At 57.7% G+C, this 57,671-nt stretch carries 52 protein-coding genes and 3 tRNA genes (1 of these 55 running past the window's edge); 17 read left to right on the forward strand and 38 right to left on the reverse strand.

The genetic code is table 11. From position 1 onward, the window contains the following. Nucleotides 1–740 precede the first annotated feature (740 nt). Nucleotides 741–1,283 (forward strand): pyridoxamine 5'-phosphate oxidase family protein, encoded by a 543-nt coding sequence (locus M7Q83_RS09345; protein ID WP_298337879.1) that lies wholly within the window; start codon nucleotides 741–743, stop codon nucleotides 1,281–1,283. Between the two features lie 132 nt (nucleotides 1,284–1,415). On the opposite strand, the gene M7Q83_RS09350 is transcribed toward M7Q83_RS09345, so the two are convergent. After that, the gene (locus M7Q83_RS09350) at nucleotides 1,416–2,639 is read right to left on the reverse strand and encodes a geranylgeranyl reductase family protein (protein ID WP_298337881.1); all 1,224 of its coding nucleotides are present in this window, start codon (nucleotides 2,637–2,639) and stop codon (nucleotides 1,416–1,418) included. After that, the gene (locus tag M7Q83_RS09355; RefSeq protein ID WP_298337883.1) at nucleotides 2,636–3,145 is read right to left on the reverse strand and encodes a hypothetical protein; all 510 of its coding nucleotides are present in this window, start codon (nucleotides 3,143–3,145) and stop codon (nucleotides 2,636–2,638) included. The genes M7Q83_RS09350 and M7Q83_RS09355 overlap by 4 nt, the downstream gene beginning before the upstream one ends. 82 nt (nucleotides 3,146–3,227) lie before the next feature. Here M7Q83_RS09355 and M7Q83_RS09360 point away from each other — a divergent pair. Further along, nucleotides 3,228–3,301, forward strand: a tRNA-Cys gene (locus M7Q83_RS09360). A 90-nt stretch (nucleotides 3,302–3,391) separates the two neighbouring features. Here M7Q83_RS09360 and M7Q83_RS09365 read toward each other — a convergent pair. Continuing rightward, on the reverse strand, nucleotides 3,392–4,588 hold the full coding sequence (locus tag M7Q83_RS09365; protein ID WP_298337885.1) for a YbfB/YjiJ family MFS transporter: 1,197 nt from the start codon (nucleotides 4,586–4,588) through the stop codon (nucleotides 3,392–3,394). 65 nt (nucleotides 4,589–4,653) lie between these two features. On the opposite strand from M7Q83_RS09365, the gene M7Q83_RS09370 reads away from it, so the two are divergent. From M7Q83_RS09370 to M7Q83_RS09380, 3 genes are all read left to right on the forward strand, one after another. Then, nucleotides 4,654–4,857, forward strand: coding sequence for a heavy metal-associated domain-containing protein (locus tag M7Q83_RS09370; protein ID WP_298337887.1), 204 nt, complete (start codon nucleotides 4,654–4,656; stop codon nucleotides 4,855–4,857). 25 nt (nucleotides 4,858–4,882) lie between these two features. Then, nucleotides 4,883–7,015 (forward strand): cation-translocating P-type ATPase, encoded by a 2,133-nt coding sequence (locus M7Q83_RS09375; protein ID WP_298337889.1) that lies wholly within the window; start codon nucleotides 4,883–4,885, stop codon nucleotides 7,013–7,015. Between the two features lie 106 nt (nucleotides 7,016–7,121). Then, nucleotides 7,122–7,550, forward strand: coding sequence for a PucC family protein (locus M7Q83_RS09380; protein ID WP_298337891.1), 429 nt, complete (start codon nucleotides 7,122–7,124; stop codon nucleotides 7,548–7,550). A 410-nt stretch (nucleotides 7,551–7,960) separates the two neighbouring features. Here the strand turns inward: M7Q83_RS09380 and M7Q83_RS09385 are convergent. From M7Q83_RS09385 to M7Q83_RS09405, 5 genes are all read right to left on the reverse strand, one after another. Then, nucleotides 7,961–8,033 (reverse strand) — tRNA-Val (locus M7Q83_RS09385). A gap of 839 nt (nucleotides 8,034–8,872) precedes the next feature. Further along, the gene (locus M7Q83_RS09390; RefSeq protein WP_298337893.1) at nucleotides 8,873–9,406 is read right to left on the reverse strand and encodes a hypothetical protein; all 534 of its coding nucleotides are present in this window, start codon (nucleotides 9,404–9,406) and stop codon (nucleotides 8,873–8,875) included. 1,684 nt (nucleotides 9,407–11,090) lie between these two features. Further along, nucleotides 11,091–11,163, reverse strand: a tRNA-Gly gene (locus M7Q83_RS09395). Nucleotides 11,164–11,411: 248 nt separating this feature from the next. Continuing rightward, nucleotides 11,412–11,846, reverse strand: coding sequence for a dUTP diphosphatase (gene dut / locus M7Q83_RS09400; RefSeq protein WP_298337896.1), 435 nt, complete (start codon nucleotides 11,844–11,846; stop codon nucleotides 11,412–11,414). Next, on the reverse strand, nucleotides 11,843–12,640 hold the full coding sequence (locus M7Q83_RS09405) for a polyprenol monophosphomannose synthase (protein ID WP_298337898.1): 798 nt from the start codon (nucleotides 12,638–12,640) through the stop codon (nucleotides 11,843–11,845). The genes dut and M7Q83_RS09405 overlap by 4 nt, the downstream gene beginning before the upstream one ends. Nucleotides 12,641–12,721: 81 nt before the next feature. Between M7Q83_RS09405 and orn the strand changes: the two genes are divergently transcribed. Next, nucleotides 12,722–13,273: an oligoribonuclease gene (gene orn, locus M7Q83_RS09410; protein ID WP_298337994.1), complete on the forward strand. Its 552-nt coding sequence runs from the start codon at nucleotides 12,722–12,724 to the stop codon at nucleotides 13,271–13,273. Here the strand turns inward: orn and M7Q83_RS09415 are convergent. The 3 genes from M7Q83_RS09415 to M7Q83_RS09425 are packed head-to-tail and all read right to left on the reverse strand — an operon-like array spanning nucleotide 13,229 to nucleotide 15,845. Next, nucleotides 13,229–13,708 carry a hypothetical protein gene (locus M7Q83_RS09415; RefSeq protein ID WP_298337900.1) on the reverse strand — a complete coding sequence of 160 codons (480 nt, stop codon included), beginning with the start codon at nucleotides 13,706–13,708 and terminating at the stop codon, nucleotides 13,229–13,231. The genes orn and M7Q83_RS09415 overlap by 45 nt on opposite strands. Then, nucleotides 13,709–14,875: a glycosyltransferase family 2 protein gene (locus M7Q83_RS09420; RefSeq protein ID WP_298337902.1), complete on the reverse strand. Its 1,167-nt coding sequence runs from the start codon at nucleotides 14,873–14,875 to the stop codon at nucleotides 13,709–13,711. Further along, complete coding sequence (locus M7Q83_RS09425; RefSeq protein ID WP_298337904.1) at nucleotides 14,817–15,845, reverse strand: LLM class F420-dependent oxidoreductase; 1,029 nt, start codon at nucleotides 15,843–15,845, stop codon at nucleotides 14,817–14,819. The genes M7Q83_RS09420 and M7Q83_RS09425 overlap by 59 nt, the downstream gene beginning before the upstream one ends. Nucleotides 15,846–16,106: 261 nt before the next feature. Here M7Q83_RS09425 and M7Q83_RS09430 point away from each other — a divergent pair, with 261 nt between their 5' ends. Continuing rightward, complete coding sequence (locus M7Q83_RS09430; protein WP_298337906.1) at nucleotides 16,107–16,964, forward strand: hypothetical protein; 858 nt, start codon at nucleotides 16,107–16,109, stop codon at nucleotides 16,962–16,964. A gap of 285 nt (nucleotides 16,965–17,249) precedes the next feature. Here M7Q83_RS09430 and M7Q83_RS09435 read toward each other — a convergent pair whose 3' ends face one another. Beyond that, a complete protein-coding gene (locus M7Q83_RS09435) occupies nucleotides 17,250–17,882 on the reverse strand; it encodes a peroxiredoxin (protein ID WP_366526396.1) in 633 nt (210 codons plus the stop codon). Nucleotides 17,883–18,204: 322 nt separating this feature from the next. Further along, a complete protein-coding gene (locus M7Q83_RS09440; RefSeq protein ID WP_298337910.1) occupies nucleotides 18,205–18,807 on the reverse strand; it encodes a MarC family protein in 603 nt (200 codons plus the stop codon). A gap of 201 nt (nucleotides 18,808–19,008) precedes the next feature. Here M7Q83_RS09440 and M7Q83_RS09445 point away from each other — a divergent pair, with 201 nt between their 5' ends. From M7Q83_RS09445 to M7Q83_RS09455, 3 genes are all read left to right on the forward strand, one after another. Then, nucleotides 19,009–20,673 carry a L,D-transpeptidase gene (locus tag M7Q83_RS09445; protein ID WP_298337912.1) on the forward strand — a complete coding sequence of 555 codons (1,665 nt, stop codon included), beginning with the start codon at nucleotides 19,009–19,011 and terminating at the stop codon, nucleotides 20,671–20,673. A gap of 362 nt (nucleotides 20,674–21,035) precedes the next feature. Next, entirely contained in the window at nucleotides 21,036–22,418 is a 1,383-nt protein-coding gene (locus M7Q83_RS09450; RefSeq protein ID WP_298337914.1) for an FAD-linked oxidase C-terminal domain-containing protein, read from the forward strand. Next, nucleotides 22,415–23,989 carry an acetolactate synthase large subunit gene (locus M7Q83_RS09455; protein ID WP_298337916.1) on the forward strand — a complete coding sequence of 525 codons (1,575 nt, stop codon included), beginning with the start codon at nucleotides 22,415–22,417 and terminating at the stop codon, nucleotides 23,987–23,989. Before M7Q83_RS09450 ends, M7Q83_RS09455 begins: the two co-directional genes overlap by 4 nt. Nucleotides 23,990–24,118: 129 nt before the next feature. Here the strand turns inward: M7Q83_RS09455 and M7Q83_RS09460 are convergent, their stop codons facing one another. The 15 genes from M7Q83_RS09460 to M7Q83_RS09530 form a co-directional block, all read right to left on the reverse strand. Next, on the reverse strand, nucleotides 24,119–25,789 hold the full coding sequence (locus M7Q83_RS09460) for a class I adenylate-forming enzyme family protein (protein WP_298337918.1): 1,671 nt from the start codon (nucleotides 25,787–25,789) through the stop codon (nucleotides 24,119–24,121). 38 nt (nucleotides 25,790–25,827) lie between these two features. Further along, nucleotides 25,828–26,484 carry an HDOD domain-containing protein gene (locus M7Q83_RS09465; protein ID WP_298337920.1) on the reverse strand — a complete coding sequence of 219 codons (657 nt, stop codon included), beginning with the start codon at nucleotides 26,482–26,484 and terminating at the stop codon, nucleotides 25,828–25,830. Next, nucleotides 26,484–27,632 (reverse strand): sensor domain-containing diguanylate cyclase, encoded by a 1,149-nt coding sequence (locus M7Q83_RS09470; RefSeq protein WP_298337921.1) that lies wholly within the window; start codon nucleotides 27,630–27,632, stop codon nucleotides 26,484–26,486. The genes M7Q83_RS09465 and M7Q83_RS09470 overlap by 1 nt, the downstream gene beginning before the upstream one ends. Nucleotides 27,633–27,744: 112 nt before the next feature. Beyond that, nucleotides 27,745–27,972, reverse strand: a complete 228-nt coding sequence (gene secG, locus M7Q83_RS09475; RefSeq protein WP_298208213.1) for a preprotein translocase subunit SecG — start codon at nucleotides 27,970–27,972, stop codon at nucleotides 27,745–27,747. Nucleotides 27,973–28,174: 202 nt separating this feature from the next. Continuing rightward, complete coding sequence (tpiA, locus tag M7Q83_RS09480) at nucleotides 28,175–28,987, reverse strand: triose-phosphate isomerase (protein ID WP_298337923.1); 813 nt, start codon at nucleotides 28,985–28,987, stop codon at nucleotides 28,175–28,177. Next, nucleotides 28,987–30,129, reverse strand: coding sequence for a phosphoglycerate kinase (locus M7Q83_RS09485; RefSeq protein ID WP_298337925.1), 1,143 nt, complete (start codon nucleotides 30,127–30,129; stop codon nucleotides 28,987–28,989). Before M7Q83_RS09485 ends, tpiA begins: the two co-directional genes overlap by 1 nt. Beyond that, the gene (gap, locus tag M7Q83_RS09490; protein WP_298337927.1) at nucleotides 30,126–31,157 is read right to left on the reverse strand and encodes a type I glyceraldehyde-3-phosphate dehydrogenase; all 1,032 of its coding nucleotides are present in this window, start codon (nucleotides 31,155–31,157) and stop codon (nucleotides 30,126–30,128) included. Before gap ends, M7Q83_RS09485 begins: the two co-directional genes overlap by 4 nt. 161 nt (nucleotides 31,158–31,318) lie before the next feature. Then, complete coding sequence (gene yvcK, locus M7Q83_RS09495) at nucleotides 31,319–32,203, reverse strand: uridine diphosphate-N-acetylglucosamine-binding protein YvcK (RefSeq protein ID WP_298337929.1); 885 nt, start codon at nucleotides 32,201–32,203, stop codon at nucleotides 31,319–31,321. After that, the gene (rapZ, locus tag M7Q83_RS09500) at nucleotides 32,203–33,057 is read right to left on the reverse strand and encodes an RNase adapter RapZ (RefSeq protein ID WP_298337931.1); all 855 of its coding nucleotides are present in this window, start codon (nucleotides 33,055–33,057) and stop codon (nucleotides 32,203–32,205) included. Before rapZ ends, yvcK begins: the two co-directional genes overlap by 1 nt. Next, nucleotides 33,054–33,809, reverse strand: a complete 756-nt coding sequence (locus M7Q83_RS09505; protein WP_298337933.1) for a class I SAM-dependent methyltransferase — start codon at nucleotides 33,807–33,809, stop codon at nucleotides 33,054–33,056. The genes rapZ and M7Q83_RS09505 overlap by 4 nt, the downstream gene beginning before the upstream one ends. A gap of 2 nt (nucleotides 33,810–33,811) precedes the next feature. Then, entirely contained in the window at nucleotides 33,812–35,692 is a 1,881-nt protein-coding gene (gene uvrC, locus M7Q83_RS09510; RefSeq protein ID WP_298337935.1) for an excinuclease ABC subunit UvrC, read from the reverse strand. Beyond that, entirely contained in the window at nucleotides 35,685–38,525 is a 2,841-nt protein-coding gene (gene uvrA / locus M7Q83_RS09515; protein WP_298337937.1) for an excinuclease ABC subunit UvrA, read from the reverse strand. Before uvrA ends, uvrC begins: the two co-directional genes overlap by 8 nt. A gap of 11 nt (nucleotides 38,526–38,536) precedes the next feature. Continuing rightward, nucleotides 38,537–39,688, reverse strand: coding sequence for a chorismate-binding protein (locus M7Q83_RS09520; protein ID WP_298337938.1), 1,152 nt, complete (start codon nucleotides 39,686–39,688; stop codon nucleotides 38,537–38,539). Beyond that, on the reverse strand, nucleotides 39,685–40,389 hold the full coding sequence (locus M7Q83_RS09525; RefSeq protein WP_298337940.1) for a ubiquinone/menaquinone biosynthesis methyltransferase: 705 nt from the start codon (nucleotides 40,387–40,389) through the stop codon (nucleotides 39,685–39,687). Before M7Q83_RS09525 ends, M7Q83_RS09520 begins: the two co-directional genes overlap by 4 nt. Before the next feature lie 341 nt (nucleotides 40,390–40,730). Beyond that, nucleotides 40,731–42,011 (reverse strand): mechanosensitive ion channel domain-containing protein, encoded by a 1,281-nt coding sequence (locus tag M7Q83_RS09530; RefSeq protein ID WP_298337942.1) that lies wholly within the window; start codon nucleotides 42,009–42,011, stop codon nucleotides 40,731–40,733. 90 nt (nucleotides 42,012–42,101) lie between these two features. Here M7Q83_RS09530 and M7Q83_RS09535 point away from each other — a divergent pair, with 90 nt between their 5' ends. Beyond that, a complete protein-coding gene (locus M7Q83_RS09535) occupies nucleotides 42,102–42,554 on the forward strand; it encodes a MaoC family dehydratase (protein ID WP_298337944.1) in 453 nt (150 codons plus the stop codon). Between the two features lie 336 nt (nucleotides 42,555–42,890). On the opposite strand, the gene M7Q83_RS09540 is transcribed toward M7Q83_RS09535, so the two are convergent. Beyond that, nucleotides 42,891–43,058: a hypothetical protein gene (locus M7Q83_RS09540; RefSeq protein ID WP_298337946.1), complete on the reverse strand. Its 168-nt coding sequence runs from the start codon at nucleotides 43,056–43,058 to the stop codon at nucleotides 42,891–42,893. A 120-nt stretch (nucleotides 43,059–43,178) separates the two neighbouring features. Here M7Q83_RS09540 and M7Q83_RS09545 point away from each other — a divergent pair, with 120 nt between their 5' ends. After that, on the forward strand, nucleotides 43,179–44,051 hold the full coding sequence (locus M7Q83_RS09545) for a PPK2 family polyphosphate kinase (protein ID WP_298337948.1): 873 nt from the start codon (nucleotides 43,179–43,181) through the stop codon (nucleotides 44,049–44,051). A gap of 368 nt (nucleotides 44,052–44,419) precedes the next feature. On the opposite strand, the gene M7Q83_RS09550 is transcribed toward M7Q83_RS09545, so the two are convergent. After that, entirely contained in the window at nucleotides 44,420–44,794 is a 375-nt protein-coding gene (locus M7Q83_RS09550; RefSeq protein WP_298337950.1) for a hypothetical protein, read from the reverse strand. Nucleotides 44,795–44,893: 99 nt separating this feature from the next. On the opposite strand from M7Q83_RS09550, the gene M7Q83_RS09555 reads away from it, so the two are divergent. Continuing rightward, nucleotides 44,894–45,598 (forward strand): VIT1/CCC1 transporter family protein, encoded by a 705-nt coding sequence (locus M7Q83_RS09555; RefSeq protein WP_298337996.1) that lies wholly within the window; start codon nucleotides 44,894–44,896, stop codon nucleotides 45,596–45,598. Nucleotides 45,599–45,714: 116 nt separating this feature from the next. Beyond that, on the forward strand, nucleotides 45,715–46,551 hold the full coding sequence (locus M7Q83_RS09560) for a formate dehydrogenase accessory sulfurtransferase FdhD (RefSeq protein ID WP_298337952.1): 837 nt from the start codon (nucleotides 45,715–45,717) through the stop codon (nucleotides 46,549–46,551). On the opposite strand, the gene M7Q83_RS09565 is transcribed toward M7Q83_RS09560, so the two are convergent. The 3 genes from M7Q83_RS09565 to M7Q83_RS09575 all read right to left on the reverse strand — a co-directional run bounded on the left by M7Q83_RS09565 (nucleotide 46,524) and on the right by M7Q83_RS09575 (nucleotide 48,608). Next, complete coding sequence (locus M7Q83_RS09565; RefSeq protein WP_298208179.1) at nucleotides 46,524–46,814, reverse strand: WhiB family transcriptional regulator; 291 nt, start codon at nucleotides 46,812–46,814, stop codon at nucleotides 46,524–46,526. The two genes, M7Q83_RS09560 and M7Q83_RS09565, sit on opposite strands and share 28 nt — an antisense overlap. 218 nt (nucleotides 46,815–47,032) lie before the next feature. Further along, a complete protein-coding gene (locus M7Q83_RS09570) occupies nucleotides 47,033–47,782 on the reverse strand; it encodes an alpha/beta hydrolase (RefSeq protein WP_298337954.1) in 750 nt (249 codons plus the stop codon). Next, on the reverse strand, nucleotides 47,754–48,608 hold the full coding sequence (locus M7Q83_RS09575) for a hypothetical protein (RefSeq protein ID WP_298337956.1): 855 nt from the start codon (nucleotides 48,606–48,608) through the stop codon (nucleotides 47,754–47,756). The genes M7Q83_RS09570 and M7Q83_RS09575 overlap by 29 nt, the downstream gene beginning before the upstream one ends. 47 nt (nucleotides 48,609–48,655) lie before the next feature. On the opposite strand from M7Q83_RS09575, the gene M7Q83_RS09580 reads away from it, so the two are divergent. Both M7Q83_RS09580 and M7Q83_RS09585 read left to right on the forward strand, forming a co-directional pair. Beyond that, a complete protein-coding gene (locus M7Q83_RS09580; protein WP_298337958.1) occupies nucleotides 48,656–50,428 on the forward strand; it encodes a glycosyltransferase in 1,773 nt (590 codons plus the stop codon). Then, nucleotides 50,425–51,138 carry a polysaccharide deacetylase family protein gene (locus M7Q83_RS09585; protein WP_298337960.1) on the forward strand — a complete coding sequence of 238 codons (714 nt, stop codon included), beginning with the start codon at nucleotides 50,425–50,427 and terminating at the stop codon, nucleotides 51,136–51,138. The genes M7Q83_RS09580 and M7Q83_RS09585 overlap by 4 nt, the downstream gene beginning before the upstream one ends. Here M7Q83_RS09585 and M7Q83_RS09590 read toward each other — a convergent pair. Continuing rightward, nucleotides 51,103–52,203, reverse strand: coding sequence for an AI-2E family transporter (locus M7Q83_RS09590; protein ID WP_298337962.1), 1,101 nt, complete (start codon nucleotides 52,201–52,203; stop codon nucleotides 51,103–51,105). The two genes, M7Q83_RS09585 and M7Q83_RS09590, sit on opposite strands and share 36 nt — an antisense overlap. A gap of 257 nt (nucleotides 52,204–52,460) precedes the next feature. Between M7Q83_RS09590 and M7Q83_RS09595 the strand changes: the two genes are divergently transcribed. Beyond that, entirely contained in the window at nucleotides 52,461–53,624 is a 1,164-nt protein-coding gene (locus M7Q83_RS09595; RefSeq protein WP_298337964.1) for a lysylphosphatidylglycerol synthase transmembrane domain-containing protein, read from the forward strand. A 177-nt stretch (nucleotides 53,625–53,801) separates the two neighbouring features. On the opposite strand, the gene lpdA is transcribed toward M7Q83_RS09595, so the two are convergent. The 4 genes in view from lpdA to pdhA are tightly spaced (at most 13 nt apart) and all read right to left on the reverse strand, a layout consistent with a single transcriptional unit that may run on beyond the window. After that, nucleotides 53,802–55,229 (reverse strand): dihydrolipoyl dehydrogenase, encoded by a 1,428-nt coding sequence (gene lpdA / locus M7Q83_RS09600; RefSeq protein WP_298337966.1) that lies wholly within the window; start codon nucleotides 55,227–55,229, stop codon nucleotides 53,802–53,804. Next, nucleotides 55,230–56,516, reverse strand: a complete 1,287-nt coding sequence (locus M7Q83_RS09605) for a dihydrolipoamide acetyltransferase family protein (protein ID WP_298337969.1) — start codon at nucleotides 56,514–56,516, stop codon at nucleotides 55,230–55,232. It lies immediately after the preceding gene. Between the two features lie 13 nt (nucleotides 56,517–56,529). Next, nucleotides 56,530–57,510 carry an alpha-ketoacid dehydrogenase subunit beta gene (locus M7Q83_RS09610; RefSeq protein WP_298337971.1) on the reverse strand — a complete coding sequence of 327 codons (981 nt, stop codon included), beginning with the start codon at nucleotides 57,508–57,510 and terminating at the stop codon, nucleotides 56,530–56,532. Between the two features lies 1 nt (nucleotide 57,511). Further along, nucleotides 57,512–57,671: the final stretch of a pyruvate dehydrogenase (acetyl-transferring) E1 component subunit alpha gene (pdhA, locus tag M7Q83_RS09615; RefSeq protein ID WP_298337973.1), read on the reverse strand. The gene runs 911 nt beyond the window's last position; 160 of the gene's 1,071 nt are visible here — the last part of the coding sequence; its start codon lies beyond the right edge, outside the window — the gene reads right to left on this strand; the stop codon is at nucleotides 57,512–57,514.

Raw genomic sequence — 57,671 nt, forward strand, 5'->3', positions numbered from 1 at the left:
GTCCCTGTACCTCTCTCAAGTTCGCCCCTGGTACGTAACTACAACTCATAGGATTCCCCACTCAAATCCGAAGTCCCAGTAATCCCCACTGTTGCCCATGCAAGCGCAACCGATCCACCAACACGACCTACCAGTGAATCCAATGGTTGAGATGTCACAACCAGTTTGTACTCGCAACCAGTTTGTACTCGCAACCAAGAATCACCACCGAATCGATGACCTTACATTTCCTGGAGCTACCCAAGGTATGGCCCGTCCGATGCCGGGACAATGTCGCTTGTCAGCCGTCACCCCTATCACGACACCGCGCTCCCCGATTGCGTTCCCCGATTGTTAGCCCTCAAGAAGATTGGCGGCACGCCAACAGAACGGTGTTGGTGGCCAGCGACCCCTAGCAATATGAGAAAATGAGTAGTTGCTGGACCAGTCCGGCATCGTGGGTAGCTTCACTCTCGCTAACATCCGAAGTCTTTGGTGAAGTGATCAAGGTTGCTGTAGTACCCGAGTGCTACGTGCTCGCTCGTGGAGCGAAGGGATCAAGACCAGCGATGCGCGCACGGCGTAGCCACGGGCGATCCCTCCGAAAACCTGGTCAGTACACTTGCGACCAGGAACGAGCCGACCCTCCGTCAGCCAGCACCGACTACGACACCAGCAACCCTACCCACAACACCGAGAATTAACGACAATTCTTGCCCTGTACGCGCAACCTAAGAGAGTCCTTAGCTAGATTCAAGGAAATGACTACACATGTTGAGCTCACCACCGAGGACATCAACTTCATCCACGGCCAGGAGCTCTTCTTCGTTGCGACCGCGCCGCTTAGCGATCATGGCCACATCAACTGTTCGCCGAAGGGTCTACGTGATACTCTCTATGTGCCTGATGCCCGACATATCGCGTATCTAGACTTGACTGGTTCCGGGGCAGAAACGATCGCGCATCTACGCGAGAACGGACGGATAACGCTGATGTTCTGCTCGTTCGCTGGAGTACCGAACATTCTACGAATCTATGGCAGTGGACAACCACTCCTGCCGGGTGGATCACGATATGATTCCTTGATCACAAAGTTTCCCGAACGAGAGGGTGCTCGTGCCATCATCTTGATCACCATTGCGAGCGTGACCAACTCCTGTGGCTATGGCGTACCGATGGCCGCCCAGATGCGCCAACGCGACCGGCTTGAAAACTGGCTTGCTGCTAAGGGCAGCGACGGTTTAAAGAACTACCGCAAGCGCCACAATGCCCGTAGTATCGATGGTCTCCCAGCCATACCGTAACCTGCGCAACAGCTAGTCCATCAGCTCGCGTTGCAAGCAACTCCTGCGCCGTCGGGCCAAGGACGGTGACCGTTGGGCCAAGGACGGTGACCGTTGGGCTGTGATGGATCCCGTCGATGGTCTCGTGGATATCTAGTCTCGCCAGGATGGCCGCGCTGGGGTCAGGCTTGTCACCCCTTGACCCAACCCGAGCGCCAGTTTGGCGGCACGAGCCCCTGGCTGACGGCCCGAATACGCGGTCAAATCATTCCAAAAGATACCCCAACCACTGGCGAGACGCTCAGAACGACGGCCGAGGCGAACCAGCGACCGCATCGCAACACGCGTAGCCTTGGGGTGCCCCAGTGCCACACGCTGGATAGTGTAACCGGTGGTCAAAAACTCGCGAAAATGCTGATCGATGGCACGACGATAGGCCGCATCGCCGTTAGCACCCCATCGATCGATCACTGCCGCACACAGCGACGCACTCGTGAGTGCCGCGGCGATCCCCTCGCCCTGGAGTGGGTTCACAAGGCCTGCTGCATCTCCCACGAGATAGACCCCCTCCGCAGCGACTCGTGTACCAACAAGCCCCATCTTCAACCAGCCGCCCATCTCCTGGTGTGTCCCAACCGTGGTGATGATATTGCGATCAACCAGATCCTGTTCATAGCGGTCTAAGAGCTCGCGTGCTCCTTTCGCACGAGCGCGTTGTGCACCAACACCGACCCCAATGCCAAGGTTCAACTGATCGCTGCCCTGATCAAATACCCACCCATACCCCGGAGTCACCATCTCTCGACCCTCTAGCAACAGATCAACGCGGTCCGTGCGTGTGGAACCCGAGACATGTCGCCGTAAGGCAAATCCAAAGAGGACACGGTCAGGATCAACCATCCCCATTGCACGCGCGACAGCAGAGTTTGCCCCATCGGCACCCACCACCACGTCGAAGCCCTCGTCAACCCCATCAAGGTGAACTCGCAAGCGGTTACCCCGCCGCTGAACAGCGCCAACTACCCCCACCCGACTCTCAGCCCCCTCCGAGATCGCCTGGCGGTAAAGAATATCATCAAAGTCCTTGCGCCGGATCGTCAAACCGTAACCACGATGACCTAACCCAGGCCGCGCTGGCATGAGCATCTCATCTCCGTCAAACCCGAGCCACATCGACCCGATCCGATGAGCGTCCCCAGGGAGGGGCACCCCTACCCGCTCCAGCACGGACAGCGCCAACGGACCAACCACATCCCCGCACGCCTTGTCCCTCGGAAAGGTCGATCGATCGACTAGTACGACCTCATGACCGCATCTGGCCAGCAGGAGCGCTGTCAGCGACCCCGCAGGGCCTGCACCAACAACCAGTACCCTCATGAGAAGCTGATCTGAATTACGCGCAGCTGAAGGTCGCCACCTGTGCCTCCACTCGGAAAGGGATCCTTGATGCCGACCTCCCAGTAGAAGCCGTCGTTTCCCGCCTTGGAGGCCAAGATAACATCCTGGCCCTTGGTGACGCTCGCGTTGTAGAGATGCCACCCGGCGTCCGGAAGCGCAGCCTTGAAGAAAGCGAGAACCTGCGCGGGACTCATAGAAGACCGGTACAGAACATACCCATCAAAATTCGTACCCTGAGGGTTAAGATTCTTATAGGTTCTTGGCACCATCCCTACCGGCACCAACAGTGTCTCGGCGATGTTCTTGGGGATCTCGCCGTCAGGACCCAGCCGCTGCAGCTGGGGCAGCGCTGTCGTCGCAGAGCCCGGTATCGGAATTTGCGTTGGCTTTTGACCACCACTTGGAATCGCAGCCAGCGTTCCAATGCTGACCACGGCGATAACCCCTACTCCGACGCTCCAACCTATCACCTTACGTCTGTTCACGTTCTATCTTGTTCCAATCTCACGGACTCAGCCAACTCGATCGGTTCAGATTGCTGTCCCGATTAGTCTCCTATAGGTTACTGGCGGTGTGGCCGAGTGGTTAGGCAGAGGCCTGCAAAGCCTTGCACAGCGGTTCGAATCCGCTCGCCGCCTCCAACATCTGGTGAGTCCGCTGACCGAGCGGCTCACCGCCCGTCCGATCACGCACCGATCCTTCAGTCACCTGATCGTTGCTGCCATCGTGTTTCACGCGGCACCTGTACGTTGGAAGAGCGAGACCAACGCCGCCAACCCGATGAAGGTAGCACCAACGCCGATCGCCCCAGCGAGACCCAAATGAGAATCGGCGATTTGACCAGTAACGAGGGGGCCGAGGCTCTGTCCGACCGCAATCGCTACCGTCGCCACACCCATCGCACCCGTCTGTAACGACGGCGGCAGCACAACACGCGTCACGACCCCAAAAGCGGTAGAACAACTCATGAGCGCAAGTCCAAACAGAATGGCGGCGATTATCTCGACCCACAGGGCCGTGGAGACCAAATAGAGCACTGAGCCGAGCGTTCCCGACAGGTAGATCGACGCTGCCACAAGGCCAGGTCGGTGACCGGCGAGTGGCCGGAACCATATGAATCCGCTGACGGCAGCGACCATACCAAAAAGCACATAGGAAAGCACCACCCTTGACGAAGGGAGTCCCTGATGACTCATAAAGGCGACCTGAAACGTTAAGAAGGCCAAGTAGCCGAATCCAAACAAACCGTAGGCGATGAGAGCCGGCAGCAACGGTCGATAATGACCAAGATGGCGTTCACCTGCAGAACGCACCGGTGGATCACCTACGTACAACGATGCGAGCGTAGCGCCAACCATGGCGAGCAAGGTGATGACCGCCAAAATCGACCAGTCGACCCTCCAGAGGGTCACAGCACGCAAATGAATGGCAGGGATGATCGCGCCGCTCAAAGCGGTACCGAGACCCGCACCTCCAAAATAAACCCCAAGGAGCACTGCTGCGCCCGACCTCGACAGACCTCGTGCAGCTTGCTGGGCGAGCGAAGACCCAATGACAAAGATAGCCGCTCCGCAGAAACCAGAGATGAGTCGCAACGTCAATAGCGGTACGAGGTGAGCACTTACTGGCGTCAATGCAAGTGCGACCACCATGCCAATTCCGCTAGCAATAAATGATCGCCGATTGCCAAATCGATCCGAGATACGCGTCACAAGGAGCGCGCCTCCAAGGTAACCAACCGCATTGACCGTATTCATGGCACCAGCCGCGAAATAACTCCAATGCAACGCGGTGCGCATTGTCGGCAAGAGCAACGAATAGGCAAAACGCGCAAAACCCAGCGAGGTCGCTGCCGCCAACGATAGCCCAAGCGCCACGAGCATGACTTTTGCATCGATACGCCCTGATCCTACGACCGCGCCATCCACCATCACTCCCTACATCGATTGACGTAGGCAAGAATAGACTGGAGACAAGAAAGATGAGGGTCACGATGTTACAATTCAGTGTTCCAACCGTCAGCTGTCATCACTGCCAAGTGGCAATCCAAGGAGAAGTGGGCAAAATCCCGGGAGTACAGTCGGTCACCGTTGATCTTGACACCAAGACGGTGACCATCGAGGGTGATGAACTGCAAGTCGATGCGTTGCTTGCCGCGATCGATGAGGCCGGCTACGATGCCGAACTCATCCAGTAAACAACTTGATCTCGAGCTTTTTGGCATGACATGCACAAGCTGTGCCTCTCGTATCGAACGAAAGCTCAATCATCTTCCCGGAGCCACCGCCACCGTCAACTACGCCTTGGAAGAGGCAACCATTACCTTCGACCCCACCGCTCTTGACACCGACCGCATCTTGGCGGCGGTTCGCCAAGCCGGCTATGAAGCGATCGCAAAAGATCAGTCGACAGTCTCGCCAAAGCTCCAACACCAACGCTGGCCGCTCGTCATCAGCGCTGTGCTAAGCGCCGTACTCCTCGGTACCGATCTCTCACTATGGTCGGTGTCTCGACCGGTTGCTCTGGTGCTAGCCCTTTTGGCGATCGTGCTCGTTGGTCGTGGTTTCCTGATAACCGCAGTGCGCGATCTTCGACACTTGACCGGGGGGATGGACTCGCTTGTCTCCCTTGGCTTTGTCACCGCCTTTACCTGGTCGGCGGTGGTGACGATCGCCCACAAGACAGGCGAGCCAGTCTTTTTCGACGCCGCAGCGATTGTGCCAACCGTCATCTACCTCGGAAGATGGATCGAGGAACGTGCCAAGGTGGTCGCGCGAAGTGACCTCAATGATCTTCAGGCGAAAATCCTCGGTGATGTCGCCGTGACGCGTCAGGGAGTTGCGCTGACGATACCGGCCAAAGAGATCCTTCGCGATGATCTGCTCACTATACGGCCGGGTCAAGTGGTGCCAACCGACATGACCGTTACCGCCGGCGAGTCCGCAGTCGATACCGCCATCATCACCGGAGAATCGGACCTCACACTCGTCGCCCCAGGATCAAACCTCCTGGCCGGATCCATCAACCGTGATCAATTGCTAGAGGGTATCGCGACCACCAGTGCTCAACGTAGCTTCCTGTCGCAACTCACCCAACAGGTAGCACAGGCCCAGGCTAAGAAGGCAAATCTTGAACGCATCAGCGACCGTGTCTCTCGCGTCTTCGTGCCAATCGTTATCCTCATTGCACTAGGCACCTTCTTCGTTTGGCTCACCCAAGGTTCCGCCGTCACGGCGCTGGTTGCGGGGATTGCCGTGCTGGTAGTCGCGTGTCCATGTTCACTGGGTCTTGCTACACCGATCGCGTTTCTGGTAGCCACCTCCCGAGCCGCGCGCAGCGGCATACTCATCCAAAGTCCAACTGTCCTCGAACAAGTACCAAAGATCGACACCATATTTCTCGACAAGACCGGCACACTCACCGATGCCACCCTCTCACTCGATGATCTCCCACCAAAGCTGACCGAAGAGGACAGGGTTTGCATCGCGACAGTCGCCCAGTCCTCAACGCATCCCGTAGCCCGTGCGCTCAGCGCACTATCAACGATCACCGTACCCGTTGAGGCCGTACGGGAGCTGCCAGGTTCAGGTTTGGTTGGTACCGTAGCCGGACACACCGTGACGATAGCGGCGCCACACTTCTTTCATTTGGAGACCACCAAAGCATCACGAATGATCGCATGCCAAATTGATGACCGGCCACCACTCCTATTTTCGCTACACGAGACCCTCCGAGAGGGGGCAAAAGGGTTAGTCGAGAGCCTTCACAACAGTGGCATCGAGATCATTATGCTCACTGGTGATCGGCTGAGCAACGCACAAGTCCTCGCTAACACCCTTGGCATCACCGCAATCCGAGCTGACGTACGACCTGCGGATAAGGCTGCTGCGATCAGAGATGAACAAACCCTCGGGAAGAGGGTGGCGATGGTTGGCGATGGTATCAACGATGCCGAAGCACTCGCGCAGGCCGATCTCGGCATCGCCTTAGCGAGCGGGACCGACATCGCCAAAGCGAGCGCAGATATCACCATTCTCGGTGATGACATCACAAAGGTGCCTGGAGCAATCGCCCTGGCTCGAGTCACACTGCGCAACATTCATCAGAATTTTGCCTGGGCTTTTGGTTACAACGCGATTGCGATCACCCTCGCTGCCCTTGGGATCCTCAACCCCATGCTGGCAGCGGCACTCATGGCAAGTTCCTCGCTAATCGTCGTCATGAATGCACTCCGCCTACGCAGGTGGCGTCTCCAACAAAGATTCGCGCAACCAGCCGGCGCTTCGCCAGAACACCCATTCTCGCCACCGTCAGCCCACGTGCCAGTACAGAACGGTTTTTTGCTTGACACATAGATTGTCGCGTTAGTCGAACGATGACTGCTGATCCTCTACTCGTGTTACAATATTTTCGTCGAGACCGACTTGTTCATTACGAACAAGACCACTAAACTCAACTTATATGAGTAAACGCCAGCTCGACCTCAAGCTCTTGTCCTTCACCTCGATCGTTGCTCTGCTCATTGAGTTCATTTTTGGCACCGCCAATGTATTGTATGTAACAATCACCCCGCATAACCCATGGGGTGCCTCGCACCCCATCGCGATCCTCTATCTTCATGTCATCATTGGCCTCGCTCTGCTCATTAATGGCGTCATGATGATCAACGCTTCCCTTGAACAACCTGCAGCCGGTGCCTTGGGCTACACGATCGTCGGCGTCCTTGGCATTGTCATTGCGATCGCCGCGGGACTTGGGTTTGTCAATGGCGGTGGCCGTTCGAACCTGCTCTCGCTCATCATGGCACTCGGGTTCACGCTCGCGCTTTTTGCCTACGCATTCTTGCTCTACCATCTCAGCCGGTCAACCTCTACGACCAGCGAACCATGACGCCAATTGGCCGCGTGCGGTTCCTGATGAGTATCAGTCACGGCGTTCAGCACGTTGAGGTCCGACCGTCGTTCCTTGATTGGCAACTGTCGGCATAGAACAAGTGGGATGCCCATTACTACCGAGCATTCCTTCGTCTCCGAAGATGCTGCGACCGACCCACGAGCTATAGGCTAACGTTCTTCCTCGCTGGCCATACCAACGAGTATTGACATCACGAGCATTGACATCACCACCATTGCCAACGATCGTTTCCGACCAACCTTTCACATGGCTCTGCTACTCCATCGCAAGCCGACAGAGAACTTGCTGGTCACCTTCGTTCAAGAGAGCAAGACTGCGAACGAAGAAAAGAGCCATCGACAGAGGAGCCTGTACTGCCAACCGTACAGGATTTCCTCTATCTGTCGTGGGCCGTAGAGGACTCGAACCTCTGACCCCTTGCGCGTCATGCAAGTGCGCTACCAACTGCGCCAACGGCCCGTGGGCTACACTCTATAGCATACGGCTCCATATTCGTGCCATCGAGTGCCGACCCCATGCGCGAGACGCCCACGATCACCATGACTGACGTCTAGCACGATCGTCCAACGGCCGACGCGAGCCACAATCCGAACCCTAGCGACCCGATAGCGCAAAACCTCCCATCCCTCACGTCTCCGATAACGAATGCCAAACAGCGACCGTCTGGGAATTGGAAGGCCCCTTTGAACTCTCAGCTACGCAAGCAAAATCGGCAGCGAGATACCAAGAGCGTTGGTCATGGCGAAGGGAGGATGCGTCTCGATCACATCCAAAGACAGTAAGTCGATACGGATTGCAATGGCCAGCGGACACCCTCTTAATGAGCGTTCAACCTATCGGGCTCCCCCTCCGCAGCCTTCTTGGTATGCAAGCACTGGCAGCTATTGACGCTACCTTGCTCATCAGCTACGCGAGATGGTGTGGAAGACGGTCAAACTCGAACCAGAGTGCGTCGATTGCCCTATCCGATTCCACGTCCACGTGTTGGCCCGCGAGCTACGTGAAGGGGCAACTCACGCCCATACCGCCCCAGTATTGGTGTCTGCTCACCGTACGCCGCGAGTGACATCGCCTGGGCGACCCCACGGTTCGATAACGCAGCTGTGACGGCGTCGATTCGACGCCGTCGGCACCTTCGGGCCCCTCAGCATCATTGGGATCGTGGATACGACTCTTGAACCTTGCGAAGGTCCCTCATCAACTGATGGAATCGGTGACACCGGCGCGAACAACGCCCCCCGGGTGCCGCATACCCGGCACGTGCCACCAACCTGATGACAACCACCAGCCCCTATGACTCAATTGGTGACTGCGACACCTGAGTCCATCGTTCCAGGTTCTACCACAATCACATCCCAGCGCACGTCCGATGGCGCTACCACAATGACCCTCTTTGGATAGGGAAACTTGTAAGGGCCGTCAACAACGGTGGCGCCACCTCCGGAGGAATAACACATGGGTTGAAGCGATTCGTTTCCGGGCTCTAACCTGATCTTGAGGTACTGCGTGTTGCCTGTGCAGCTCGCTGAAATAGTCACCTTTGAGTCCGGAAGATAACGCTCAAATCTTGGAGGTTGAGAGCTTACAGTGGGTCCAGGAACCATCTGTGAGCTCACGGGAACGATCTCTGATCCCTTTCCGTGAGCTTCAACCAATACGGTCGCCCCAACTGCGGGGTAGAAGTGTCCGAGCGAAGGATTGCCGGAGAAGTCAACGACTGCGACAGCGCCGATGGCTAACAGCAACACGACACCGACCCACCAATGCTTTCGAAAGAAATACACACTCCGCCCTTGTATTGAAGCGGGGACAGTACCAAGTCCAAGAGCCATCTTGCTTACTCCTTCCCTAGTGCACGGTGCAGGGACTCGGAGGCGCCGTATCGGTGCACGGTATCATCCCCCTGGATCCTGCACAATGAACGATGATCCCGCAACTGGCAGCACCTGCCACAGGTCGCAATCAGGACTCGACAGTACCCGATTCCCCCGTAGCAGAACACCCTTTCCGCCACAGCCTTGACGATTGCATGGCCTGGGGCATGCGTGAACGAATGCGTCCAACTACTGGCCAATCGCGGCACCCTATCAGTCGAGCTCGCAGGCACGGCCTCAGTGTGCCAGGCGGCGCTAGATCCGTCGCAACTCTCTCTCCAGAGGTTGGGGTCAGCGTGTGCGTCAGCTCTTGAATCCAATGACCGATAACCCCGCGACCTCCATTCGGGCTTGATCGAGAACATGCAACAGTCAGATGTTATGGACTCTGTTGCTCGATGCGCGGAGAGGGGCCTTCCAGCAGTGGCATCGTTGGCCCCCGCTTGGATGCACGCCATCTGCCTAACGCTGGTCAAGAGTGAAAACCATGATCGTGCTTCCCAAACCATGTTCGACACCATCGTCATTACCCCTTTATGGTAATCATCGCCACCAACATGTTTGCCAGTTGTCCCTACGAATCTAACACATCGTGCCGACGACTACCCGGCATTATTCATTCATTCCTCAAGTCAGTGACTCCCTTCCCCAATCCCGGCTTGCCGCTATCATTGCGGATACACGGACAAATCTCGGACCCACCTCGTCGATCCGGTGACCTCTACAGCCCTTCAGGTGCACGGAGCCCATCTCTTGTGCCCGAAAGGCAGCACTTGCCCTCGATGGATACGTTCTGATGATGCGCGCGACATCCGATCCCACTGTTCCGGCGCTAGGTCCGGTGATGAGCTCCGGAGGTTCGCATACTGCCGGGATCGCTCACACCGCAAAACCATGCGAACATCTCGCTGTCAATTGCACTACTGCAACCTTGGTCGCCATCAAGCCCACAGACCAAGCATGCCAGGGCCTTCTCGCCATGGAAGCCTTGCGTCGCAGAAGCTCTCCGCCAATGCTCGTCACAGCATCGACGGTTTGACCGGGTACGTCAAGGACTCCGATCATAGGGCTCTCGGTGATGTAGGCATGTGGGCGGCCCGTCAGGCCCACCAGTCGTTTGCTACCTACCACCTGGATCGTGGCTATAGCCCCGATCCAGAAAATTAAGAACTTCCTGGAAGGCCGCAGACGAAGTGCTGCACCTGTTCAATCACGTCAATCACAACGATGAGCTCGTCTTGCTGTACTGGGACAGGAAGGAATCATATCCAATACCCTATGTCAACCGCTCTGAAACCTCATCTCAACCGACAGGGCATTTTCGCTCGTGTCCCGATAACGGGGATTCCCAGCTGCAGGAGGAGAAGTTTTCCTCAAGGCAGGACACCTCAAAGGACCTTACCATACAACGCCTTAGCCAGGACCAACCGGGTCTTAGGCATGTGGTACCCACGCCCAAGATTGGGAAGTTGCACAACCATGCGAACGCGTCCCATCGTGGATAGGCAATGGCGTGTCGATCGCCGAGCTAGCACAGATGACCAAAGTGGGCTGCCAGCCTAACGACGCTTCAGCGCACCGTCGGAATCAGCTGACACATGCGAGACCCCGCCAGGACCACAGTACTGGGGTACTGCCATCGAGCGGACGACGGGATTCGAACCCGCGACCCTCACCTTGGCAAGGTGATGCTCTACCAACTGAGCCACGTCCGCGTTACGATCAACAGTATAACAGATACCCCAAGTTCACTTGCCGTTGTATCCATGGGAACGCGTCCGTATCCCATCTCGGTCAATCTCCGACCATGTAACCTACGACAGAATTGTTGTCAGCTTGCCACCACCGGCAAACGACATACGGCCAGATGTCCGAGTTCGCGCCCACTCTCCGAGATGCTGGGTCAGCGATTGGAGTCAACCGCTCCAACAACCGGCGCGGTGGCACTCCACCGGGAGACTCGTCAGTGATGGCCAGTGTGGCCGAACCCTCCAGCTCCACGTTCCGTCTCCGTTAGTTCGGTTCTCGCCACATACGCAACATCCGCGTAGGGAACCACCACCAGCTGCGCGACGCGGTCTCCTGGAAGGAGTTCTACCGTACTCTCGCCCAAATTGACCAGCAGCACGCCGACCTCCCCGCGATAGCCCTCATCGATAAGACCGGGAGCGTTCAGTACCGTCACGCCAGAGCGCAGGGCAAGGCCGCTACGCGGCACCACCAACCCCATCGTCCCAGGAGCCAGTTCCACTGCGAGTCCCGTGTGGCCGATGCCTCGAGCGCCGGGGCGTAGCGTCAGGTGCTCAATGAGCACAAGATCAGCCCCCGCATCACCGGGCAACTGGCGCACCGGCAGTTGCGCTCCAGGATGGAGCAAGCGTACTGCGATCTCTCTCACGATGAGCGCCGAATCAGCTTCTCGAGATGGTCGATCAATTGATCCTGTCGTGAACCTTGGCGCAGCCATGGAACTCTTCGACTGATCCCCCAAATCGTACAGAGCATCATCGCCTCAATCACGATATTGCTCGACATCTTCGAGCTGCCTGCACGCCGATCATGAAAGGTGATTGGGACCTCGACGATCCGGAAACCTAGCTGGGAGATGAGATAGGCCATCTCAACCTGAAATCCATAGCCGTCAGCACGCACCTGGTCAAGGTCAATCATCTTCAATGCATCAGCCTCATAAGCCCGAAACCCAGCAGTGGCATCGCGAACATCGATACCAAGCATGATCGATGCATAGCGGTTCCCAAGACGAGAGATCAAGAGGCGCAGAGCCGGCAAACCATCAGACGAACCGCCGGGAATGTAACGCGAGCCGATGGCGAGACCAGCGCCATCATCGAGGCCGTCAAGCAACTTCGGTATGACCACTGGGTCATGCGAGAAATCCGCGTCGATTTCAACCAGTGCTGTCGCTCCCGCGCTCAACGCCTCCCGAAAACCTGCCCGGTACGCCGCACCCAACCCAGCCTTGCCAGGACGACGCAGCACACGAACCAACCGATCATCCTTGCTGAGGCTCTCGACCAAATCTGCGGTGCCATCAGGCGAGCTGTCATCAACCACGAGTACCGTCGCAGCGGGGACCGCCTTGCGTATCGCCTCGACGATGTCGAGGATATTGCTGGCTTCGTTATATGTTGGAACGATCACCCAGGGATACTGCGATGCCGTACGACCCATAAGTCCCTTCTTGCTCGTCTTACCTTTATGGTACCCCACTTAGCATACACAGCGAGTAACCTGGCTGTCATGTTGGCATGGATGGATCTTGAAATGACAGGGCTTCTCCCCGAGCGCCATGTCATCCTAGAAATCGCAATGATTGTTACCGACGACGACCTCAATACCGTCGAGGAGTTCGGACCACTTGTAATTCATGCCGACGAGGACGCATTAGGGGGCATGGAGAAGGTCGTCACAAAAATGCACGAAACCAATGGGCTCCTCACCGACGTTCGCGCCTCCACTATCACCCTCGAAGAAGCCCATTCTGCAGCTCTCGCCTTTCTTAAACGGCACTGCCCGAACGCTCGCCAGGTGCCGCTTTGCGGAAACTCTATCGGCACCGATCGTCGCTTTCTCGCCAGATACATGCCTGATCTTGAAAACTGGTTGCACTATCGCTCCGTCGATGTCTCAAGCATCAAGGAACTCGCAAAGCGTTGGTATCCTGGCTTGGCAGAACACTTACCCAAAAAAGACAGCTCCCATCGTGCTCTTGACGATATTCGAGATAGCATCGCTGAACTTGAGTACTACCGCGAGCATCTATTCGTCAAAACACCACGGATCGTAGATGTCGATAATTCGTGACAGACGCACCCGATTGTAGCGTTGAACCGCCAGGAAGGGAACGTTCGCAAGCACGGCATAGAGCACAGGCACGACGACAAAACCTGGGCTGAGCCACAGCGCTGGCAACCACTGAATTACCAACAACCCCGTGTGCACCAACTCCGCTCGCACGGTCTCCAAATACAATCTTGCTAGTGTGGTGTGCTGGCGACTAGCAATGCTTCGTTTAGAGACACCACCCCCAAAACTTCCTGCCTCAGGCAACCGATGCTTCCAGGCGTCAATGAATAGCCTTTTTCGGTACCAGCGTGCCCTTGGCCCACCCAACCACCAAGAATGACGAGCGATCGAGAGCAACGCCGTTAGCGAGAGCCGTGCGCCGAGGAACCCCACCACCACGCTCGTCGCGATCCAGAATGCTATGGCAAGCGCCATGCCGACCACATTGGACACTCAGCGTCTCGTTCTCATTAGCTGACCCTTCCAAGTGGTCTTACCACGGAGCAGATCAACTCCAGACGTCACCACGATCACAAGGAACACCACTAAGTAGAGCACTTGGAGTATCACACCGGTCCACTTGAACGAACCGATACGTCGAGCTACCAGCACATTGATGACGAACATCAACCCCACAACGGTGAGGGCTCCGACCAGCTCACTTGGCGCAGCGGTAACCAGATTTGCCATTGCCGAGAGCTGCGCAACAATCATCAGGGTCGCCACCAATGCACCGATGCCGCGCACACTGAGAGCGCCGATAGCGACGTTCTTGCGAAACCCCTCAAGTAACTGCCAGAACCCATTCGGATACATCCGAAACTCGATCCAACCTCGCCCCTCATAGAGGACGGTATGCCCACTGGCGTGTCGGAACTTCTCTCCCAGGGCTTGGTCATCGAGCACCGAGTCGAGCACAGCTGCGTGCCCGCCGACACTGTGGTATCGGGCTACTTGACAACAAAGCACTGGACCAAAGGTAGCCGATGAGTAGGGATGACCTAGCGCCCCGAACGCCCCTGAGGCGATCAGAGCGACCAGGTTAGGGAAAAATGCAAATTGCTCGTACCAACGCTCCATCCGATGATAAGGCTGCACGCTGATGAGATCATTCGGTCGACTCCGGGCGGCGGAGACCAACCGAGCCAACGCATCAGCCCCTACTAGATCGACGTCAGCATCCAAAAAGACCACCGTCTCGGTCGACTCCTTGGGGGACCAAGCGCTTAGGGCGCCTGCCTTTGGATTATTGCCACGACGCTGGTCGAGGCGAACGACCTCGACTCCCAATGATCGTGCAATGGCGCCAGTCCCATCAGTTGAACGATCGTCGATCACGGTCACGGAGGAGATGACCCCCCTTTGAGCGCTCAAGCTGGCCAGCAACTTTGCCAATGAAGTCGCCTCGTTGTGTGCAGGAATCACAACCTCAACCCCAACGAGCGAAGCACTCTCAAAGAGGGATCGATCAACCCGAGGAGGAATTAACAACCTCCAGGCAAAATACACCTCCCCCACGACCACCAACAACGGCCACAGAACCGCAATGGAAAGCACCAAATCAAAGCCGATCAACCATGGAGCGCAGCTGTCTGAACGAACCGATTGGATCTTGCCCAATCGGGGTCACCATCAACGTAGTCACTCCGGCTCGGGCAAAAGCCTGAACACGCTCCTGAACGAAACCCGCGCTACCGACAAGGTTCATCCGCTCCATCAGCTCATTCGGTACAAGTTGGGCTGCTTTCTCTCGTTCCCCGCCAAGATAGAGGTCTTGAATTTGCTCTGCTAGGTCGCCATATCCATAGCGTCGAAACAGGTCGTTATAGAAGTTCTTGGTCTTTGCACCCATGCCCCCAACGTAGAGTGCCACATATGGCCGTGCGAGATCAAGCAGATCCTGGCTGTTGTTCTCAATAGCGAGCAAACCTCCCGCAACGATCTCAAAATCACCGAGATCAGCGTCTCGAAGACGCAGTCCCTTGCGCACCGATTCGCCCCACACCGATTCCGCCTGCTCGGGAAGGTAGAAGATAGGCAACCAACCCTCCGCGAGTTCGGAGGCTAACGCCACATTCGCAGGTCCGATCGCCGCGAGGTAGATCGGTACTCGTGGTCGAACTGGCTCGGTAATGAGTTTGAGCGCTTTGCCCAACCCAGTACCGCCTCGAAGCGGAATTTGGTAGATACCATCAGACTCCAGCCGCTCACGGCGCCACACCTTCCGACAGAGCCCGATGAGCTCCCGCGTCCGAGCGATCGGTCGATCATAGGCAACCCCATGCCAACCCTCGATCACCTGAGGACCAGAGGCTCCAAGACCAAGAACCGCGCGCCCACCTGAAACGTAATCAAGTCCAGCCGCGGTCTGTGCAATCAACGCAGGCGTACGAGAGTAAATAGGAAGAATGCCAGGCCCGAGCTCGACACGTGTCGTTTTAGCCGCCAAATAGCCGAGGATAGACACGGTGTCGAATCCATAGGCCTCCGCGACAAAGACGATATCGAGTCCTGCACTCTCGTAGCGAACGACCTCCTCAACCATATCAAGAATATTCCCTGCATAATTAATCTGCATCGCTAACTTCATCGTGCCTCCGTCTTCACCATTTCCCTATCTCCGCCATGACATTATCGCTACAATGTCCCTATCGCTTACAATGTCCCTATCGCCATAACGTCCCTGTCTCTGCGAACCTCAGCCCTCATCGCCAGTCTACGTTACCAAAGGCCACGACTTTGGTCATAGCGATGAACACGTCACTAGGCTGATGTTGCTGGCAAATTCCCCAACGGCGCTCCACCATCGAAGGGCCTCACATCACGACCGGGCGACAGACAGGATAGCGATATGAAGCGAGTGGTAATAGTGGCGATGGTGCTCCTCCTCATCGCGGGCTCCTCACTCTTCCTCTTTACCCCCACACAGTCCCCAACATCACCACCCGTGCATGATTTGACCATTCCCGCTGGTGATCCAAACTGGGAAACAGCCTGTCATTCGGCGCTGATTCCTGACACAGCACCGGCGTGCATGCGAGCTGCTCTCTTCGACCTCAACCTAGCGCGACGGACCGAGGGCCTCTCGCAACTGACGCTTCCACGAGCTTTCGCCACATTCAATCAGGCTCGCCAAATCGTCTATCTTGCCAATAGTGAGCGCTCGATCAGGAAACTCCCCACCGTTGAGGAGTCGTCACCCCAACTTGACCACCTGGCCCGCCAGGCCGCCACCCAAGCACGAGACCCGTCCATCCCGGCATCGATGAACGGAGGCTCTGACTGGGCAGGCAACTTTCCGAACGCCATCGTCGTGGTTTTCATGTGGATGTACGAAGACGGATATCGCTACACCAATGGAGGGGGTGGATCTAACCTCGACTGTCAAGCCCCAAAGGCGAGTGGATGTTGGGGGCATCGCGCCGTCATTCTGGAGGACTCCTCCACCAATACTCGCTATGGAGCCGCCTTCACGACGCAGCTCGCACCGTCACAAGCCCTCAAGTATGCCGACTCGTACACACTAGAGTTCGCCGGGGCCCCTGCGCTCTTTGCACTCGGCAATACTAGTCAACTCGCCTACACGATTGTCGTCATTGCGCTATTGATGATCGTGATATCGATGGTCTCATGGTTTGCTCGACGTCATCGCCGTCGAGATGACCGCCACATGGGGCCTCCCCCGCCGCCTGACCTGTCTTGGTCATGATCTTCACAAGTGTCCCGACTGCACACAGCGGGCGATCTCTGACCGAGAGATAGCCGCTCTCGCGCAGCGATACCACCGAAGTTATCTCCCCACTCGCCAACGATAGGACCCGAGGCAGCAACCCACCCGGCCCCGAACCTTGTCTCTAGCTAGTGCAAGTACCTGCCGGACGGTGCTAGAAAATATCCACGAGGTGTCCTACCGGTCGCATCGGCCCCGGTACGACACCTCGTTAACAGGCTATGGCGTGGTACGCTGCGACTCGTAATCTGCGCCTCTCGTGATCTAAGCCTTGGGATCTTTGGCAAAGCGTAGGTAAGACTTCACCTCACGGAAGCCTTCGAACTGCTTGCGTGCCGCTTCAGCACTGACAGAGTTGGCAACGATCACCTCGTCACCAGGCTTCCAATTCACCGGGGTCACCACAGGAAATGCATCGGAGAGCTGCAACGCGTCCAAGACCCGCAGAATCTCCGTAAAGTTTCTGCCCACCGAGGCTGGGTACGTCATCTCGAGGCGTAATTTCTTGGCAGGATCGATAATGAAAACGGAGCGGACCGTGAGCGTGTCCGATGCATTCGGGTGGATCATACCGTAGAGAGACGATACCTTCCGATCAGCATCCCCGATCATCGGAAACCCAACCGCATGTCCTCGCACCTCTTCGATATCTGACTCCCACTTCAGATGACTCGCAACGTCATCGACCGAGAGACCTATCACCTTGGTGGATCGACGGTCGAACTCTGGTTGTAGACGTGCTACCTCACCCAGCTCTGTTGTGCACACCGGGGTATAGTCCTTGGGGTGGGAAAATAGAATACCCCAGGAGTCCCCGAGCCAATCGTGAAACCGGATCCTCCCTAATGTCGTATCCGCCTCAAAATCTGGAACAATATCACCTAACTGGACCACGATAGCCTCACTTTCTTCTGTAAGGAGAACCCATTCAGCGCTCTCCCCTGACCATTATTTACACTCGGGTGAATACAAACATGCGAACCGCGCGATTGCAATACCGCTACCACCGACGAGCTCCGTGACAACCGACTAACCGCGATTCCGACTATCATTCGCGTCACCACTGTCATCTACCACGAACACCCTGGACTTGACCCTCTCGCATCAGGCCGAACACTCCTACCAACGAGTCTAGTTGCTCCAGCGAGGGCAGCACTTTGCGAGGGTAGCACGTACCGGTCCGGATCATCGCGACTGTGGCGTTGGTGAGTGGCGGGGCTCAGTGTCCGTGAGCGAAAGCTAAGACTCCAGAGGCAGCCAGTTGGACTGCGATGGCGGCCAGGAGGAGACCAAAGACCCGAGAGAGCAACTCAATACCCCCTTCGCGTAACAGCCGGCTGAGATGCACGGAGAATCGAAGTACAACTAGGAGCACCACCATCACCACAACGATCACGACACCGAGCCCAAGCGCATTTCCCACCGAATGCACCTCACCCGCGAACACCAAGACCGTCGCGATCGCACCTGGGCCGGCAATCAAGGGCGTTGCGAGGGGAACCAGTGCCACATTCACCTTGGACTGTGCCGTGAGTTCCGCTTGCTTCCCCGTCAAAAGCTGTAACGCTACAATCAACAACAACAGACCACCAGAGACCTGGAGGGCGGGCAGCGAGATGCCAAGATAGCTCAGGATCTCTCTGCCGAAACCGGCGAAGACGGCTAGCACGGCGGTCGCCACCAACACCGCCTCAAGCGCGAGTCGTTGACGCGCCTTGGTGCCTTTACCTTGGGTCACCACAAGGAATGTTGGCACGTTGCCAATCGGATCCGTAATCACGACGAGCGTGACAAAACTCTCCACCAGGAACTTCGTATCCACCGTTATACTGCCTTTTTGAGCGCTACCACTCGCCGAACCAAAGTCTGAAGAAACCCTCAACCCTGCTGATACAAACCGACTACCCGTCACCCGCGTACGAACTATACTCTTGACTACTCGCTAGGGAAACCGCCGCGAGACTGGCCTGGTAAAAGCTATGGCCAGGCCAGCATAGCTGCAATTCACACGAGGAGGTGTCGGTTGGCGAGTGCCAGGCATACAAGGTCGAAGGGGTCACACCGCGGCCGCAATGCTCTAGTGATCGGCGGTGGCATCGTTGGAGGACTGCTGATCGCCGCTGGCATCGTGATGGCAATCAACTGGCCAAAGGCATCCCTCTCTTCCTCCTACACCTCGCTCGGCAAATTGACCACTTCGGGAGCCCACCAACGGGTTCTTAACGTCGCTGGATCCGTTGGTCAACAGCCTATTCCGGTAGAGCTCCAGGATGGAGAGGTCCTGCCAACCAAGGACATCTCCACCGGCGTGACGACAACGATCACGGTAACCCTACAGCGTCCTTCCTGGATCGCTTGGATCGCTGGCAAGACCCAACGACTGACACTTACCAGCCATACTCCCCGTGCGCGCCTCCTCGATCCTGTGGCGATCGCATCTTCAGGTCAATCTGTTCAGTCTGAATTCTCGAATCCCGTCAGCGTTGTTGCCTACTCCTTCCACTCCACCACAAAGTATGTGAAGCTCACCAAGGCGACCAGCCACGTCGCCATACCTGGTTCTTCTCACAGCGCCGCCGGGTCGCTGCAGGTGGCGGCTGTCCCTGACCCCTGGGAGACGCTCCCAGCAGCGTCCAACATGGTCTTTTTCCGCCAAACCGGTTCGACACCTGAGGCGATCATCAGCCCAGACCTCAACAACCTTTCCCCCGAGGCGACGATCACCATCACGCTCTCCCGACCGGTGACAAAGGTCTTTGGGAACAAGCTCCCTACCATCAGTCCCACCGTCCAGGGCGCCGACCCTGTGAAGGGGACCTGGAGTGAACCGACCCCCTACACTCTCACCTTCACACCAACAACGGGTGACTTCTGGCCATCAGAGAGCTTCACCATGACGACCCCTGCCTCGGTCGCCGTTGTGAGTCCAACCGGTGCCCGTGGAGCCACAGGAGACACGCTCGCGTTGAGCGGTGCGCCGATGTCCATGCTCCGTTTACAGCAGGTATTAGCCCAGCTCAATTATCTACCCGTCTCCTTCACCTCATCGACCTCCGTTGCCTCAACCGAAGCAGCTCAGGTCAGCGCCCTCCAGTCGCCACCGCAAGGCACCTTCAACTGGCGCTGGACAATGCCTACGCAGCTCACCTCCCTTTGGAGCCCTGGGAACGCCAATGTCATCACCAAAGGCGCAGTCATGGCATTCGAGGACTTTAACGGCCTCAATTACACCAACGGTAGCGGTTGGGCCAATAACCCATTGCTCTGGCCGACCCTGATCAAGGATGTCATCTCCAACAACGTTGACCCGCACCCCTATGCGTGGATTCAAGTGCAAAAGGCACCGCTACCTGAGACCCTTTATCTCTGGGAGAATGGCAGTGTCGTCTTGACCAGCCCGGCGAACACCGGTATTGCAGGACTCAAGACTACGAATGGCACTTTCCCGATCTACCTGCGCTTCAAAGAAAATTACATGAGTGGCACCAATCCAAACGGCACCACCTATCACGATCTGGTTCACTGGATCAATTACTTCCTCGGATCAGAGGCGGTCCACGGGTTTGTGCGAGCACAATACGGCTTCCCGCAGAGTCTCGGCTGCGTCGAACTCCCTGTGCCCACGGCGGCCGTTGTCTTCCCTCAAGTTCACATTGGAACGCTCGTTACGGTGATGCCGTCTTCATAGCCTTGATTTGATCACCCTCTGCTTGTCCATCCGCTACAACTGTGGGGTTGTCATGACCCTGTGCGAGTACCAACCGTCGGCACCATATGAATAGGGTTCGCCTCGTCGCCGCCGACACAAGGAGCCGACCTCGGTGAACCGAGGGTTAGCAACAGCAAATAACTGACCCCTCCAGAGAGCTCTCGCTACCGGCCTCGCTCTGTGGAGCTCCAATCGCCAGCATCGACGCAAATTCCGTGCGCTGTCTCCCCCTCAACGGGCACCACATTCCCCGGTCTCCTCGAGGTAGGACGACCCCTCAATGCGCATGATATCCAGGTCCTGTCCAACGTAAAGATTGTGGCTCGACTACGGTAGTAGGCATGGCGAAGTATACGATGAGCGCTATCAAAGCAGATCTCAGTGCGGTGATGGGCAAGGAGGCAATACTTAACGGAAATATTCCTGAGGCCTACACCCACGACGAGGCCCTGGAACTCGATCCCATCGATCCCCTCGGCGTGGTCTTCCCAACCTCCGATGAGCAAGTGGCCGACCTCGTCGACTATGCATCCCACTCCAACATCGCACTCGTCGCCCGAGGATCCGGTACCGGCCTCTCGGGAGGAGCGCGACCAGTTACCGACGGACTCGTCGTGAGCTTTGAGCACATGAACCGCATCCTCTCCATCGACACCATCGACCAAACAGCGAGAGTCGAACCGGGCGTCACCCTCGCCCAACTCGAAGAGGCGCTAGCCGGAACACCCTACTTCTACCCTGTCTATCCGGGAGAGATGTCAGCCACCCTCGGCGGCAACGTCGCAACCAACGCTGGCGGAATGCGAGCCATGAAGTATGGGGTGACACGTCACAATGTACTTGGACTCGCGTTCGTCACTGGGAGCGGAATCAGAGCTCGGTCGGGCGGCGCGTATGTGAAGACGAGCTCTGGCTATGACCTCACCCAGCTCCTCATTGGTTCGGAAGGAACGCTCGCATTGGTCACCGAAGTCCTCGTACGTCTCAGCCTCCGCGCACACACTCGAACGCTGATCTTGGCGAGCTTCCGGAACTTTGAAGATCTCGCCAACGCAGTCGTGAGCATTCCCGAACGCGGCCTACTCCCCAGCATCTTGGAGTACGTCGAGGCGACCGGTCTCGCTGCGATGGCCCAACACGCAGGTGTGAGCCTCGGCGTGAGCGCCAACGTCGCCGCAACCACTAGTGCCTACCTCATGATCGAACTCGAAGCCATGAGCGACGAAGATCTCTCGTGGCAACTCAATGAAGTGATGGGGCTGCTCAACGTTCATCATTCCACTGAACAGTACCTGCTCGATGAGGGTCAACGTCAAGGTCTGATCAACGCCCGCGAAGCGGCATTCTGGACCGTCAAGGCCCTTGGGGCAACAATCATACTCGATACGGTGGTGCCCCGTTCACAACTGGCCACACTCTTCGCTGGCGCCGCCAGCTGCGCTCGCGAACACGACACCCTCCTTGTTGGCACCGGGCACGTCGGTGACGGCAATGTGCACCTCTCGCTCTTTGCGTCCGATCCCGTCGAGTGCCATGCGGCAGCAACCGCCATCGTACACCTCGCGACCAGCATCGGTGGTGCCGTCTCCGGCGAGCATGGCATCGGAGTGGCCAAGCGACAGCTCTTCCTCGAGCAAGAGCCACCTCCTCGCCTCGGTCTCCTCCACTCCATCAAGTCCGTCTTTGATCCCGACAACCTACTCAACCCTGGGAAGCTACTATGACTACCGGAGCACAACACCTTCTCACCGGCCTGCGTGATGGTGGTGTCGAGTATCTCTTCACCAATCCGGGCACCACGGAAATCTACTTCGTCGCCGCGCTTGGACTATCGCGCACCCCTCGTCCTATACTCACTCTCTCTGAAGGTGTAGCGGCGGGAGCTGCTGATGGCGTAGCGCGGATGACCGGACGTCCTTCTGCCATTCTCCTCCATCTCGGACCGGGCCTCGCCAACGCCATCGCCTCGCTACATAACGCCAAGCGCGCACACTCTCCAGTCGTCGTCATCGTCGGCGACCATAGTCCAGCGGTCAGGGTCCAGGATCCGCCGCTTGCATCCGACATCGAGGGCCTTGCGCAGACCTTCTCAAAGACGGTCCTCCGCGCGACCCCCGACCAACATCCGCGCCATATCGGTGCTATGGCAAGTTACCTCACCCTCGAAGACATGCCAGGGATCGTCACCGTGATCGTGCCGAGCGACCTCTCCTGGGGTAACTTTGGACAGATCGCCCCTTTGGCCACTCGCCCGTCGCCCGTGGTCGGGCTTGACACAGCGACCATCGCTCGGGCACGGGTAGCGCTCGATGACCCCACTGGGACAACAACCGTCGTCGTCGGAGGTGACCTACTGACTCGCGACGGTCACGAAAGCCTTCACCGCCTGACCAGCCGAGAACACCTTCACCTATGGACCAACACCTTCCCCACTCGGATCGATCGTGGCCCGACAACACCCCCAATCCGGCGCCTACCCTACCTGCCGGAGATGGCGATAGCGGCACTCGAAGGCACCCGACACGTCATTGTCATCGGAGGGACACCCCCTGTCCCCTTCTTCGGCTATCCACATCTGCCGGACCGCTTGGTGCCCGACGGCTGTGAGATCATCACGGTCACCACAAATCCAATAAGGGCCCGAAGTGCCACCGATCAGTTGCTGACGCCTCACAAGGCCACCCCGCTTAACGCTACCGCAGCCCCTATCCATGACGCAGCACCCTCTGCACCCGACCTCGCCGGTCCACTCAACGCCAGCAACTTTGCCTCGATTGTGGCGCATCTCCTTCCGGGAGAGGCGATCGTCGTCGACGAAAGCAATACCCTTGGCATCAACCTCGAAGAGGCTACTGCTGATGCACCCCCACATGCATGGCTCCCTGCACTCACCGGCGGCGCGATTGGTCACGGTCTCGGGCTTGCGATTGGGGCGGCACTCGCTGCCCCCGATCGTCAGGTTTTGGCCCTCATCGCTGACGGATCATCGCTCTATGCACCCCAAGCGATCTGGACCCATAGCGCCCAAGGACTCAACATCGTCACCATCATACTGATCAACAGGAGCTACGGCATTCTCCACTTCGAACTCGACCGCCTTGGCCCCGACGCTGCGAATGAGGAGGCCGAAAAACTTCTTTCGCTTGATCACCCTCCTCTCGATCACGCACGACTCGCCGAGGCCTTCGGGGTACCAGCAACCACCGTAGAGAGTGCAATGGAGTTGCACGATTCCTTGCAGCGAGCACTGCAGTCACGGGGTCCCTCTCTTATCGCTGCAATCTTCACTACCTGATGGCACTATGCCACAACCCCGCGATCACCGACTCATCAAGGGCATCGCTCTTCACGGGTTTCGCTTATCAATAAGCTCCCGACCGTCAAGGATCCAACGAGCGTGATGATCTCCTCTGGCAGGACTACATCACCTCGACTCTTGGTGAAAGTACTCCTCACGGAGGCTGCGTTTGAGAAGTTTCCCGGCCGCGTTACGCGGTAGGGCCCTCCGTCGAACCTCGATGATGTCAGGAACTTGAAAGGCCGCCAGCCTCGTCGAGAGGAAAGCACGGAGCGCATCAGGATCGAAGGACGACGCCCGCGTGACCACCACCGCCGCTACGCGTTCACCAAGGATCTCATCGGGATAACCAAAAACCGCGACATCCTCCACCTCAGGATACTCAAAGATAGCATTCTCCACCTCGACGGTAGCCACATTCTCGCCACCTCGGATGATGAGATCCTTCAGGCGATCCACAATCGTCAGGTAACCATCGCTATCGATCGTCGCAATATCACCGGTGCGGAACCAGTCCCCCTCGAAGACCGCCTGCGTTTCAGCCAGCTTTCCCCAGTACTCCCCAAAGACGGTCGGACCACGCACCAAGAGCTCACCTGCCTCACCGTCATCTGCCTCGTCTCCCAACGAGTCCACTATCTTGATGTCGGTAACCGGTACCGGCGGACCTGCCGAGCTCGGTCGTTCTTGATAGGATGTGCCATTGTTAAAGGTCACCAGACCTGCAGTCTCCGTGAGGCCATAGCCATTACCGGGCATCATCTCGGCTGAAGTCCGTCCGATCATTCGAACGAGTTCGGGGGCTGATGGGGCACCGCCATAGCTCACCACCTTGACCGACGACAGATCGAACCGGTCACGGTCCGGATGGCGCAGAATCTGTTGGGCAACCGTGGGGACTCCACCAAAAGACGTCACCCGTTCACGCTCGATCAACGCCAGAGCCTCGAGCGCGTCGAATCGGCGGCTCAACACCAACTTCGCCCCGGTAGCGGTTCCAGGCAGAAGAATGGCCACACAGCCAGTCACATGGAAAAGAGGAATACTCACCAAGTTCACCGCTTGATCTTGGCTCTCCGACAGATCACCTCCCGCTCGTAGCACTGTACGGGCACCCAAATAGAGGGCGTTAAAAAGTGCTTGGAGGAGGTTCTCGTGCCCCAGGACCACTCCTTTGGGTCGACCAGTGGTCCCCGACGTGTAGAAGATAGCAGCTGGCCCAGCACCTCCGACCTCGCGGATCATCCCTTCTCGTGACGCCCCATCCCGTACTCGATCGTCGAGCAGCGCCAACGACGGGGCAAGTGACAGCTCGGTATCACCGCGTAGCCATAGGTTCATCGCAACCCGGCCCTGGAGCATCGCCGCCCGCTCCTCATCGAGGATAGCGAGCTTGGCTCCCGAATCGGTGAGGCCATAGACCAGTTCGTCCACCGACCACCAGGCGTTCAGCGGAACCGCAATCAACCCAGCAGCCGTAATGGCAAAGAAGCTAAACACCCACTCCGGAAAATTCCGCATCGCAATAGCGACGCGGTCTCCGGGCTCAAGCCCCATAGCTTCGAAGGCTCTGATGATGCCAATGATGCGTTCCTTGGCCTCAGCGTAGGTGACGCGTTGATCCTCAAAAACTAGGTATTCGCGTTCTCCAAAGCGATCGAAGTACTCCATGGTCGCCGCCATCGACCGCGGTACGTGTCGATAGCGTCGTTTCCCGTTGGGGAGAACCTCGAGTTCAAACGGGGAAGACGCACGCTGCAACAGCAAATCTGCGAAGTCCAAACGATACAAACCCATAGCCCCAATCGTAGCCTACCCCATCGCACTTCGAGGGATCAGGATGAGACAACATCCCAATCGGCGTGAGCCTGGACCTCTTCGATCACCTCGCGAAGAATGGAACCGAGCCGATCATCGCCCTGCTGGCCGACAGAAGCAATAAAGGCATCGGGAAAGCACCAGTGTTGTAGGGCTCGCATCGTAATCTCGGCGCTCGTCTCCCCATAGTGCTCACGTTCAAAGGCCTCACGTTGCAAAGGGGGCAACTGACCCAGCTCGACAAATCCAACCGGGTCCTGCTGGGCTATCAACACCAGCCCTAAGTTGACCACTAGTCCAGCGGCGATCGCTACCTGGGCATCGAACCCCTCGGCCTCAGCCCGAACCCCCGCCTTCGTTGCGATGGCTTGGCTCATAAGATTGAGTTCATTGGGACAGTGCCCTCCACGCCGACCTAATTCGCTGAGAGTAATGCTTCGTAACCCGAGTACACCAACGACCGAGCAGGCGAACTGCAAGGATTGTACGATACCAGCCAACCCGTAGTAGCGAGAGTTCGCTACCCGCATCACCTCTGTCGCCAACACACTGTCACGCGTCACCAGATCAGCGATCTCGTGAAAACCAACCGACTCGTCCCCGACTGCCGCCATGATTTCAGCGAGCAACTCACCGTTAGCGACCCCAGCAAGTGCCACCTCAATACTGCGCACTACGAAGCCCTCATCTGCTTACGGGCATACATCGCACGATCCGCTTTGCGGATCACCTCGCTCGCCGTATCCCCCGCCTCAATCGGTGTGACACCAACAGAGGTGTTCACAGTAAGGAAGGCGGTGCCGATGGCAATGGCATTCGAGATCGTGTCAGCCAACACCATCTCGATCTCGCGAACTGATCGAGGATCCTCATCGATCAAGACAACGAACTCGTCACCAGCAAATCGATAGGCAGCTAGGCCAGCCTCTTGGAGCCGATCGGCCACCTCGATAAGGACACGATCTCCAGCGAGATGGCCCAAGGTGTCGTTGATCAGCTTGAAGTTATCAATATCACAGAATCCAATCATGGCTCCTTTGAGCTCCCCGCTCGACAGACGCGCTAGGCGGTCGGTGATATCGCTCTCAAGCCGCCGTCGGTTTGCCAATCCCGTCAGTGCATCGTGGTCAACCTCAAAACTTAGACGAGCTTCGTTGGCGACCTGTTCGGTCACATCCTGTATCGTACCGATGAAGGAGACACTGGCATCGCGTGAGGTGACTGGAATCAACGCAATATCGAGTGTGCGTAGGTCGATGTGTTGAGTCGAGACCACCATGGTGGTACGGACCGGGACCCCAGTCAAAGCCGTGAGTGCGAGTCCCCGGAGCATCCCTCGATCCTGCTCAGCAAATGCATCCAGCCAGCCCATTCCTAACATATCCGACGGTATCAAGCCAAAGATAGTCGCCAAGGAGTTATTCACGTAACCGATCCGCAAACCCGTCTCCGAGATGAGGATCCCGATGGGCAGGTTGTCAGCGAGCGCTTGAAGCTTACGGAAATAATCCGCGCTCTTATGATCCTCGTAGTCGGCCATGGCAAACTCCAACATCCAAGTCGTTGTTGAGACGAGAGTCGTGGTGACCACCACATCGAGAAGATAACCAGTCGTATGTCGGAGTGCGACCTCAGTGGAACTACGACGGATGCGATCGAGGTTGAGTCCACCCACGATAGGAAGAGTGCTGTCAACTAGATCCTCGCGGGCTACGGCAAGCAGATCCGCTAGCGCACTGTTCGCCCATCGCACCCGGTCTGCCTCCACCAGTGCCAACGGTCTTTGCAGTACCTCCAAGTACCGAACCAACGACTCATCCATACTGCCTTATCGGCAGAAAAGCCTGATCATTAACTGAGAAACCCCATCAAAGCTCGCCCGCAAGGTACGCACGAAGGCCCAAGAGTGCCCGTGTGTACTCGAGACCGGAGCTTTAGAGCCTCAGCCCCAGCGCTACGGCCGAAAATGCAAAGATACAGGCCAACACGATCGTGATTCGATCGAGGTTCTGTTCAGCCACCGTAGAGCCCGCAGCAGCCGAGCCGACACTACCCCCCATGAGATCCGACAGCCCACCGCCCTTGCCAGAGTGGAGAAGAACAAAGACAAGCATCCCCAGCGAGGACGCTACCTCAAGAACCACCAGAATCGCTGTTAACACCGAATCTCCAATCAAATCTCCACATCATCCGTCAGGCGGATGCACAACCGGCGACTGCCCTGTTCGAGCCAACCTTGTTCGCGCCAGCCCTGTTCGAGCCAGCCCTGTTCGAGCCAGCCCTGTTCGAGCCAGCTTCAAGCAACCTTGTTCTGGACCAGCTCGCACCTGCTAGTCTAGTCCAACTCATTCGCCATCTCCTGAGCTAGCAACTCTTGACCAACTGGGCAAAAGTATCTGCATCCAGGCTAGCGCCTCCAACTAAAAGACCATCGATCGCCCCAAGACTCATGAACTCGTGGGCATTCCCCGGATGCACGGATCCTCCATACTGAAGGCGGATCTGTGCGGCCGTCGCTGATCCGACTCGCTCCGTCAGCAGTTGGCGAAGAGATCCACCAACCTCCTCGACCACCTCTGGATCGGCCGGTTCGCCAGACCCTATCGCCCAGATCGGCTCGTACGCGATCACAATCCCCTCGAGAGCCTTGACTGGATAGGTGCTAAGCACCGGATCGAGTTGGTCGGTGAGCACCTGCAGCGTCTGGTCTGCCTGACGTTGTTCACTCGATTCTCCGATGCAGATGATTGGACGCATCCCCATTGCCTGGACGGCGATCGCCTTACGAGCCACCTCCTCGGAGGTCTCACCAAAAAGACGACGACGTTCAGAGTGTCCGACAATGACATAACCCACACCGAGCTTGGCAAGCATCGATGCGGACACCTCTCCGGTGAACGCACCAGAGGGCTCGTCAGAGACGTTCTGAGCACCAAGCGTAAATGGCATTCGATCGGCCTCAAAACTGAGCTGTAGCGAACGTAACGAGGTGAAGGGGGGGTGGATGCTGATCTCGGCGTACCGAAAATCTTCGGGTCGCAAAAGGTGGTACAGCTTCTGCACCAGCGCGATCGCCTCAAGATGATTGAGATTCATCTTCCAATTCGCCGAGATAAGCCGTACTCGATGACTCACCGGATCTGGGTTGGGTACGAGATCGTCATACTTGCGGCTCATCAAGGCTCCCTTGAATGGCGTAAGGCGGCCAACCCTACCAGGTCTCCGTGTTCAAGATACTCGAGTGTCGCCCCACCGCCGGTGGACAGATGCGATACGTTGTGGGCCAACCCTGCCTGATGCAGTGCGGCGACTGAGTCGCCACCACCGACGACACTGTAGGCATCAGAGCGTCCGATCGCCGCGGCAACTCCATCGGTTCCCGATCGGAATCGGGGATCTTCAAAGACCCCCATCGGCCCATTCCAGAGGATTGAACGAGCCCCGACCAGGACTTCACTAAAACGCTCAACCGTCGCCGCGCCGATGTCAAGTCCTCGATAACCTGCGGGCACACCGAGTCCAAAGCGCTGCGCCTCGCTCGCTCCACCATTCGGTCCAAAACTGTCACTCGTCGCAAGTCCCATGACGTCGACGGGGAGCACCACTTTCCCCGTTGCCAGCAGATGCTGGCACTGATCAATCATCTGTTCCTCGACCAAGGAATCACCGACCTCAAGACCCTCGGCAGCGAGAAAGGTAAAACACATGCCGCCACCAACGAGCAGGGTGTCCACCTGTTGCACCAGCGCATTGAGCAGACCGAGCTTGTCGGAGACCTTTGCTCCACCCAGCACGGCCACGTAGGGACGTGCTGGCATCTCAAGCAACAGTGTCAGATGCTTGACCTCCTCCAGCAAGGTGATACCACCGGCTGACTCCAGCAATGGTGGGACCCCGACGATCGAGGCATGACGTCGGTGAGAGACTCCGAACGCATCGTTGACATAGGCATCGAATCCGTTGGCGAGCTGAGCCGCGAACACGGGATCATTCGCCTCCTCCCTTGGATCAAAGCGCAAGTTCTCTAATACCTCGACCTCTGGAAAGTGGGCCGCGATAATCGCGCGCACGGGCTCCATCGTGAGCGTCGGGTCGTAACCCTTGGGTCTTCCAAGATGGGAGCACACCACCACCTCCGCACCGGATGCCCGCAACCGTTCGATCGTTGGGAGGGCGGCCTCGATACGAAACTGATCGGTGACCACTTGGGTGCCATCAGGTCCACTACGAAGCGGGACATTCAAGTCCGCGCGCAACAGCACCCGCCGCCCAGGGCTCAACGTCAGATCATCGATACTTGGAATCGCCGATGGCGTCACAGGCTACCAATACCTTTCCCTACCAGCATGGCGAGATCAACCAAGCGCGATGAATAACCCCACTCGTTGTCATACCAGCCAAAAATCTTTACCAAGCTCGTATCATTCCCAAGGTCAAGCACCTTAGTGAGCAACGAATCGAAGGTACATGAAGCGGGTGAACCGACGATATCGGTAGACACAAGGGGCTCCTCTGAGTAGACCAGCACGTTGGCGAGGTCCCCATGGCGTGCCGCCTCGTGGAACGCACGGTTCACCTCCTCCGCCGTGCAGGAGCCACGCACCACCGCCGTCACGTCGGTAAGCGAACCGTCAGCGACGGGGACACGAATCGCGACCCCATCGAGCCGTCCTTGCATCGCCGGTATCACCAGTGACGTCGCCCGGGCCGCGCCAGTCGACGTTGGAACGATGTTCACCGCAGCGGCTCTCGCCCGCCGAAGATCCGTATGCGGTAGGTCCAACAAGTTCTGATCGTTGGTATAGGCGTGGACCGTCGTCATCAGGCCTTGATTCACCCCAAAGGAGTCCTCTAGTACCTTGATCATCGGCACGAAGCAGTTCGTCGTGCACGAGGCGTTGGAGATGATCTTGTGCCGCTCTGGATCATATTGGGCGTCATTGACACCCATCACAAAGGTTCCGTCCACGTTGGTGGCCGGTGCAGAGATCACCACCCGCTTGGCGCCCGCACGAAGGTGAGCGGCAGCACGCTCACCGTCGGTGAAGATGCCCGTCGACTCAATCACGCAATCGACGCCAAGATCTCCCCACGGAAGCGCGGCGGGGTCACGTTCGCTGAGCACCCGCATTCGCTGATCGCCAGCGACTAGATCGCCACCGTCGAGGCGTACCTCCCCAGGGAAACGCCCTTGCGTAGAGTCGTGAGCCAACAGGTGCGCGTTCACACTCGGCGAAGTGAGGTCATTGATCGCTACAATCTCAACGGGTTGATTGCCGGCCACCACCGCCCTGACAAAGCTACGCCCGATCCGTCCAAAACCATTAATTGCTACACGATATGCCATTCGGCCCCCTTGTCGTCTCATCGATCAGCCGTTATCAAAATTCCGCTGCACCCACGTTAGGCGACGGTCTGCTCCTCGATTACCCCTCAACCATCTCGGTACGGGTCAACTCTAGCGGCGCTCCACCCCGCATCGGCATTCCTCGGAACCTGCGCAGCCGTTCAGCGCTGGAGGTGGGCGGCCCAATCGAGGGCTTGCGCTAGCAAAAGCGGAGCATGCCCCACCCCATCATCGCTGAGCGGCCCCTCCCACACGTGCATCACACCGTCTCGAGCGAGGTCCATCGGAGCGGCGTCCGGAGTCCGAGCACGGTGGACAAGGACCACATCCGGACGGATGCCGTGATCCAACAGGGCGTGGACGGTCATCTCCTCATCATAGTCACGCGTCTCAGCCTCTTGAGGAGCGAGGTTCGCGACAAAGACCACAACCGCTCGCGTCTCTTCGAGAGCAGCTAGAAGCCCTGGAGCTAGCGCAGTCGCCAACACACTGGTGTAGAGTGACCCCGGGCCGAGCACGACCAGATCGGCCATCATCAGCTCCTTGGTCACCTCCGCGAGCGGAGGGACCTCCGGGACCACCCAGACCCGCGCAACCGACGGAGACCAATGGACGGCGAGTTGTCCCAGCAACGGCTGACCAGCTCGATCTACGCCACGAAGCTCGAGCGCTGCATTGCTTGCAGGCAGTACTCGTTCATGCAGATTGCCGAGTGATCCAAGATATTGGAGCGCCGCATCGAGACTGCCGGTTTTCTCGAGAAGACCAAAGAGGACCAAGTTGCCAAGCGCGTGGCCAGCCAGTTCGCCCGTTTGGAACCGGTACTCTAGGAGCTCACCGAGTCCTGAATCGACCCCTACGAGGTTTGAAACAGTTAGGCGCGCATCGCCAAGCGCCGGACAGTCGCGCCAAAGCTGCCGCAATCGGCCACTTGAACCACCGTTGTCAGCGACCCCAACGATGGCCGTCACCTCGTCGGCGATCATACGCAGGGCCTCCAGCGAGGCCGCCAGACCATGGCCTCCTCCCAGCGCCACGGCACGCATTACTCGCTGTGCTCCAAATCCCGATGCGAGAGCAACACAGGAAAGCCGGCTTGCCCAATACGTCGAGCCACCACATCGGCGACGACAACCGAGCGATGGCGCCCTCCGGTGCAGCCAATAGCCACGTTGAGGTAGGCCTTGCCCTCCGTCACGAAACGCGGGAGCAGGAACTCGATAAGCGGCCAAAGGTGCTCAAGAAAGGGTTCCGTATCCGGCTGTGCCAGCACAAACGTGCGCACCTCCTCATCCAGGCCGGATTTCGCTCGCAGCTGCGAATACCAGTAGGGATTAGGAAGAAAGCGAGCGTCAAACACCAAATCGGCGTCCAGTGGGATTCCATACTTGTAGCCAAAGGAGGTCACTTGGACCTGCAACCGCTGACGAAGGGCCGTGGGGTCAGCGAGCTCCAACGTCTGCGCACGGAGGTCGTGCACACTGAGGTTGGAGGTTTCGACAATGACATCAGCAAGATTCCGCACCTTTGCAAGCGCTACTCGCTCGAGCGCGATCGCCGGTGCGAGTCCTTCCGCGGCCATCGGATGCCGTCGTTTCGTCCCCTCAAATCGCGAGATCAGCACATCATCCCGTGCCTCAAGAAAAATCACATGGACAGCAATCGGGGCGGCCTTGAGCTCGTCGATAAGCTCAACCAGCTGATCAAAGTTGTTGTTCGAGGGGTACCCGAGCACCAACGCTAGTTTCTCGATACTCCCTTGTGTCCCCAGTTCAACGACCTTCGAGATCAGCGACAACGGAAGATTATCGATGACGAACCATCCCGCATCCTCGAGTGCGGCACCAGCAGTGGAGCGCCCGGCTCCCGACATCCCAGCGACGACGACAAGCTGACTCATGGGCGTCGCTCAAAGTGGAGCACCAGGAGCCGCGGATACTCCTGGACTTGGAGATACTCTTCGGCTCTCGCAACGAACCCGGGGGGCGGTGGCGGCTCCTCCATCCTCACCAGCATCAAACCTCGCGCACTGGCTCCATTGAGGTAGCGAGAGAGTGGTCGATGCACAAAGGGGACAAAAATCTGGGCATCGACCTCCTCCATCTGGATGTCTTCTCGCAGATAAGGGCCAAGACGCCAATACTGCTCGCCGAGATCGACATCATCGATGAAACCCGAGCCCGGTGTCTGCAAAATCGGATGATTGAGCATCAGCAGGAACCGGCCACCTGGTTCGAGCACTCGAGCTACCTCAGCGAGAACCTCATCGAGTTCCACCACATGCTCGAGCACCAAACAGATGAGTACGCCGTCGAAACTGCCATCGCGAAATGGCAACGCTGCACCGGTCGCTAGCACCACAGAGGAGCCTCGATGATGCGCCGTCTGTAGCTGGGCTGCAGAACTATCGAGCACCACGGTACTTGCGCCATCCGCGGCGAGAACCCGAGCCAACTGCCCGTCACCTCCACCGAGATCGAGGATACGATGAGCACCGCCGAGACCGACACGAACGATCGGCTTGATCTGTTCCTCGTACTCGACGTCACTTCCCTCTGTAAATCCTGCCTGCCACCAACCTGCATTGGTCTCCCACGAGTCACGCAAGATCATTGGCCACTCCGGCAGCGAACGAAACGCTTCGAGATCCACCTTTACTCCTCGCTTGAGCTGCTCTTCGTACCGTAGACTTTAGTCAGTTGCTCAAGAAGTTGCGTGGCCACCGCCTCGGGGACGATTCTGGTCGCGACAAGATCCGCCGGCGAGGCTTGCGCGATCTCAAAGACCGAGCCATAGTGCTCCAACAGCCTGGCTCTGCGTTTTGGCCCAAGACCAGGTATTTGGTCAAGAATCGACTGTTCGGCGGTGATCGTGCGTCGGCGTCGATGATAGGTAATCGCAAAGCGGTGCGACTCGTCCCGAAGTGTCTGCAACAGGTACAGTGCCTGACTGCCGCGCGGCAGACGCAGGGGCTCACTCAACTCGGGACGATAGACCTCCTCAAAACTCTTGGCCAGCGAGGCAAGCTCGATCGTCTCACTCAAACCGAGCTCTGCGAAGACTTTGCTGCCAACGGACAGCTGGCCAGCACCACCATCGAGTAGGATCAGGTTCGGCCGATAGGCGAAACGCCTACTCCGATCGAGTGTCTCGGGCTCCTCTGCGACCAGTCTTGCCAGGCGCCGACGCAAGACCTCCTCCATAGCGGCGAAGTCATCGTTCTTTGGAATGGAGACGCTGAAATGACGGTAGTCCCGATTTTTCATGAGCCCATCCTCCATCACCACCATCGAGCCGACATAGTTGGTGCCCTGCAGATGACTCATGTCATAGCACTCGATACGTAGCGGTGCTTCGCGGAGGCCAAGTCGCTCCCGTAGATCGACGAGCGCCTCGGCACGGGCGTTATGGTCCGTCGCCCGATGCATGCGGTGTCGTCGGAACTCCTGACGTGCATTCTCCGTCGCCGTCGCCACAAGGGCGCGGGGCCGACCCCGCCTACCGGTACTACACACCACTCTCCTACCGGCAAGCTCACTCAAGAGACGCTCAAGTCGCTCTTGGTCAGCGATGGGGGCCGGGAGGATCACTCGCGACGGATAATCGAAGGCCTTCTCCGCATAGTAAAGCTCGATCACCCGCGTGAGCATCTCCGCTTCAGTGAAGTCCTCTACCAGATCGACGACGATACCGTTGGTGCCAACGACGCGACCAGCACGAACCCGTAGCGCCTGAAGACTGACCTCGAGTTCATCGGCGTTGAATCCAAAAACATCGAGGTCACCATCGCGACTGATGACCATCTCCTGTCGCTCGAGGACACTCGTGATCGCCTGCAGCTGGTCTCGGAATCGTGCCGCCTGTTCAAATTCAAGGTCCGCAGCGGCTTGCCGCATCTTGGCCGTGATCCCCTCGGCAAGCTGTGCCCCTTGCCCCCCAAGAAACTGGGAGACCCTCTCCACCATATCGCTGTACTCCGCGTGCGTCACCGCACCAATACACGGGCCAGCGCAGCGACCGATGTGATAATACAGACAAGGACGCCCGTCACGTGTGTGGCGAGCTAACTTAGCGGGTGAGCAGCTTCGCAGTGGCAACGCTCGCAGCAGCAGTTCAAGGGTCTCTCTGGCGGCACCTGAACTCACATAGGGGCCAAAATAGCGCACCTTTGGGCGGCGGGCTCCACGCACAAGCATTGCCCGCGGCCACTCCTCATTTGTGGTGACCGCAATCATCGGATAACTCTTGTCATCGCGCAATCTGATGTTATAGCGCGGTCGGTGCTCCTTGATGAGCGAGTACTCGAGCATGAACGCCTCGGCGTCAGTCGCCACCGTGATCCAGGTGACCGACTCCGCCACCGCTAACATCGCTCGCGTTTTACCCGTCAGGCTCTGTGGGTTAACAAAATAACTCGAAACACGGGAGCGGAGGGACTTAGCCTTGCCAACATAGATCACCCTGCCTTCGGCATCTCGGAACTGATAGGAGCCGGGTTGGTCAGGGATGGAGGACTTTTCGAGGCGCTCAATCACGATGCAACAACGGCGCTAAAAACTGCCCTGTGTAGCTAATGGAAGCACGTGCCACCTCCTCCGGTGTCCCCGTCGCCAGCACTTGTCCCCCACGATCCCCTCCATCTGGCCCCAGATCGATGAGGTAGTCAGCCGTCTTGATGACGTCAAGATTGTGTTCGATCACGACGACCGTGTTACCCTGATCGACCAATGAGTGGAGCACGACCAAAAGCTTACGAACATCCTCAAAGTGCAGTCCAGTTGTCGGCTCGTCAAGAATATAGAGCGTTTTACCCGTCGATCGTCTCGCCAGCTCGCTCGCCAGCTTGACCCTCTGGGCCTCACCGCCTGAGAGCGTCGTCGCTGGCTGTCCAAGCCGGACATAGCCCAATCCAACCTCATCCAAGGTGATCAGATGCCGCACAATCGGCGGCTGCCGAGCGAAGAACTCACGCGCCTCCTCGATCGGCATTGCCAGCACATCTGCGATGGAACGCTCGCGATAGGTCACCTCTAGCGTCTCTCGGTTAAAGCGAGCGCCATGACACGCCTCGCAGGTGACAAAGACGTCGGGCAAGAAGTTCATCTCGATGCGAATGGTGCCTTCCCCGCTACAGGCTTCACATCTTCCACCCTTGACATTGAAGGAGAAGCGACCCGGCTTGTACCCACGCGCCCGCGACTCTGGCATCTCCGCAAAGAGCTTACGGACATGGTCGAACATCCCTGTATAGGTGGCAGGATTTGATCGTGGTGTACGACCGATCGGCGATTGGTCGATGTCGATCACTTTGTCGATCAGCTCAAGACCGGTCAAACCCTTATGTCTACCAGGGACATCACGAGATCGGTTGACCTGGGCGCGCGCAGCTTTAAAGAGGATCTCGTTCACCAAGGTCGACTTTCCAGACCCAGCCACCCCCGTCACGCAGGTAAAGAGACCGACAGGAAAGGCTACGTCGAGCTCTTTCAAGTTATGTTCGCTCGCACCGAGAACGGTAATGAAACCGCGGACTGCCTCTCGTCGGGTTGGAGGGAGTGGAACGCTCTTTTTGCCGGAAAGATAGGCGCCAGTCAACGAGGTCTTGGAACGCAGCAACTCCTTTACTCCACCCTCGAAGACGACCTCTCCTCCGTGTTCGCCAGCGCCTGGGCCAATATCGACGATATGATCCGCTGCTCGAATCGTATCTTCGTCATGTTCAACGACAATCACCGTGTTCCCCTGGTCCCGGAGTCTCAAGAGCGTATCAATCAGTCGATGGTTATCGCGTTGATGCAGACCGATCGAGGGCTCGTCAAGGACGTAGAGCACTCCAGCGAGTCCGGATCCAATCTGGGAGGCGAGTCGAATCCGCTGCGCCTCGCCGCCGGATAGCGTAACCGCGCTGCGCGCTAGGGTCAAGTAGTCGAGGCCAACATCGACGAGAAAGCGCAGCCGCGCAATGATCTCTTTCAAAATCTGGACAGCGATCTGACGTTCGCGATCGTCGAGATCGAAATCGATCACCCGAGCCAGTGCATCGCCGATGGGCAGAGCGACCAACTGATCGATCGCGATACCACCAACGGTAACCGCACGCGCCTCGGCCTTCAATCTCGTCCCATCACAGCCCTCACACGGCACCTGTCGCATGTAGGATTCGATAATGGCCCGCGCGGTGTCAGTCTCCACCTCCGCATGACGACGTTTCAAAAAGTTGACGACGCCTTCATAGGTAAAACTATAGGAACGCTCACGACCACGCCGATCAACGTACTCATGGCTCACCTTCTCGTCGACTCCGTAGAGGATGATCCTTCGCTGCTCCTCATCGAGTGAACCCACCGGCTTGGTGAGCGGAATCTTGTAGTCCTTGGCCACTCGTTCGAGCATGTGCTCGAGGTAGTCGGCACGGAGCGCGCCGAAGGGGGCAACCGCGCCTTGCACCAATGAACGCGAAGCATCGGGCAACACAAGTTCCTCATCAACCTCGAATCGCATGCCCAACCCCGAACAGACGGGACAGGCTCCGAAGGGGGAGTTAAAGGAGAAGTTCCTCGGTTCAAGGTGTCCCAGAGAGATGCCACAAGCGACACAGGCCAACTCCTCAGAGTACCGCTCTACGCGCACGACTTGACGATCTTCGCCAACTTCAAGGACGTCAACACGGCCGTGCGCAACACCAAGCGCTGTCTCGGTCGACTCGATCAGCCTTCGTAGATCTGCTGGCGTGACCCGAAGTCGATCAACGATCACTGAGATCGTGTGCGCTTCGTAGCGCTCAAGTGTTACCTGTTTGCGATCGGCCAGTTCCACAAGCTCGTCATCGATCATTACCCGGGCGAAACCCTGCTTGGTCAGGTCATCAAGGAGCGATTGATACTCACCCTTGCGTGCCTGTACGACCGGTGCTGCGATCATGATTCGACGGTCATCAAAAGTCGACGAGATAAGGTCGACGATCTCCTGCGGGGTCTGTTGGGATACCTCCAACCCACACTGTGGGCAATGCGGGTGCCCAATGCGAGCGAACAGCAGTCGCAGGTAGTCATAGATCTCAGTCACTGTGGCGACGGTTGAGCGCGGGTTATGCGAGGCGGTTTTTTGGTCGATAGATATCGCCGGAGAGAGACCCTCGATGAAGTCCACATCCGGCTTCTCCATCAACCCCAAGAACTGACGAGCATAGGAAGAAAGCGACTCCACATAGCGCCGCTGCCCCTCGGCAAAAATCGTATCAAAGGCCAGCGAACTCTTCCCAGAGCCGGAGAGGCCGGTAAAGACAACAAGACGATCCCTCGGAATGTCCACAGAAATATTTTTGAGGTTATGCTCTCGTGCACCCCGTACCCGTAGAATGTCAGGCATACGTATCCACCCTAACGTGGATTCAAGGCACGAGTGACCACATCAAACTTTGCCTCGATCTCGGCCACCTCAGCGTCGGCTTGCGAATCAGCGACAATGCCGGCACCGGCGACCAGCCCAAGTGTTCCCTGGTAGGCGGAGGCACCCCGTATAGCCAGGTACACTTCCCCGTCACCGAACGGGTCCGTAATCCCGATAATCCCGGCGTACATCCCACGAGAAGGCTCGATCTGCGCTAGCATTTCGAGCGCCGTTGTCCTCGGCACACCCGATACAGCAGCAGTCGGTGCGATAGCGAGCACCACGGACACGAGATTCGCACCGGGTAGCAACTGACCCCGCATCGGGGTGGCCAAATGGATCAGTCGTCCAGCATCGAAGAGAACCGGCGCCCGCGGCATATCGAGCTCCTTCACGTAACCGCTGAGATCGTCCTGGAGCTGCTCGACCATGAGTCGATGCTCAAATAGGTCCTTCGCAGAGTTCAGGAGCGCCACCTGACCACCCCGCAGGGCGGTACCAGCGAGTGGGCGGAGCGAGAGGAGGTGGCCGGACTTGGCGGCTACCAGCTCGGGCGAGGCCCCAAAAAAGCCGTCGACGTAGTAGAGATGGCTCGCCGGATGTGCCTTTTTTAACCGAGAAAGCGCCGCCCCAACGGAAAAGCTCTCGGTCAGGGACTGGGTCGCGCGACCCGTGACGACAAGCTTTGTCAATTGACCTTGTTCGATAGCCAACTTTGCGAGCCGTACGCGATCAGCAGTAGCCCCAACATCGTGGGACCGTTCTCCTTGTAGCAGCGGTCCCGCGGGCACCATCCGCACCTGAGAGGCGAGCTCGAGTATACCGAGACGCATGGCGCTTCTTGCCGACGACTCATAGACGTCAACCTCCAGGCGATCCTTACCAGCTACCAACACAACCGGATACGAACGCGACGCGAAGGACTCGGTTACCGAGAACCCACTCGAGAGAAAACACGGGCCCGGTCGATCGAGTCCTGCTTCGGGCGTGCACTCCTCAGGCTGGCCAACACCAAGGTAGAGACTACCGGCAGCTTCAACCATCTGGAAGGGGATATGCATCGCCTCCAGAGTCGAGATAAACCCAAAGAGCCGGCCAGACCCAAAGGACCCAACCATCGATAGTCCAGAGAGGAACCTCACTCCACTCCCCGCCTAGCAATCAGAAGCTGTGCCGCCCCCAATCCGACGTTGATACGTCGCACCTGGGTAAAACCCGACTGCTGCAGGAGTTGACGAAAGCGCTCATCCGTCGGCAGATACGCTACCGACTCAGGAAGATAGCGGTAGGCGCTCCTATCGGCGGAGATCAGGCCCCCAACAAGAGGCACCACCGAACCAAAATAGACACCGTGGAGCTCCCGCACCAAACGACTCTTCGGCGTTGCGACCTCCAAGATGCCAAGCACCCCTCCTGGTCGCAACACCCGGTGTACTTCGGTCAAGACAGCAGCGAAATCCGCGAAATTACGGACCGCGAATCCCGAACTCACCGCGTCAAAACTCGCGTCTCCAAAGGGCAACGCCTCCCCCACGCCTTGGACCAACGGTCCATACCTCTTGGCCTTCTCCAACATGCGATAGGACAGATCGAGTCCATACGCGTCCATACCGTTGGCCGACCAGGCTTTAAGAAAATCTCCGGTGCCACAGGCCAGATCGAGGACACGCGCCTTGGGATCTAGGTGCATCTCGCGCACTAAGTGAGCACGCCACCCTTGATCGAGGCCAAAAGTCATCAGTCGGTTCACCACATCATAAGTTCCCGCGATCCGGTCGAACATGTCACGAACGTATGGCTGCTTGGCACCCTCATCAGGGAGCACACTATCGTTTTGCTTCATCGTAGCGGATCAACCCTTCACCGAGTTGAACGATTCCCCGACGCTCCGCTGGAAACCAACGAAGCTCCACAGTGCCGACAGCGAGGATAGGCCGACGACGTAGGCCGCTGGCACTGAGGGCAGGAGTTCGCCCTCATCTCACCAGAGGCGACCTTGCGTATCACCGACACGAGCATCCCCCCGATGGCCACCACGAAGAGACCCTCGAGAACATCTCGAGGTAGGTGGGCCAGAACGAACGCCTCTATCATCTCCGCAACTTTCTATGCGCAACGACTCCGCGCACCCTCTCATTCTAGTCTCCCGTTACCTCCCAAACCCGTGCTGGGGACGAGGAGAAGTTAGGCCGAACCGCCACCTCTTAGCTCTGCCGACTGAGCAGGGGTGCTCCGCATGGTTGACGTATTAAAAAGTTCGGACCTACTTGGATCGAGTACCACTGCGGTCTGGTCACTCTGCGAATTCGCGACAGGAGTTGGCATCAATGACGCATTGAAGAGCTGGGACATACTTGGATCATTCTGATCCTCGCTACTACTGCTGGTATGAGCATCGGACGCGCTCAAGCGGGTCCCCAAGGAACTCGGAACCATCTCAGCTCGCACTCTCGGTAGTACCTCTGGGTACTGCTGCTGCAGGAAGAGAATCATCTTCTCGCGTAGCTCGCACTCGAGGTTCCATGACCTTGAACTATCGGGGGAACTCATCACAAACCGGAGTTGCATCGTGGATACCCCAAGCTGTGTGACCTGCATGCGGGCCACACTGCCATCCCAGTCAGGAGAGGAGGCAAGGATCGAGAGAAACTGCTCGCGAATAGTGGGAACCGGGGCGGTGTAGTCCAGTTCGATATGGACAATGCCGAGGATGTCCGCGGTCGTCTTCGTCCAGTTCTCGAAGGGGTTCGAGATGAAGTAGGAGATAGGCAACACCAGTCGTCGCAGATCCCAGACGCGGACCACGACATAGGTGAGCGATATCTCCTCGACACGTCCCCAGTGCCCTTCGATAACGACGACATCGTCAAGACGGATCGGCTGAGAAATAGCGATCTGGATGCCCGCGATCACGTTTGACGCCACTGGCTTTGAGGCGATACCGGCGATAATCGAGATGATGCCGGCCGAAGCCAACACGCCAGCGCCAGCGAGTCGAACCGATGGAAAGGAGAACAGAGCGACTGCGATAGCGATCAAAGCGATCACAACGACGATAATCCGCCGAAAAACTCGCACCTGGGTCTGCAACCTCCTCGCCTTTAAGTTATCGGCAGCATCGATGTGGTAGTAGTAGAGGATCGCATCCTCCACTGCCTCGACCAGTCGCGCAAGCCCCCATGCAACCACTCCAACCAGCAGAATGGAGATCGCGTGGCGAATGTCCACCTCGGCAGCGACTGAAACCTTCACATAATGTAACGATGCGAGCATCAATAGCAGCGGAACCAACGACCTGGTTGGGCCGCGCAACCTCCGTAAGGCAGCCGTGCGCACCGAGTTCGGATGGCGCGCATTGATCCAACGGGTAAAACGGATAATCAAAAAGGCAACAGCAACGCCCAGCACCAACGCCACCGCTAGCGCCGGCAATGCCTTTAAGTACTCATGGAATAAGCTATTCAACCTCTGCGAGCCCTCCTCTTTTAGGCACTACTCGCCTAACAGTGTAGGGCCTGAATAAAACTGGTGCTGAGATGATGCTACGCTAAAGGCATGCCAGCACCAGTTCATGGAGTCGATGGACTCAAACAACTCGTTGGGGTCGATCTTGGGTTTACACCCTACCGAACCGTTACCCAGCAGCAGATCACGATGTTCGCCGATGCAACCGATGACCATCAGTGGATCCACGTCGATCCCGACGCCGCTAAGAATGGTCCCTTTGGGACGACTATCGCTCACGGATTCCTGACACTCTCACTCGTGTCGGCGATGCTTCCCGAGGTGCTCCAAGTCGATGGGGTCTCCATGGGCGTCAACTACGGCACCAACCGTGTTCGTTTTCCAGCGCCAGTGCCTGTCAACGCTCGGATTCGCCTCGGGGCAAAAGTCGCTGCGGTGACTGAGGTAACTGGTGGTGTCCAAGTTCAGATCGACGTCACTATCGAGGTCGAGGGTGCCACCAAGCCTTCCATGGTCGGCGAGATACTCTTTCGCTATTATTGATACTCGCACGATGGCCACGAGTATGTTGGCGCTTCCACGCGCTCTGGTCGAGACAACCTAGCTTTACACGAGCCAGTCGCCAACGCACCTTTCCCAACCCAGAGGCGGCGGGGTTTTTTGCGGCCGGACTCCTCACATTGTTTAGCTCGTGTTGACTGGCTCAGGTTGGCAAGCAGAGACAACAAGTCATCCTCCTGTCCAAGTCGCCTGCAGGGGTCATGAACTCGTGCAACCAACGCTACCGAGTACGAGCCGTGGGGCCTTCCGGTTTGGCAATCGGTTACCCCAACCTGCTGCCCTCTTCCCACTTGTTGGCTGGCCCCACATTTTAGCCGGTCAATGGATGGTCAGTACACCGATCGCCCACAATCCAGCGGCAACGACGAGAATCAGCAAGAGCGCCGCCGCCGCGAGTTTAAAGATCAATCGCACGACGATCAGGACGACCACGATGACGATTAAGAACTCTGGCCAACTACTGACACCACTATGGGTAAGCTGCATGTCGCTTTCGCTCCCTCTTCCTAGCGACGGACCCTCTGCCACCTTCGCCACGCCAGGACCACTCGTAGATGGCAGATAAGCCTACCGTGCATCGACACAAATTGGAGTAAGGTCACCTCTATGACTACCACTCCTAGTACTAACTGGTCAAAGCTCACCCGCCTCACCCATAAGCATGAGCTCAACGCGAACACCTCAGACGTACCTGGGGGACCAGACCTTACCAAGGAAGAGGGTAAGCAGCTCCGCCACCGGAGTGTCAAGGCACTCACCGAACTCCAGGAGGCCCTCTATGCACAAGCGTCACACGGGGTGCTCGTGGTGCTCCAAGGTTTGGATACGGCAGGCAAGGATGGCACCATCCGAGCCATCTTCGATGGCGTGAACCCTCAAGGCGTGAACGTCCATGGTTTCAAGGTGCCAACGCCATTTGAGGCAGCCCATGACTACCTCTTCCGCATCCACCAGGCGGTTCCCGGACGTGGTGAAATCAGCGTCTTCAATCGCTCACACTACGAAGACCTCATCGTTCCACTCGCCGCGAAAACAATGAACGATCAGGCATTCACCCAACGTGTTAATGAAATCCACCGCTTCGAGGAGTACCTGAGCGAACAGCACATTGTCATCGTAAAGCTCTACCTACACGTCTCGTATGAAGTGCAGGGCCAGCGGCTCTTGCGACGTCTTGACCGTCCCGAAAAACACTGGAAATTCTCCCCCGGTGACCTCGTTACCCGCGAACACTTCAACAACTTCGCACGCGCCTACGGACGCGTCATTCCCGCTACCTCATTTGACGAGGCTCCGTGGCACGTCATTCCGGCTGACCGTAAGTGGTACCGAAACGCGATCGCTACGGCCATCGTCACCGAAACCCTCCTCCAACTCGCACCAAAGGCACCCAAGGTCGACATCACCGATATCGATAAAATTCGGGCAGAATTAAAGAAGGAACTCTCCGGTCTCACGTCATCACAAGCGACCAGTTGACCGAAGACTCCGGGTCCCTGCGCTTAGCAAAGAGCACCAACACGGCAGCCAGCGAAACTCCAACCAACGACAATCCGCACCCACATGGCCAACGACACACACCGTGTTGCTATCGACACGAAGCGCAAGTACCGTAAGGCAGTCCTACTCGGCTGCCCCAACACGCAGATACCAGGGTGCTGTTATCTCCGTAACCTTGTGATTGCTGAAAGAACACAACGTTGATCACGCGTCAACGACGGCCCAAATCAATCCGCTGTATTTGAGTACTTGCCCCACGGCTTAGAAATGAGAACCCAACGCCCAACGATGCGCATCCATAGGAGCCAATACAATTTGCGACCCCTGTGCGGGTAGAGCAGGTTGTTCTAGTGGAACCACGTCTTGGCGTACATCCGTGAATGTGGATGAATAAACAAGGCAAAAAGAACAACCGTAATGATGACGTTGAGCAGCTCAGCGCCGAATATCGCACTCAGTCCAACCGTGAACACATAGTAGATCAGGAGAGCCAGCGGTATGCCTGTAGCGAGTAACGCGGCGTAATATCCGAGTTTTCTGGAGTTGGCCACACCATAGGCGCCGCCGATGGGAAGCAAAATATCAAGGATCAGAAACAGAAGTGACAGACCACCGCCAAATAGTACCGTCAAAAGCGCCAGTGCGGCGTTGAGGTACAACAATAGCACACCAATCTGCAGCGTCTGTGGCTGAGTCCGATCGAACAGCTTGAGCTCTCTCATAAACGCAGTCTATCGCAGGTCGCACGCGAAAACCCAACACAGCTCTCAGGAAGTTGCTCCACGCTGGTCGAAACCACCATCAGGGCCGCTATCTTGAGAATGATGGAAGCTCACCATAGTGGCCATCGCGACATCACCGGAGGCGGAGCGCGGGCAGCCGTTTTCGGTGTCTCTGATGGACTTCTCTCCAACGTTGCGCTCATTTTGGGGGTAGCGGGCGCTCATCCCGCTCCAAAGGCCGTGGTGATTGCGGGACTTGCAGGATTGGTGGCTGGCGCCTTCTCCATGGGGGTTGGTGAGTACATCTCAATGGGCGCGCAACGCGAATTGTTTCAGCACGAACTCAACGTAGAGGCGACCGAGATTCGCGACCGTCCGGATGCCGAGACACGCGAACTCGAGGAACTCTACATCTCCCGAGGAGTCCCCAAGGAGCTCGCATCCCAGGTCTCGCGCTATCTGATGCGCGACCCGGACACCGCGCTTGAGGTACACGCGCAAGAAGAACTCGGGATTGCTCCAGGATCTGTCGGCTCACCCATCCAGGCCGCACTGGCGTCCTTTGTCTCTTTTGCCATCGGTGCGGTCATCCCACTGATCCCCTGGTTTATCACCATCGGAACGGCTGCAGTGATCGGTTCAGCCGTCTTGGCAGGTATTGCTACACTGATCGTTGGTGGTGGGCTCGCGGCCATGACAGGAAGAAGTGTCACCAAGGGCGCTCTCCGTCAGTTCCTCCTGAGCGCGGTTGCCGCCTTGGTGACCTATGGCGTCGGCCATATTCTTGGAACTACCATCCACTAAATCCACCTATGGATCTAGCTTCGCGTGCCAGGACGGATCTCCTGTTGGCAGTCTCGGCGCATCCACCCACATGCTTTGACTATGACGCGAATCCACCGGTCAACTAGACTTCAGTCGTGCCCCTAGCTCATGCGATAGAGACGCGCCGCGTCATCAAGTATCAAGACGGCGCGATCAGCGTATCTGTCGATTCGTTGATTCAAGAGGAACCGCTGGTGATCGATGTTGAATGGCCCGGAAATGCCGCCACACACTTCACGACCACGATGCGGACACCCGGCGATGACTTTGCGCTTGCCGTTGGCCTCCTCGCCACCGAGGCAGCGGTCACCAGCCAAGACGTCCGCCAAACTCGCTACTGTGTCGGGCCCGGCAATACGCAAGACTATAACAAAGTCACCGTTACACTACGCAACGCGGTGGAGCTAACGACCTCGCCTGTACGGCCTGTATCGTGTGGCTGGTGTGGCGCCGAGGATCTCGTGGCCCGTCTTGAACCACGTAGCTCCCTTGTCGCTCAACCTTCCTACGGTTTTGACCAGATCGCCCGCCTCTTCATCGAGTTCGACCAACGGCAACGGAACTTCCACTCCACTGGCGCCTCGCACGCCGCGCTGTTGCAGCCTCGTAACGGCGAGGCAATCCTCGGGGAGGACGTGGGACGCCATAACGCACTGGACAAGGCGATTGGCCATTCCATCCTCGATGGAGTGCCACTCGATGGTGGCATAGCACTTCTGTCAGGGAGAGCTGGATCGGACCTCATTTTGAAGGCCTCAAGCGTCGGTCTCACCCACGTCGCCTCAGTTTCGGCTCCTACCGCGCTGGCAGTCAAAATCGCAAACCAGGCAGGCATCACACTCTTAGGGTTTGTCCGACCAGGTCGTTTCAACCTCTACAGCCACGCCGAAGGCATCACCGAAACCTACGAAGCCACCCGCGTCCTGCGCTGAACGCGGCGAATGCGACGAATCATGCGTCGCTCCTCCTCATCCTTGCCACCCCAGATGCCATACTCTTGATTCGTACGGAGGGCAAACTCTAGACACTCCAGTGAAACCGGACATAACGCGCAAAACTCCTTGACACGGCGAATTTGGATCTCCGCATCACCAGTGACTCCCACCGGGAAGAACCATCCGGGGTCAGTATCTCGACACTTTGCATTACTGCGCCACGCCTCATAATCCCAGGTCGCTAACTTCGCTGACTCCATCGAGTACCTCCGAATTCGTTCTCCGCAACCTCGATCCCCCGAGTTCGAGCCACCAACCGAGCCGTCAAACCAACGAGCAGCGAGTCATACAACGGACCTCTTTGTCCCTCAGCTCGTCGCCCACTTGACCGGACGACATAATAAGTATAATACAAGCTTTGACGCTTCGGTATACACAAAGACGTCACTTCCTTTAACCACCGCCAGCCAACTATTATTCATTCACGCCACAAACCACGTTCATCGCTGCCCGCTTCCTCATGGGTGTGCAGTCTCCAAAGCATGCTGCGCACAACTTGGGCTAGCAGAATAGGCGCTGACTGGAGCACATCATGGCCAGCGTTTGGAGACACCATCAAGGTGGCCTGCGGGAGACGATCAGCGGCGTGTACCATTGCGGCCAACGGCACGACGCGATCACGCAGGCCAGCGACCACCACCGAAGGACAGCGAACATTGCGTAGCTCGCTCTCCACGAGACGCAGCTCGTCGAGGAGATGGCGCTGTTCAGCCAGGAAACTCCTTCTCGTACGCCCAAACTGGGAGCGGCGCGCGGGGCCAAGGCTGACCCCAGCAATGAGGGCAGATGTCATCGCTCCCAGAAAGCGCGCCGCTAGGAGACGATCGACGGCGACCAGGGAGCTTTGTGTGATCGGTGGGGCGACGAGCACAAGCCCCTTCACTCGCTCGGGCTCCAGCTGCGCCGCACGCACCGCGATAGTAGCCCCCAGCGAGTGCCCGATCAGGACAACCCTGGAGGTCTTCAGCTGGTCCAAGACCCACGAGGCGTTCGCCTCAATCCCGATCACGCCAAGTGGATTTGCACCCCAGCCGGGGCGATCGAGACTCACTACTGGCCAACGATGATCCATCCATCGATAGACCGGGGCAAAGTCCTCCTTTTGGCCCGGCTGTCCGTGGAGAAAAATCACCTCCACTTCAGTTGCCGTCATGGTGGAGTTCGGCATCAACACGAACCTCAGAGCGGGCAAGATAGATCAACGCCAGTATCTCCACAACGAGGGCTCCAAGACTCGCAAAGGTACTCGCACCAGCCCGGAAGAGCGGCGTCTGTAACGCGAGTGCACTGATCGCAATGGCAGCAATCGGTTCGCCCACGGTGACCAACGGCAAGACCCGTGCGAGGCTCTGTCGCTGGAAGGCACTCTGCACGACCAGCAATGCGAGGCCCCCCACCACGACGAGTACCCAGAGCTCCCAGTGTTCTACGGTGCGCAGGGCGCCCTCTTGGGTCCACAGAATGCCCACCTCGCGTTCGAAGATCGAAACGACCCCGAGGAGCGCTGCCCCTATCATCGCCTGTATCCGTCCATGACCTGCCAACAGCGGACGCAAAAGGGTGACCGTCATGACACCAATCACGACTCCAATTCCCCCGATCACGATGGATGCACCAACGTAGATCGTCTCTCCACTCGCCTGTGGACTGAGCACCAGGAAGGTGATCAACGCCCCACAGCTGACGAGTAACGCAATGACGTCGCCAACACCCACAGGACGCCGGGCAAGAAAATGCTCGAGAAGAATGGCAAGCACAAAGCCACTCGCCAAGATCGGCAGCACCTGGGGAACGGAACCGTACTTGAGGGCAAAGAACTGGGCCACACCTCCTACGACATCGAAGATGGCCCCCAATCCAAAGCGCGGATTAGCCAGCAGCTTCCATAGGAGACTGAAGCGCAGATTGAGCTCGCTAGCCGATGCGGTGCTCGCTTGGAATTGCAACACTGCGGCCATTCCAAAACAAATCGCCGCCAGTAAAGATAGAAGCACTACCACGAGGTCTCTAAGTCTATGGCGAACTGGTAGAATCATCTGCAATGTCAAGCACTAAGGCACTCCTGCTCTCGGCGAGAATGGGAGGTGGCCACAACGGAGTAGCCCGAGTGATCTCGGAGGAGCTCAATAGCTACGGTATTACGTGTGAAACTCGCGATTTTCTTGATGCTTCCCCTCGTATGGGTCGGCTTTTGGAACGGGGTTTCAAACTTGAAGTCGAACGAGCCCCGTGGGCGTATCAACTCGAATTCTGGCTTTGGAACACCTTCTCCCCGATGGCCACCATCACGCGACGTGCACTGCAGGCCTTCTTCCAACGTGGCGTAGTTCGGTGGATTGAGGAGACCGAGCCCGACATCATTATCGCTTTGCACCCCTTTAGTGCACAGCTCCTCGGTCAGATGAGGCACCAAAAAAACCCGGTCATCTCACACCGACCGATTGCTACCTTCCTCACCGATTATTCCGTTCACCCACTCTGGGTTCACCCCGCCGTCGACCTGCACCTGTGCGTCTCGGAGACGGCAGCCATTCAGGCACGGAACCGAGCGGGTGCCAACGGAGAGATCGTGGTCACCGGACCCTTCGTTGAGGCTCGCTTTTTTCATCCTGTTGATCAGCATGCCGCGAGAGAGGCTCTCGGTATCCCCAACGACCGATCGGTCGTCCTCATCGCCTCAGGTTCCTGGGGGGTGGGGGACATCGCCCAAACCTTCGAGCTGCTCGCCGCCGAAGAGGATCTCTTTCCCGTTGCCCTGTGCGGACGTAACAGCGATCTGCAGGCACAACTCGAACGCCACGGTGGCGGACTGTCTGTCGGTTGGACCGAGGAGATACGCCTCTACATGGCGGCCGCCGACGTCGTCATTCAAAACGCGGGAGGATTGACCTCACTTGAGGCCATGGCGGCACAACGACCGGTGATATCGTACCGACCCATCGCTGGACATGGGCGCGAAAACATAGCAGCGATGGAGTCCGTCGGTGCGACAGTCTGGTGTCATAATGAGAAACAACTCGTCCAGCAGGTACGCAACTTAAGCCTCCATCCAACCGAACAGGTCACCAAACAACTGGATCAGTTTCAAACTGCGCCCCATCAGCCGATCCTGGAGCTCCTCCACGAAGCCCGGTTGACACCGACAACCCGCCATGGCGTGTGGGCGTTACGTCTGACAAGGACCGCCGCCATGCTGATCGTGCTCTTTGTGGTCGCTAATCTCCTGTCGGGCGTCATCGGCTATCATGGCCTCAACCTAACGAGAACCGCCAACAAATCCGACTACGTCTATCTCTCCACACGCCTCCCCGCACCGGCGCTTCTGAACCCGTCGATCGACAGCATGATCATCGACGAGGGCATCGGAGTCGTCGTCACCGGTCAACAGGCCATAGCCCATCCCGGCGCTGTACGGTACGCCTTTCACCAGGGGGTTCAGGTCATCAACGGTGGCAGCGGCAGCTCCTCGGACTTCAATTTCATCCTTCCCGAAAACGACCTCTCGACAGGACGCGCCGACCTGGCTCGGGTACTCGGGGTCCAGATCAACGCCTACCTCCCACAGAACACCATGAATGCCGTAGATCTCGCCTGGGCGTCACTCCACCACCAGACCGTCATCCCTGCTCGTATACTGGCCCACCACTTCAATCTGACACCGCACCCTGGCGCCATCCTCGAACTCAATCTGAGCCAGCTATCAGTCGCCAATGCGAAAGCCGAACTCCAGATGGAGATCAAACACCTGAACACTGACCATCTCACTCTCGCCCCCTTTGCAACCTTGCATGGGTCCCAAGGCGTGCGAGCATGAAGACCTCAACCGCCGTCCTCACCCTTGCGAGCACCAGAGTTGCTCTCCATGCTGCATCCTTTCTCACACACAGCTGGATCCTCGCTCCCTACACCGCCCCCTGGCTCCTTGGGGATGGTCACCCCCAGTCCATTGCCCTGACCTTCGATGACGGCCCAGACCCAATCTCCACGCCACTGCTATTGGACCTTTTGGACGCTAACGACATCAAAGCGACGTTTTTTATGCTCGGCGAGATGGTAGATCGCCAACCGGGACTCGCCCGTGACATCCTCGCGCGAGGCCACGAACTCGGCACGCATGGCTACTGGCACAAGAATCACCTGATCCGCAGTGCCCGCAGCATCCGTTACGATCTCGCTCGCGCACTCGCGTCCATCGAAACCGCCACGGGGACCCGTCCCACCTGGTATCGGCCACCCTATGGTGTCGTCACACGAGCAGATCTCACCGCCGCCCATGCGGAGGGCCTGCGCCTGGTACTTTGGGGAACGTGGGGTAGGGACTGGCGGCGCCAAGCATCGTCGGTATCGGTGATGGCAGATCTACGGTCACGGTTCCACCCTGGCGTCACCATACTCCTCCATGACTCCGATTGCACCTCCTACCCGGGGTCGTTTCAGGCGACGCTGCAGGCTCTTCCTCAGCTCATCGACCTCGCCCATTCCCAGCGTTTAACCTTCGCCACCCTCTCCCGACACGGCATCTGAATCCTCAGGCCTCAGCCGCCGACGTAGCCATGGCGCGACCAGACGTCGTGCCAACACTTGAAAACCACTGGCAATAGGGATCCCCACCAGCGCTCCAGGAACCCCTGCTAACTGTGCTCCGATCAAAACGGCTAACAAGATCCAGAGGGGATTGAGCTGCACCGTGTGCGAAAGGATCACTGGATTAAGAAGATGATTCTCTATCTGTTGATAGACAAGAAATACCACCAAGAGAATAATCGCCGGTACTAACCCATGCAAGAGGGCGAGCCCAACAGCGGGAATGCCTGCCAACAGACCACCTACCAGTGGAATAAGGTCGACTAATCCAACCCAGACAGAGACCAGCAGTGCGAAGGGGAGCCCAAGGGATCGAAAGGTGATGTAGACGACGACACCAGCAACGATCGAAGTGGCAAGATTACCGAGCACGTAACCGCTGACCGCCACCCCCGTCTCGTGCAGAGCGCTCCGTAGATGCTGTTGCCGCTCGACTGGCAGCATTCCAACCACCACGTCAATTCCCTTTGGACCTTCAAGCGAGAAAAATACCGTCAGCATCGCCGTGATCACCGCGTCGGTCAAGAACGATAGTACTCCCTTAGCGGCGAGGAGGGCCGGCTCTAGCGCGGTGCTGGCAAACTTCGCCAACCCCTGGGCGGAGAGGTTGAGATAGTGTTCAAGATGGAATTTACGCAACAACGACACAATGCGCGTTTTCCGATGGGTCACCGTTTGGATGAGCCCGGGAAGATCATTAGCAAGCCGTATGCCCGCCGAATAGAGCGGGACACTGAAGATCAGCAGAAGACCGACAAGTACTCCGGCAGCCACAAAGACGGTTAGCGCGACGGCGGCCCCACGCGGAAAGTGCAGACGTCGCAACAGATTCACCAGTGGCTCGACAATGATTGCGCCAACGATCGCGACGAGAACCTCAATAGCAAGGACTTTGACGTACAGCACAAAGACCAGTGCCAGTATGACACCGACGATGCCGATCTCTGCTAGGAAAATCTGCTTGCCCAGACCTTGATAGCGATGGGAAGATCCTTGGGTGGTCATGGATGCCCCCTCGCGCTCACACCGTACATTACCGACCAACCTCCACTCCCACCAAGCGCTAGCGGCACTCCTCGTACGCCGTACGACTCCATCCGAAAGCTCCTTGCTTGTGCCCGTTCACCATCGCATAGTCCGACGCACGTGCCGACAACACCCATCCACGCAATCAGTAGGAACAACTCACCCTAGTCCACCCGATCATGCTTCTTGTCCGTCCACAGAACCCCAACCTACACAAAGTCAGCTAGGGTGGTATCGTGAGCACTTGGCGGTCCAAGAGTGGTGGGAGTCGCCGTCGGACCTCTCGTCACCTTCCTACAGAACAGTCGCGCGAGGTCATCACTGGTACCCGACGTAGTCTAGGCAAACTGATCCGCCATTTCGCGATCCGCGGAATCTGGGGGTTCGCCATCCTCCTCGTCGTTGAGTACCTGGTGATTCCCCAAATCGCAGGGGCTCGCAAAACCCTACACCTCCTCAGTCATGCGAACTACTGGCTAATCCCGCTGGCGATTCTTGCCGAAGCATTTTCCCTCTTCGCCTACGCCAAACTCACCTCAGCCGTGTTACCCCAGCCACAACCCTCCTTGAAATCGCTGGCAAAGGTCGATCTCTCCGGACTCGCCGTCTCCCACGTGCTACCGGGTGGAACTGCGAGTGGCGCCGGACTCACTGTGCGGCTGCTGAACGGTCTCGGCGTCCGGGGAACCGACGCGGGTGTCGCCTTAGCCACCCAAGGCATTGGCTCGGCCGTGGTGCTGAACCTCATGCTCTGGCTTGCCCTGATCGTCTCGCTACCCTTGTTTGGGTTCAACATCCTCTACCTCATCGTGGCCGGGTTAGGGATTGTCCTGATGGCGGCGGTGATCGGGCTAGTACTCACTCTCACCCGAGGCAATGACCGTGTGGTCTTGCTCGTGGATAAGCTGGTGAGAAAACTTCCCTTCCTCAGACGTTTTCAAGCGCAACTACACGCAGGAATCATCCGCGCAGGCCAGCGAGTCCGTGCGCTCGCGAGTGATCCACAGCTCCTTAAGCGCGCTATCACCTGGGCTGCGTGCAACTGGCTCTTTGATGCGTTGAGTCTGTGGATCATGTTGCTGGCTTTTGGCTCGCTGGTCAACCCTGACGCCCTCCTCGTCAGTTACGGTATCGCCAACGTCGCCGCCGCGATCCCCATCACCCCTGGCGGACTCGGTGTTGTCGAAGGCATTATGATACCACTCATCACCGGCTTTGGTACCGCGAAGGGCATCGCGATCCTCGGGGTGCTCTCGTATCGCCTCTTCAACTTCTGGATTCCAATTCCGATCGGTGTCGGCACCTACGTCTCGCTCAAACTCAGCCGGGGAGAGGAAATTACTATGGAGCTCGACAGGATCGACCCACCCCCTGACGACGAGGACAAGCCAAAACGATGAGTAGCTAACACCTCAGCTGCAACGCAAGGCAAAGGCCAACCTTGCGAGCATCGATCAATCAATGCCAGCCAGGTGGACCTGGTCCCCCACCCGCTCCAACGAACCCACGATTAGGTCACATACGGATCGTCAACGCTCCTTGTACGCGCTACGGCGAGGTGATCAGCCGTTCCTTCATCAGTGCTGTTGTACGATGATGTGCGTTGGCAGGCCCTGGGCCACCTCGGCTGCCTCAGGGTACATCTCAGAAAGCGTCGGGTGCGGATGAATCGTGAGTGCGAGATCGTCGATGGTGGCACCCAACTCAATCGCGAGCGCTGCCTCACTGATGAGATTTGACGCATCAACACCTACGATATGTACGCCAAGGAGTCGCTTGGTACTCGCAACGGCAATCAGTTTGACTTCACCGACCGATGCGCCTAAGACAATCGCGCGACCATTAGCCCGATAGGGAAACCGAGCCACTAGTACGTCGTCTCCATGGGCCGTATGCGCATCCTGCTCACCCATCCCGACGGAGGCCACCTCCGGCTCAGCAAAGATCACCGCTGGTATGACGGTCGCATCATTTCCGGCCGCATGGCCAGCGGCGACCTCTGCGGCGACCTTGGCCTCGTAGTAGGCCTTGTGGGCGAGCATCGGCCCAGGAACGATATCCCCAATGGCAAATACATGCGCATTCGATGTGCGCATCTGGTCATCGACCACAACGCGTCCGTCGGAACCAAGAGCAACGCCTGCTAGTTCGAGCCCGAGATCCTCACCCAAGTTAGGAACCCGACCGACCATGACGGCTACCGCACTCCCACGGATCTCCTCGACTGCATCCCCCCGAACCATCTCCACGACAACCGCATCGCCCGCGGTCTTCATACTCTTCACCGCAACGCCCGTATACACCTCGACGCCCATCTGCTTCAGGACCGTCCTCAGTGTTCGTTGGATCTCCGGTTCGACGCCCATCAAGATCTCTGGAGCTGTCTCAAGGATCGTTACCTTGGTTCCAAGACGCGCGTGGGCACTGCCTAGCTCGATACCGATATAGCCACCCCCGACGATGATCAAATCGCGGCGAATCACAGGCGTGAAGAGGAGGTCAGTAGAGTCCAACACCCGTTGATGATCAACGACAAAACCATCAAGCTCACGAGGCGACGATCCCGTTGCCAAGATGCAGTCCTTGAACTTGATCCTGCTGGTGTCGTGGCTCGCACGGATTCGAACCTCATTGCGACCGACGAAGCTCGCCTCGCCTTCAACGATCTCGACGTCCGCCGCCTTGAGCAGTTGACGAACCCCTGAGGTGAGCCGCTCAACGCTTGCCGTCACGGTCTGTGAGAGGGCAATGGGGTCAACATGGGCATCCTCGGTCACCACCCCTTTTTTGGCGAGACTATCAAGCTCATGAAAACGGCTCGAAAGCTCGATCAACGCCTTCGAGGGGATACATCCAATGTTGAGACAGACCCCACCGATCGCTCCACGCTCGACTACGGTAACCGATCGTCCGAGTTGTGACGCACGGATCGCCGCACTATAGCCACCCGGACCTCCACCGATGACGAGGAGATCCGCCTGTTCTGTGAATTCGCCGACGACCAACTACTTCATCTCCATCATCAACTGCACCGGATCACTGAGTAAGCTGATCACCCGCATCAGGAATCTCGACGCATAGCCACCATCGATAATTCGATGATCAAAGGTGAGAGAGAGCGTCATCACGTCTCCGACACCCACGGTGTCGTCCGCAAGGACGACTGGGCGTTTACGGATCGGACCCACTCCGAGGATTCCCACTTCGGGGTAGTTGATGATTGGCGTGGCATAGACTCCACCGATGGTTCCGTAGTTGGTAATCGTGAAGGTCGAGCCCGTGAGTTCTCCCGAGGTAAGCGTGTGACTCCTAGCGCCCTCAATCAGACGATTGAGTTCACGCGAGACCTCAACAAGTGATTTTTCTCCGACAGAACGCAGGACTGGCACCATGAGTCCCTGCGGGTCATCGACCGCGAAACCCAGGTGCACATCCGCGTACGTCACGATCTCGGCTGCCTCCTCGTCGAGTCGACCATTGAGATCGGGGAACTGGGCGAGGACTCCAGCCACCGCCTTCGCGATTAACGGGAGATAGCTAATACGTTCAGGCGCTAAGCGCGCATTCATATCACGGCGCAGCGCCACCAACGCCGCCACATTCGCCTCTTCAAAGACCGATACTTGGACCGCATGCGACCACGAGCGAGCCATGTTCTCCGCGATCCGCTTTCGGATCCCCACCAGCGGCCGTCGTTGCTCGTTGGTCACAACGGTGGGCACAAAAGCTGAGGTGGCGGGCGGGACTACCACTTGTTCACTTACACCAGTGGCCTCACTCGCGACAGCAGCCTGCAGGTCCTCCGCCACGACACGGCCATCAGGACCGGTACCTCGCACCAAGTTGACATCGAGACCGAGTTCGCGAGCTAGCCTGCGTACCGCTGGCGTCGCCAGCGCTCGCCCGCCGGTCGCTCCAACCACTTCCCGCGAGGGGGTGGCGATGGGTGGCCGCGCTGGGGCCTCAGCCCCCTTGGCAGCTGGAGCAACCGGCGCAGAGCTTGCTTCATTCCGCGACGGCGACACATCAGCGCCGGCATCAGGACTACCACCACTCGGTTGATCGGTCGAGAAGGCGACGACCACCTCACCAACGTTCACGGTATCGCCCTCATGAAAGAGGACCTTATCGATCGATCCCGTCACCGGGGCACCGATCGTCACGACTGCCTTATCGGTCTCAACATCGAGCAAGGGCTCGTCACGCTTGACATCATCGCCCTCTTGGTGATACCACTTGACGATCTGCGCCTCGTGCAACCCCTCGCCAACATCAGGAAACTTCCACTCCACTATCGCTTACTCCTTAAAATCGCACTGATGCCAAGGCGGTGGTGATCACCTGGGAGGTGTCGGGCAACCAGAGATCCTCAAACATTGTCATTGGGTACGGGGTGTCATAGCCTGTCACTCGCAGTACTGGGGCTTCAAGATAGAGGAATGCCTTCTCCTGGATGACTGCTGCTAGCTCGCCACCGAACCCAGAGGTCCGCACTGCTTCGTGCACCACGACCGCGCGCTGGGTCTTTTGGACCGAAGCCACGATCGTCTCCTCGTCGAGTGGGGTCAACGTCCGCAAGTCAATCACCTCGGGGGAGATGTCGTACTGGGCGACCAACTCATCAGCAGCCGCGAGTATCAGTGCCATCGATGGTCCCCAGCCAATCAGCGTCACATCGGTACCTTGACGTACCACATTGGCCTTACCAAGCGGGACTCGATAGGCCTCCTCAGGCACCTCGTCTCGGAAGGCACGATAGAGTCGCATAGGTTCAAGGAACAACACCGGATCGGGGTCATCGATCGCACTGAGCAAAAGACCCTTCGCATCGTAGGGGTTCGAGGGCGTTACCACCTTGATGCCCGGCGTATGGGTAAAAAGTGCCTCAAGCGAATCTGAGTGGATCTCCGGAGCCTTGACTCCGCCACCAAATGGTGCGCGGATCACCATGGGCGCGCCATAACGCCCAAGTGAACGAAAACGCACGCGCGCCGCCTGGGAGGCGATCTGATCCATCGTCTCATAGATAAAACCAAAGAACTGGATCTCCGCTACGGGCTTCATTCCGGCCATTGCGAGTCCAACAGAGGTCCCCACGATTCCTGACTCCGCTAGCGGGGTATCGATCACTCGCTCGCCACCGAACTTCTCAAAAAGACCATCGGTAATGCGGAAGACTCCACCGTCTTTGCCAACGTCTTCACCGAGGATGATCACCGCGTCATCCTCAAGTAAGGCAGATTCCAAAGCTTGATTCAATGCCTGTGCAATCGTCAACTTTGCCATATCAAGCTCCTACCTCTTTGACTCGGGCCTCAAACTGTGCGCGCTGCGACGCCAGACCAGCCGGGACGTCAGCATAAACATTATCGAAAAGGACAAGTGGCGATATCTCAAGTGCCTCACGGAAGGTAGCGAGAATCTCCTCCACCTTGGCCTCAGAGTCA

Source organism: Ferrimicrobium sp., assembly GCF_027364955.1.
Classification (GTDB): Bacteria; Actinomycetota; Acidimicrobiia; order Acidimicrobiales; family Acidimicrobiaceae; genus Ferrimicrobium.

What these genes read in the sequence shown, in the direction of transcription:
- M7Q83_RS09345 (WP_298337879.1), top strand. Translation starts at nt 741, where the DNA reads ATGACTACACATGTTGAGCTCACCACCGAGGACATCAACTTCATCCAC.
- M7Q83_RS09350 (WP_298337881.1), bottom strand. Translation starts at nt 2,639, where the DNA reads ATGAGGGTACTGGTTGTTGGTGCAGGCCCTGCGGGGTCGCTGACAGCG.
- M7Q83_RS09370 (WP_298337887.1), top strand. Translation starts at nt 4,654, where the DNA reads ATGTTACAATTCAGTGTTCCAACCGTCAGCTGTCATCACTGCCAAGTG.
- M7Q83_RS09375 (WP_298337889.1), top strand. Translation starts at nt 4,883, where the DNA reads ATGACATGCACAAGCTGTGCCTCTCGTATCGAACGAAAGCTCAATCAT.
- M7Q83_RS09380 (WP_298337891.1), top strand. Translation starts at nt 7,122, where the DNA reads ATGAGTAAACGCCAGCTCGACCTCAAGCTCTTGTCCTTCACCTCGATC.
- M7Q83_RS09390 (WP_298337893.1), bottom strand. Translation starts at nt 9,406, where the DNA reads ATGGCTCTTGGACTTGGTACTGTCCCCGCTTCAATACAAGGGCGGAGT.
- M7Q83_RS09405 (WP_298337898.1), bottom strand. Translation starts at nt 12,640, where the DNA reads ATGGGTCGTACGGCATCGCAGTATCCCTGGGTGATCGTTCCAACATAT.
- orn (WP_298337994.1), top strand. Translation starts at nt 12,722, where the DNA reads ATGGATCTTGAAATGACAGGGCTTCTCCCCGAGCGCCATGTCATCCTA.
- M7Q83_RS09425 (WP_298337904.1), bottom strand. Translation starts at nt 15,845, where the DNA reads ATGAAGTTAGCGATGCAGATTAATTATGCAGGGAATATTCTTGATATG.
- M7Q83_RS09430 (WP_298337906.1), top strand. Translation starts at nt 16,107, where the DNA reads ATGAAGCGAGTGGTAATAGTGGCGATGGTGCTCCTCCTCATCGCGGGC.
- M7Q83_RS09450 (WP_298337914.1), top strand. Translation starts at nt 21,036, where the DNA reads ATGGCGAAGTATACGATGAGCGCTATCAAAGCAGATCTCAGTGCGGTG.
- M7Q83_RS09455 (WP_298337916.1), top strand. Translation starts at nt 22,415, where the DNA reads ATGACTACCGGAGCACAACACCTTCTCACCGGCCTGCGTGATGGTGGT.
- M7Q83_RS09460 (WP_298337918.1), bottom strand. Translation starts at nt 25,789, where the DNA reads ATGGGTTTGTATCGTTTGGACTTCGCAGATTTGCTGTTGCAGCGTGCG.
- M7Q83_RS09470 (WP_298337921.1), bottom strand. Translation starts at nt 27,632, where the DNA reads ATGGATGAGTCGTTGGTTCGGTACTTGGAGGTACTGCAAAGACCGTTG.
- tpiA (WP_298337923.1), bottom strand. Translation starts at nt 28,987, where the DNA reads ATGAGCCGCAAGTATGACGATCTCGTACCCAACCCAGATCCGGTGAGT.
- gap (WP_298337927.1), bottom strand. Translation starts at nt 31,157, where the DNA reads ATGGCATATCGTGTAGCAATTAATGGTTTTGGACGGATCGGGCGTAGC.
- yvcK (WP_298337929.1), bottom strand. Translation starts at nt 32,203, where the DNA reads ATGCGTGCCGTGGCGCTGGGAGGAGGCCATGGTCTGGCGGCCTCGCTG.
- rapZ (WP_298337931.1), bottom strand. Translation starts at nt 33,057, where the DNA reads ATGAGTCAGCTTGTCGTCGTCGCTGGGATGTCGGGAGCCGGGCGCTCC.
- uvrA (WP_298337937.1), bottom strand. Translation starts at nt 38,525, where the DNA reads ATGCCTGACATTCTACGGGTACGGGGTGCACGAGAGCATAACCTCAAA.
- M7Q83_RS09525 (WP_298337940.1), bottom strand. Translation starts at nt 40,389, where the DNA reads ATGAAGCAAAACGATAGTGTGCTCCCTGATGAGGGTGCCAAGCAGCCA.
- M7Q83_RS09535 (WP_298337944.1), top strand. Translation starts at nt 42,102, where the DNA reads ATGCCAGCACCAGTTCATGGAGTCGATGGACTCAAACAACTCGTTGGG.
- M7Q83_RS09540 (WP_298337946.1), bottom strand. Translation starts at nt 43,058, where the DNA reads ATGCAGCTTACCCATAGTGGTGTCAGTAGTTGGCCAGAGTTCTTAATC.
- M7Q83_RS09545 (WP_298337948.1), top strand. Translation starts at nt 43,179, where the DNA reads ATGACTACCACTCCTAGTACTAACTGGTCAAAGCTCACCCGCCTCACC.
- M7Q83_RS09550 (WP_298337950.1), bottom strand. Translation starts at nt 44,794, where the DNA reads ATGAGAGAGCTCAAGCTGTTCGATCGGACTCAGCCACAGACGCTGCAG.
- M7Q83_RS09555 (WP_298337996.1), top strand. Translation starts at nt 44,894, where the DNA reads ATGATGGAAGCTCACCATAGTGGCCATCGCGACATCACCGGAGGCGGA.
- M7Q83_RS09565 (WP_298208179.1), bottom strand. Translation starts at nt 46,814, where the DNA reads ATGGAGTCAGCGAAGTTAGCGACCTGGGATTATGAGGCGTGGCGCAGT.
- M7Q83_RS09570 (WP_298337954.1), bottom strand. Translation starts at nt 47,782, where the DNA reads ATGCCGAACTCCACCATGACGGCAACTGAAGTGGAGGTGATTTTTCTC.
- M7Q83_RS09580 (WP_298337958.1), top strand. Translation starts at nt 48,656, where the DNA reads ATGTCAAGCACTAAGGCACTCCTGCTCTCGGCGAGAATGGGAGGTGGC.
- M7Q83_RS09585 (WP_298337960.1), top strand. Translation starts at nt 50,425, where the DNA reads ATGAAGACCTCAACCGCCGTCCTCACCCTTGCGAGCACCAGAGTTGCT.
- M7Q83_RS09590 (WP_298337962.1), bottom strand. Translation starts at nt 52,203, where the DNA reads ATGACCACCCAAGGATCTTCCCATCGCTATCAAGGTCTGGGCAAGCAG.
- M7Q83_RS09610 (WP_298337971.1), bottom strand. Translation starts at nt 57,510, where the DNA reads ATGGCAAAGTTGACGATTGCACAGGCATTGAATCAAGCTTTGGAATCT.